The sequence below is a fragment of the Streptomyces sp. NPDC002730 genome (assembly GCF_042888805.1).
GTDB lineage: Bacteria > Actinomycetota > Actinomycetes > Streptomycetales > Streptomycetaceae > Streptomyces.
On the sequence record NZ_JBIAQG010000022.1, the window covers coordinates 45,958 to 89,892 of the forward strand.

General features: G+C 67.7%; 36 protein-coding genes and 9 pseudogenes. 19 read left to right on the forward strand and 26 right to left on the reverse strand.

What is annotated here, in order from left to right; genetic code table 11:
• Positions 1 to 263: 263 nt before the first annotated feature.
• The gene (locus ACFYXH_RS38955; RefSeq protein WP_389573611.1) at positions 264 to 1,595 is read left to right on the forward strand and encodes a cytochrome P450; all 1,332 of its coding nucleotides are present in this window, start codon (positions 264 to 266) and stop codon (positions 1,593 to 1,595) included.
• Positions 1,596 to 1,660: 65 nt separating this feature from the next.
• Here the strand turns inward: ACFYXH_RS38955 and ACFYXH_RS38960 are convergent.
• The 4 genes and pseudogenes from ACFYXH_RS38960 to ACFYXH_RS38975 all read right to left on the reverse strand — a co-directional run.
• Positions 1,661 to 2,329 (reverse strand): annotated as a pseudogene (locus ACFYXH_RS38960) (helix-turn-helix domain-containing protein); the annotation flags it as partial.
• A 124-nt stretch (positions 2,330 to 2,453) separates the two neighbouring features.
• Complete coding sequence (locus ACFYXH_RS38965) at positions 2,454 to 3,581, reverse strand: NADH:flavin oxidoreductase (protein ID WP_389573614.1); 1,128 nt, start codon at positions 3,579 to 3,581, stop codon at positions 2,454 to 2,456.
• A gap of 128 nt (positions 3,582 to 3,709) precedes the next feature.
• Positions 3,710 to 4,300 (reverse strand): collagen binding domain-containing protein, encoded by a 591-nt coding sequence (locus ACFYXH_RS38970; RefSeq protein ID WP_389573692.1) that lies wholly within the window; start codon positions 4,298 to 4,300, stop codon positions 3,710 to 3,712.
• Positions 4,289 to 5,788 (reverse strand): annotated as a pseudogene (locus ACFYXH_RS38975) (MFS transporter); the annotation flags it as partial. The pseudogene ACFYXH_RS38975 and the gene ACFYXH_RS38970, both read right to left, overlap by 12 nt.
• A 137-nt stretch (positions 5,789 to 5,925) precedes the next feature.
• On the opposite strand from ACFYXH_RS38975, the gene ACFYXH_RS38980 reads away from it, so the two are divergent.
• Positions 5,926 to 6,366, forward strand: a complete 441-nt coding sequence (locus ACFYXH_RS38980) for a MarR family winged helix-turn-helix transcriptional regulator (protein ID WP_389573617.1) — start codon at positions 5,926 to 5,928, stop codon at positions 6,364 to 6,366.
• Here ACFYXH_RS38980 and ACFYXH_RS38985 read toward each other — a convergent pair.
• Positions 6,326 to 7,251, reverse strand: a pseudogene (locus ACFYXH_RS38985) (IS701 family transposase); the annotation flags it as partial. The gene ACFYXH_RS38980 and the pseudogene ACFYXH_RS38985 overlap by 41 nt on opposite strands.
• A 349-nt stretch (positions 7,252 to 7,600) precedes the next feature.
• Here ACFYXH_RS38985 and ACFYXH_RS38990 point away from each other — a divergent pair.
• The gene (locus ACFYXH_RS38990) at positions 7,601 to 8,443 is read left to right on the forward strand and encodes a nucleotidyltransferase domain-containing protein (protein ID WP_389573620.1); all 843 of its coding nucleotides are present in this window, start codon (positions 7,601 to 7,603) and stop codon (positions 8,441 to 8,443) included.
• A 107-nt stretch (positions 8,444 to 8,550) separates the two neighbouring features.
• On the opposite strand, the gene ACFYXH_RS38995 is transcribed toward ACFYXH_RS38990, so the two are convergent.
• Positions 8,551 to 8,973 carry a hypothetical protein gene (locus ACFYXH_RS38995; RefSeq protein ID WP_389573622.1) on the reverse strand — a complete coding sequence of 141 codons (423 nt, stop codon included), beginning with the start codon at positions 8,971 to 8,973 and terminating at the stop codon, positions 8,551 to 8,553.
• A 71-nt stretch (positions 8,974 to 9,044) separates the two neighbouring features.
• On the opposite strand from ACFYXH_RS38995, the gene ACFYXH_RS39000 reads away from it, so the two are divergent.
• The 3 genes from ACFYXH_RS39000 to ACFYXH_RS39010 all read left to right on the forward strand — a co-directional run bounded on the left by ACFYXH_RS39000 (position 9,045) and on the right by ACFYXH_RS39010 (position 10,818).
• Positions 9,045 to 9,746 carry a 2-phosphosulfolactate phosphatase gene (locus tag ACFYXH_RS39000; protein ID WP_389573625.1) on the forward strand — a complete coding sequence of 234 codons (702 nt, stop codon included), beginning with the start codon at positions 9,045 to 9,047 and terminating at the stop codon, positions 9,744 to 9,746.
• Between the two features lie 155 nt (positions 9,747 to 9,901).
• On the forward strand, positions 9,902 to 10,222 hold the full coding sequence (locus ACFYXH_RS39005; RefSeq protein ID WP_389573627.1) for a hypothetical protein: 321 nt from the start codon (positions 9,902 to 9,904) through the stop codon (positions 10,220 to 10,222).
• 113 nt (positions 10,223 to 10,335) lie between these two features.
• Positions 10,336 to 10,818 (forward strand): hypothetical protein, encoded by a 483-nt coding sequence (locus ACFYXH_RS39010; protein WP_389573630.1) that lies wholly within the window; start codon positions 10,336 to 10,338, stop codon positions 10,816 to 10,818.
• Between the two features lie 291 nt (positions 10,819 to 11,109).
• Here the strand turns inward: ACFYXH_RS39010 and ACFYXH_RS39015 are convergent, their stop codons facing one another.
• The 3 genes from ACFYXH_RS39015 to ACFYXH_RS39025 form a co-directional block, all read right to left on the reverse strand.
• Positions 11,110 to 11,265, reverse strand: a complete 156-nt coding sequence (locus tag ACFYXH_RS39015) for a hypothetical protein (protein ID WP_389573632.1) — start codon at positions 11,263 to 11,265, stop codon at positions 11,110 to 11,112.
• Between the two features lie 211 nt (positions 11,266 to 11,476).
• A complete protein-coding gene (locus ACFYXH_RS39020; RefSeq protein ID WP_389573695.1) occupies positions 11,477 to 11,929 on the reverse strand; it encodes a DMT family transporter in 453 nt (150 codons plus the stop codon).
• Positions 11,815 to 12,567, reverse strand: a complete 753-nt coding sequence (locus tag ACFYXH_RS39025) for an EamA family transporter (protein WP_389573698.1) — start codon at positions 12,565 to 12,567, stop codon at positions 11,815 to 11,817. The genes ACFYXH_RS39020 and ACFYXH_RS39025 overlap by 115 nt, the downstream gene beginning before the upstream one ends.
• A 62-nt stretch (positions 12,568 to 12,629) precedes the next feature.
• Here ACFYXH_RS39025 and ACFYXH_RS39030 point away from each other — a divergent pair, with 62 nt between their 5' ends.
• A complete protein-coding gene (locus tag ACFYXH_RS39030; RefSeq protein ID WP_389573635.1) occupies positions 12,630 to 13,412 on the forward strand; it encodes an NUDIX hydrolase in 783 nt (260 codons plus the stop codon).
• Positions 13,413 to 14,181: 769 nt separating this feature from the next.
• Here the strand turns inward: ACFYXH_RS39030 and ACFYXH_RS39035 are convergent.
• Positions 14,182 to 14,505, reverse strand: coding sequence for a hypothetical protein (locus tag ACFYXH_RS39035; RefSeq protein ID WP_389573638.1), 324 nt, complete (start codon positions 14,503 to 14,505; stop codon positions 14,182 to 14,184).
• A 262-nt stretch (positions 14,506 to 14,767) separates the two neighbouring features.
• Here ACFYXH_RS39035 and ACFYXH_RS39040 point away from each other — a divergent pair, with 262 nt between their 5' ends.
• Positions 14,768 to 15,694 (forward strand): phytoene/squalene synthase family protein, encoded by a 927-nt coding sequence (locus ACFYXH_RS39040; RefSeq protein ID WP_389573641.1) that lies wholly within the window; start codon positions 14,768 to 14,770, stop codon positions 15,692 to 15,694.
• 40 nt (positions 15,695 to 15,734) lie between these two features.
• Here the strand turns inward: ACFYXH_RS39040 and ACFYXH_RS39045 are convergent.
• The 8 genes and pseudogenes from ACFYXH_RS39045 to ACFYXH_RS39080 form a co-directional block, all read right to left on the reverse strand.
• A pseudogene (locus tag ACFYXH_RS39045) lies at positions 15,735 to 16,070 on the reverse strand (SDR family oxidoreductase); the annotation flags it as partial.
• 117 nt (positions 16,071 to 16,187) lie between these two features.
• The gene (locus ACFYXH_RS39050; RefSeq protein ID WP_389573643.1) at positions 16,188 to 16,742 is read right to left on the reverse strand and encodes a hypothetical protein; all 555 of its coding nucleotides are present in this window, start codon (positions 16,740 to 16,742) and stop codon (positions 16,188 to 16,190) included.
• Position 16,743: 1 nt separating this feature from the next.
• Positions 16,744 to 17,823, reverse strand: coding sequence for an ABC transporter ATP-binding protein (locus ACFYXH_RS39055; protein WP_389573646.1), 1,080 nt, complete (start codon positions 17,821 to 17,823; stop codon positions 16,744 to 16,746).
• Between the two features lies 1 nt (position 17,824).
• Entirely contained in the window at positions 17,825 to 18,907 is a 1,083-nt protein-coding gene (locus tag ACFYXH_RS39060; RefSeq protein ID WP_389573649.1) for an ABC transporter ATP-binding protein, read from the reverse strand.
• Positions 18,908 to 18,909: 2 nt separating this feature from the next.
• Positions 18,910 to 19,755: a carbohydrate ABC transporter permease gene (locus ACFYXH_RS39065; protein WP_362693657.1), complete on the reverse strand. Its 846-nt coding sequence runs from the start codon at positions 19,753 to 19,755 to the stop codon at positions 18,910 to 18,912.
• Complete coding sequence (locus ACFYXH_RS39070) at positions 19,752 to 20,630, reverse strand: carbohydrate ABC transporter permease (protein WP_389573653.1); 879 nt, start codon at positions 20,628 to 20,630, stop codon at positions 19,752 to 19,754. Before ACFYXH_RS39070 ends, ACFYXH_RS39065 begins: the two co-directional genes overlap by 4 nt.
• Before the next feature lie 81 nt (positions 20,631 to 20,711).
• Complete coding sequence (locus ACFYXH_RS39075) at positions 20,712 to 22,310, reverse strand: extracellular solute-binding protein (protein ID WP_389573656.1); 1,599 nt, start codon at positions 22,308 to 22,310, stop codon at positions 20,712 to 20,714.
• A 17-nt stretch (positions 22,311 to 22,327) separates the two neighbouring features.
• On the reverse strand, positions 22,328 to 23,353 hold the full coding sequence (locus tag ACFYXH_RS39080; protein WP_389573659.1) for an NAD(P)-dependent alcohol dehydrogenase: 1,026 nt from the start codon (positions 23,351 to 23,353) through the stop codon (positions 22,328 to 22,330).
• Positions 23,354 to 23,533: 180 nt separating this feature from the next.
• Between ACFYXH_RS39080 and ACFYXH_RS39085 the strand changes: the two genes are divergently transcribed.
• From ACFYXH_RS39085 to ACFYXH_RS39100, 4 genes and pseudogenes are all read left to right on the forward strand, one after another.
• Entirely contained in the window at positions 23,534 to 25,318 is a 1,785-nt protein-coding gene (locus ACFYXH_RS39085) for a sigma-54-dependent Fis family transcriptional regulator (RefSeq protein WP_389573661.1), read from the forward strand.
• A 307-nt stretch (positions 25,319 to 25,625) separates the two neighbouring features.
• Positions 25,626 to 26,152, forward strand: a pseudogene (locus tag ACFYXH_RS39090) (hypothetical protein).
• 218 nt (positions 26,153 to 26,370) lie between these two features.
• Positions 26,371 to 28,782 (forward strand): SpoIIE family protein phosphatase, encoded by a 2,412-nt coding sequence (locus tag ACFYXH_RS39095; protein ID WP_389573664.1) that lies wholly within the window; start codon positions 26,371 to 26,373, stop codon positions 28,780 to 28,782.
• A gap of 258 nt (positions 28,783 to 29,040) precedes the next feature.
• Positions 29,041 to 29,146 (forward strand): annotated as a pseudogene (locus ACFYXH_RS39100) (IS5/IS1182 family transposase); the annotation flags it as partial.
• Positions 29,147 to 29,151: 5 nt separating this feature from the next.
• Here the strand turns inward: ACFYXH_RS39100 and ACFYXH_RS39105 are convergent.
• Positions 29,152 to 29,353 (reverse strand): annotated as a pseudogene (locus ACFYXH_RS39105) (helix-turn-helix transcriptional regulator); the annotation flags it as partial.
• A gap of 252 nt (positions 29,354 to 29,605) precedes the next feature.
• Between ACFYXH_RS39105 and ACFYXH_RS39110 the strand changes: the two are divergent.
• Entirely contained in the window at positions 29,606 to 30,013 is a 408-nt protein-coding gene (locus ACFYXH_RS39110; RefSeq protein ID WP_385302332.1) for a YciI family protein, read from the forward strand.
• A gap of 17 nt (positions 30,014 to 30,030) precedes the next feature.
• The gene (locus tag ACFYXH_RS39115) at positions 30,031 to 31,176 is read left to right on the forward strand and encodes an RNA polymerase sigma factor (protein ID WP_389573701.1); all 1,146 of its coding nucleotides are present in this window, start codon (positions 30,031 to 30,033) and stop codon (positions 31,174 to 31,176) included.
• Between the two features lie 126 nt (positions 31,177 to 31,302).
• On the opposite strand, the pseudogene ACFYXH_RS39120 reads toward ACFYXH_RS39115, so the two are convergent.
• From ACFYXH_RS39120 to ACFYXH_RS39135, 4 genes and pseudogenes are all read right to left on the reverse strand, one after another.
• A pseudogene (locus tag ACFYXH_RS39120) lies at positions 31,303 to 31,631 on the reverse strand (lyase family protein); the annotation flags it as partial.
• 19 nt (positions 31,632 to 31,650) lie between these two features.
• Positions 31,651 to 32,646 carry an asparaginase gene (locus ACFYXH_RS39125; RefSeq protein ID WP_389573704.1) on the reverse strand — a complete coding sequence of 332 codons (996 nt, stop codon included), beginning with the start codon at positions 32,644 to 32,646 and terminating at the stop codon, positions 31,651 to 31,653.
• Positions 32,647 to 32,741: 95 nt separating this feature from the next.
• Complete coding sequence (locus ACFYXH_RS39130; protein ID WP_389573667.1) at positions 32,742 to 34,208, reverse strand: amino acid permease; 1,467 nt, start codon at positions 34,206 to 34,208, stop codon at positions 32,742 to 32,744.
• Positions 34,205 to 34,867: pseudogene (locus tag ACFYXH_RS39135) on the reverse strand (FadR/GntR family transcriptional regulator). The gene ACFYXH_RS39130 and the pseudogene ACFYXH_RS39135 overlap by 4 nt, the downstream one beginning before the upstream one ends.
• 388 nt (positions 34,868 to 35,255) lie before the next feature.
• Here ACFYXH_RS39135 and ACFYXH_RS39140 point away from each other — a divergent pair.
• The 3 genes from ACFYXH_RS39140 to fdx all read left to right on the forward strand — a co-directional run bounded on the left by ACFYXH_RS39140 (position 35,256) and on the right by fdx (position 38,955).
• A complete protein-coding gene (locus ACFYXH_RS39140) occupies positions 35,256 to 37,349 on the forward strand; it encodes a HEAT repeat domain-containing protein (RefSeq protein ID WP_389573669.1) in 2,094 nt (697 codons plus the stop codon).
• Between the two features lie 377 nt (positions 37,350 to 37,726).
• Complete coding sequence (locus ACFYXH_RS39145) at positions 37,727 to 37,903, forward strand: transposase (RefSeq protein WP_389573671.1); 177 nt, start codon at positions 37,727 to 37,729, stop codon at positions 37,901 to 37,903.
• Positions 37,904 to 38,616: 713 nt separating this feature from the next.
• The gene (fdx, locus tag ACFYXH_RS39150; RefSeq protein WP_389573674.1) at positions 38,617 to 38,955 is read left to right on the forward strand and encodes an ISC system 2Fe-2S type ferredoxin; all 339 of its coding nucleotides are present in this window, start codon (positions 38,617 to 38,619) and stop codon (positions 38,953 to 38,955) included.
• Between the two features lie 506 nt (positions 38,956 to 39,461).
• On the opposite strand, the gene ACFYXH_RS39155 is transcribed toward fdx, so the two are convergent.
• Positions 39,462 to 40,433, reverse strand: a complete 972-nt coding sequence (locus ACFYXH_RS39155) for an NADP-dependent oxidoreductase (RefSeq protein WP_389573677.1) — start codon at positions 40,431 to 40,433, stop codon at positions 39,462 to 39,464.
• Between the two features lie 158 nt (positions 40,434 to 40,591).
• On the opposite strand from ACFYXH_RS39155, the gene ACFYXH_RS39160 reads away from it, so the two are divergent.
• Positions 40,592 to 40,978, forward strand: a complete 387-nt coding sequence (locus ACFYXH_RS39160) for a winged helix-turn-helix transcriptional regulator (RefSeq protein ID WP_389573679.1) — start codon at positions 40,592 to 40,594, stop codon at positions 40,976 to 40,978.
• A 21-nt stretch (positions 40,979 to 40,999) separates the two neighbouring features.
• Here the strand turns inward: ACFYXH_RS39160 and ACFYXH_RS39165 are convergent, their stop codons facing one another.
• Complete coding sequence (locus tag ACFYXH_RS39165) at positions 41,000 to 41,257, reverse strand: hypothetical protein (protein ID WP_389573681.1); 258 nt, start codon at positions 41,255 to 41,257, stop codon at positions 41,000 to 41,002.
• Between the two features lie 51 nt (positions 41,258 to 41,308).
• Between ACFYXH_RS39165 and ACFYXH_RS39170 the strand changes: the two genes are divergently transcribed.
• A complete protein-coding gene (locus ACFYXH_RS39170) occupies positions 41,309 to 42,403 on the forward strand; it encodes a M20 family metallopeptidase (protein ID WP_389573706.1) in 1,095 nt (364 codons plus the stop codon).
• 168 nt (positions 42,404 to 42,571) lie between these two features.
• Here the strand turns inward: ACFYXH_RS39170 and ACFYXH_RS39175 are convergent, their stop codons facing one another.
• The gene (locus ACFYXH_RS39175; protein ID WP_389573684.1) at positions 42,572 to 42,889 is read right to left on the reverse strand and encodes a hypothetical protein; all 318 of its coding nucleotides are present in this window, start codon (positions 42,887 to 42,889) and stop codon (positions 42,572 to 42,574) included.
• Between the last annotated feature and the right edge of the window lie 1,046 nt (positions 42,890 to 43,935).

The following is a 43,935-nucleotide window of genomic DNA, read 5'->3' on the forward strand; positions in this document are numbered from 1 at the left end:
GGCACGCCCCGGGTTCGGGGTGGGGGGGGGGGGGGGGTTTTTGGGGGGGGGGGGGGGGCCCCCCCCCCCCCCCCCGGGCCGGGGGCGCCGCGGGGGGGCGGCCCCCCGGGCCGGCTTCCCGGCGGAAGGGCGGCAGGATCCGGGTCGTGCCCGGAAAGTGGCTATGCCGAGGCGGGCTGTCACCGGGTGCGCCTGCTCCCGTACAGTCCGTGGTGCCGGTGCGCCGTTACGGCCAAGCACAGCGGTTGACCAGGAGAAGAATCATGGACCCCGAAGTCAGTCTCGGCTCCCTTTCGCACGTTCCCGGAACGGGGCGGCCGGTCCCCGAAGCCGGGCCTGGACTCGTGCAGCGGTGGCGTTCGGGGGGAGGTGAACTGGTCGAGCTGCTGTCCCAGGTGCGCGAGCGGTTCGGCAGCATCGCCGTGTTCCGCCTCGGGCCGGCCCCCACCGTTCTCGTCACCGACCCGCAGGCGGTCCAGCACGTACTCGCCCGGCACCCGGAGCGGTACGTCAAGCGCTCCCACCGCGCCCGTCTGCTGATCGGCGACGGAGTCCTCGCCGCCACCGGTGCGGCGTGGAAGCGCCAACGCCGCTTGTTGCAGTCCCAGTTCACCGGTACCGGGATGCGCCGCTACGAACAGCGGATCACTGAGGCTGCCAGGACCACCGCCGGGCGCTGGGGCGGGTACGCCCGTACCGGGCAAACCCTCGATGTCGGGCGGGAGATGCGCCGCTTCGCCCTGGACGCCATCTGGCGCTCTCTTACCGGGCACCCCCTCGATGACGGGACCGAGCGCGAACTGACCGCCGTGGCAGCCGTGGCAGCCGCCCTTCCGACGCTGCCCGCTGATGTCACCGACGCCCACGACGCCGTTGCCGCCGATCTCGCCCGGATCGATGCGGTCGCCCGGCACGCCATCGAGGCCGCCCGCGGCGGGGCGGTCGGCCCCGACGGCCCGGGCCTGCTTCACGTCCTGATCGATGCCGCCAACGAGCGCCCCGAGTACACCGACCGGCTGATCCGCGACGAGCTGGTCACGTTGCTCGTGGCTGGGCACGAGACCACCGCCACCACCCTGACCTGGCTCTACCTGCTTCTCGACCGGTACCCCGCCGCCCGCGAACAAGCTCTCGCCGCCGGCGACGAAGGTTCGGCGCAACGCCGCCAGGCCATCCAGGCTCTGGTCCACGAGACGCTCCGGCTCTACCCATCCGCCTGGATCCTGCCCCGCCACGCCACCGAGGACGACACCCTCGCCGGCTATACCGTCGAGGCGGGCACCGACATCCTGATCTGCCCGTACCTCACGCACCGCGATCCTGAGCTGTGGCCGGACCCAGAGCACTTCGACCCTCGGCGCTTCATCACCCCGGACGGCCGGCCTGCCCACCCGGGCGCCTACTTCCCCTTCGGCATCGGTCCCCGCGCCTGCCTCGGTCTGCAATTCGCTCTCCGCGAATCGACGGTCCTGCTCGAACACCTGCTGCCAGTCCACACCCTGGCCTTCTCCTCCACCCCCACGAAGGCGGCGTACGGCATCACCGTCCGCCCCGACGGCCCCACCCCCGCGACCTTGGAACCGCCACGCACCTGAAGTGGGCCATGGCGGGAACGGCACGGAGGAAGGGCAGCGCATCCCCAGCTCGGTGCAGGCCTGTGTCCAGTGCCGGGAGCGGTAGGCCGAGCCGTTGTCGGTGAGCACCCGCTCGACGGTCACCCCGCGAGCGGCGAACCAGTCGACCGAGCGACGCAGGACACCGACCGCCGTGGCGGCTTTCTCGTCGTCGCAGATCTCGGCGTAGGCGACCCGGGCATGATCGTCGACGACGGTGTGGACGAACGCGGTGCCCAGCAGCGGTCCGCGGTACGTGTTGCGGGGCCTGTCCGGTGTCGCGGCGCGGTTCCTGCGGCCCTGGACGCGTCCGACGTAGCGCCGGCCGCCGCCGTCGGGAACGTTCCCGAGCTTCTTCACGTCGATGTGGAGCATCGCGCCGGGATGGTCGTGTTCGTAGCGGCGAACCGGCTCGCTGGTGGCGCGGTCGATGTGGGAGAGCCTGTTGATCCGGCACCGGGTCAGGACGGCGTGCACGGTCGAGGCAGGCATGCCCAGCCGTCCGGCGATCTGGACCGGGCCCAGGCGCTGCTTCCCGACCGGTCGGCCATCACTGCCGGACCGGACTCGGCGTAGCGGTCGGCCCAGCGCTTCGCGGTGGGCCAGGACACGTCGTAACGCTCGGCAGCACGAGCGACCGGCCACCCGTCATCAACAATCAGACGCGCCAGGCGAAGACGGGCACGAGGAGTCAAAGCAGCGTTAGCGTGAGACACGACGGCCTCCTGGTTGGCGGAGCGGTTCCCAGACAGCTCCACTCCACAACCGGAGGCCTTCGTCATCTCACAGATTCAGACCGTGTCGCCGCATGAACTCGATCAACCTGCCTGGGCAGTACACCTAGCTCAGCGTCTTCAGCGCCGCCGCGTCGTACGGCTTCACCTCCTCGAACCGGTCTCCCAGGACCTTCGCCGCCCACTGCGGGTCCTGGAGCAGGGCGCGGCCGACGGCGACCAGGTCGAACTCGTCGCGCTCCAGGCGGTCGAGGAGGTTGTCGATGCCCTGGACCGGGGCGCCCTCGCCCATGAAGCCGCGGATGAAGTCGCCGTCGAGGCCGACCGAGCCGACGGTGATGGTGGGCCTGCCGGTGAGCTTCTTGGTCCAGCCGGCCAGGTTCAGGTCCGAGCCCTCGAACTCCGGGAGCCAGTAGCGGCGAGTGGAGGCGTGGAAGGCGTCGACGCCGGCCGCGGCGAGCGGGGTCAGGATCGCCTCCAGCTCCTCCGGGGTCCGGGCAAGTCGTGCATCGTAGGCTTCCTGCTTCCACTGCGAGTAGCGGAAGATCACCGGGAAGTCGGGCGAGACGGTCTCGCGGACCGCGGCCACGATCTCGGCCGCGAACTTCGTGCGGGCCACAAGGTCGCCGCCGTAGGCGTCGGTACGGCGGTTCGTCCCCGCCCACAGGAACTGGTCGAGGAGGTAGCCGTGGGCGCCGTGCAGTTCGACGCCGTCGAAGCCGATGCGCTCGGCAGCCGCGGCGGCCTCGGCGAAGGCGCCGATGACGTCGTCCAGGTCGCGCCGGGTCATCGCCTTGCCGGCGTTCTCGGTGCCGTCGACGCGGATGCCGGAGGGGCCGACGGCGGGGGCGTCCGCGTAGGGCGCATCACCCTGCTTGCGCACCATGCCGATGTGCCACAGCTGCGGCACGATCGTGCCGCCCGCCGCGTGAACGGCCTCGGCGACCTTCGCCCACCCCGCCAGCTGCTCCTCACCGTGGAACCGCGGCACACGGTCACTCTGCCCGGCCGACTCGTGGCCGACGTAGGTCCCCTCGGTGACGATCAGGCCCACACCCGCGGCGGCGCGACGGGCGTAGTACGACCGCACGTCCTCACCAGGGACACCGCCCGGGGAGAACATGCGCGTCATCGGCGCCATCACGATGCGGTTCGGGACAGTCAGGCCGTTCAGCACGACGGGCCGGGACAGGATCTCGGCCGCACGGGAGGCGGAGGACGTAGTGACGGTCATGAGGTGCTCCTTGTAAGCATCAGTAGATATATGCAACGTGCATTGAATGCGTGTAGGGGTCGACCGTCCGGGCGGTCACGGCATTCCGCCTGTCCGGCGAGCTGCCCTGTGATCCCGGACACCGCCGCCTACTGCGCCGCAGGGTGCGCCAGCGCCATGTCGAAGCCGTCCGTACCGCGCCCCTCGACGGCCAGCGTCGACGCCACGGGCGGGTAGCCGCTGGCGATGAGCGAGTACTCGCCCGCGGTCAGATCGGTGAAGGCGTACGCGCCGTCGGCGTCCGTGATGGTGGTGCGCACCACGTTCCCGGCAGCGTCCACCAGCGTCAGCCGGGCATCGGGCAGCCGGCGGCCGCCCTCCCCGGCGCGTACGGTGCCCCGCACCTGCAGACCGGCCGGTCCTGTGGCGCGGGAGAGCTTGATGCCGTACGCGACCGGGGCGGCCGCCGCCATGACCGTGGCGGCCTGCGGCTGATGGCCGTCGGCGGCCGTGATCAGGACGTACGGGCCACTGGTGGGGGCGTCCAGCGCGTACCGGCCGTCGGGTTGGGAGACCGTGCGGCCCACCTGCCGTCCATCCGGCGAGACAAGGGCGAGGGCGGCACCGCCCAGCACGTCGCCGTCGGCGTCCCGCACCAGGCCCTGGAACCCGGCCCCGGCCGGGACAGCATCGGCCTGGACCGCAGGCTCCGTAACCGGATCAGCAACGGCCGTCTCCACGGACGGAGTTGACGGCGTGCCCGCGCTTGCCTTGCCCGTCTCGATGACCCGGGGGCCGTGCTGTCCGCGCAGGCCGAGCCAGCTGATCGCCGCGACCAGTGCGAAGGCGACGGCCCCGATGCCGAAGGTGAGGGTGAACCCGGATTCGGCGGGCAGCGGCGGCACACCAGCCGGCAGGTGCTCGATGGTCTTGGACGCCAGGATCGTGGTGACGATCGCGCTGCCGATCGCGCTGCCGGTGGAGCGGGAGATCGAGTTGATGCCGTTGGCGATGCCGCTCTGGTGGTGTGGAACGCTCGCCATGATGACGGCGGGCATGGCGGCGTAGCCGAAGCTGACGGCCGCGCCGACGATGAGGCCGGCGCCGATCACCGAGGCGGTGTGGGTGTGGTCGAGGGTGAGCCAGCCGAAGCCGACGGCTCCGAATGCTGCGGCCATGGCGAGCACGTACCGGGGGCCGCGGTGGCGGACCAGCTGGCCGCCGACGGGCGAGGTGAGCAGTGAGACGATCGCGCCGGGCAGCAGGAACTGGACGGATGCGCGCAGGATGGAGGCGTCGAAGCCGAAGCCGGTGAGCGCCTCGGGCATCTGCACGAGGTAGGAGACGCCGAGAAAGTTCGCGAACATGCCGAAGCCGACGAGGATGCCGGCCAGGTTGGCCATGAGGACCGGGCGGTGGACGAACATTCCCATGTCGACGAGTGGCTCGCGCACTTTGCGCTCGACCAGCACCCAGAGGGCGGTCATGACGGCCGCGCCGGCGAAGCTGCTCAGCGTACGGGGGGAGGTCCAGCCCCACTCGTGGCCCTGGGAGATGGGCAGCAGGAGCAGCAGCAGGGCGATGCCGAGGGTCAGCGCGCCGAGAATGTCGGTGCGGCCGCCGGTCTTGTGCCGGGTCGCGGGGACCAGGAAGACGACGGCGAGCAGGGCGAGGACCGCGAAGCCGGTCGCCATCCAGAAGGCGTTGCGGTAGTCGGCGTCGTCGCCGGAGGTGAGCAGGCCGGTGGCGACGAGTGCGAGCCCGCTGCCGAACGCGAGCGTGCCGCTGACCAGTGCCATGGCGCCGGGCAGCTTCTGCGGCCGGACCTCTTCACGCAGGACGGACAGGGCCAGTGGGAAGATCGCGGTGGCGGCACCCTGGAGCACCCGGCCCAGGATCAGCAGCGGCAGCGAGCTCGCGACCGCGGCGATGACGGAGCCGGCGACCATGACGCCGAGGACGGCCACCAGGGTGGGCTTCTTGCCGTGCTGGTCGCCGAAGCGGCCGAGCAGCGGGGTGAAGACGGCGGCGGACAGCAGGGTGGCGGTGGTCACCCAGCTGACGCCGGCGGTCGAGGTGCCGAGGTCGCCCTGGATCAGGCCCAGGATCGGGACCGGCAGGGTCTGCATCATCGACACGACCATGGCGGCAAGGCTCAGGGCGAAGACGATGACCGTCTCGTTCCTGTGCCGGGCGTCGGCGACGGGTGTGGGCGCGGCGTGGCTCATGGCTGACGGGACCTTCTCAATGCTTCAGATCGCAGATGTTTGATGACATCAAGTACTTGCGCAGACGGTAGACGTAAATGGTTAAGGTGGTCAAGTAAATAATTGATAATGTGAAGCATCTTGAGTACGCTCCGGCCATGAGCGCCACTGCCCCACAAGCCCCCACCAAGCTCCAGCTGCTGGAACTGCTGGCCGCCATCGGCACCGCCCAATGGCGCGATTTCGCGGCGGCCGCCGCCCACCACGGCCTCACTTCCACCCAGGCCAAGGTCCTCGCCCAGCTCGACGGCCCGCTGCCGATGCGCGGCCTCGCCGCCCTGCTGGTGTGCGACGCGTCGAACGTCACCGGGATCGTGGACCGCCTGGAGGCCCGCGAGCTGGTCCGTCGTGAAGCCGACCCCGCAGACCGCCGCGTGAAGAACGTCGTCGCGACCGACGCGGGCCGCGAGATCATCCGCTGCGTGCGCGAGGAGATGCAGGAGACGCACGGCGCCCTCGACGCCCTGGACGAAGCCGAGAGCGCGACGCTCTACGCCCTGCTGGAACGCTTGCGACCGACGACGGAGAAGGACGCCTGACAGCGAGTGCTATCCAGTCCGGCGTGCGGGCTTTTGGGGAGAGACGGTGCTCGGTGAGGGAGGCGTGGGCGGCGGTGACCAGGGTGACGTAGTGGTGCCAGCCGGTCCAGGACCGGCCCTCAAAGTGGTCCAGTCCCAGTGCGTGCTTGAGTTCCCGGTAGTAGTGTTCGATGCGCCAGCGGATCTTCGCCAGGCGCACCAGCTCGGCGACCGGGACTGTGCCGGGCAGGCTGGACAGCCAGTAGTCGGTGGGCGCTTCGGCTTCCTTGGGCCATTCGACCAGCAGCCGGATGTCGGGCAGGACACCGTCCCAGTGGCCGTCGCCCGCGGTGGCGGCAGCCTGGACCAGGCGGCGGGCCCGCACCCCGGCCGGACGCACCCGCAGCGCCAGGAAGCGTGAGCGCATCGGGCCGCGTGAGCCTTCACGCCAGGTCACCTCGGTGAAAGCCTCCCGTCCCTGACCCGTTGCCAGTGCGGCCACCGAGGACGGCTTGTCGCGGTAACGGGGCTGCGGGCGGCGGCCGTTGCCGGACCAGAGCAGGGCGGTGGGCACCGCATCGTGCGGGTGGACAGTCACATCCGAACGGACTGCGACGACATATCCGATGCCCCGGTCGGTCAGCCCGGCCCGGAAGTCGGCGTTCTGCCCGTAGCCGGCATCGGCCACTAGCATCGGCGACACCAGGCCCCACCCGGCCAGCTCGTCAGGACGTCCAGAGCCAGGGGCCACTTCTCGCGGTGCCCGATGTCCTCAGGTATCCCGCTCTTGTGCCGCCGTCCGGCATTGTCCGCCCACTCCCGCGGCACGAACAGGCGCCACTGCAGCGGACAGGACGCGGTGTCGATGACCGCGTGCACGCTCACCGCGACCTGGCAGTTGGCCTGCTATGCCCCGACACAGTAAACGGCCAGGTTCTGGCGCATCTTCTGTCGGGCCCGACCACACGACGGGGAGCTGCACCACGTCGAAGGGCGCCGCCGGATATCACCGACGCCTCGGTCGGACGTCCGGTGCATGCTCCACCGCCCGGACGAGGACGACGACACCCACGGCGAGCATCAGCCGTACGAGCTCTGCGCGGAGTCGGTCCGGCCGTGAGCACCGGCCCGAACCCACACCCGCGTCCGCTCACCCCGGCCGAACTACCGGACGGTGACACCTGGTTCCTTCTCTGCACTTCACTCTGCGGAGTGACCCAGAGGCTGAGGACGCCGAGAAATCCGGTCGCAGAAGATGATCTGGTTCTGCAGACTCTGGGCTGTGGATCGCTTGGTGGAGATCGCGGATCGGTTGACCGAGGTCGGCGGCATCGTCGGGGTGTGTCTGGGCGGCAGCCGGGCGAGAGGAACGCATCGTCCAGACTCTGATTTCGACCTGGGCTTGTACTACCGGCCGCCGCTTGACACTGCTGCCTTGCGCCTCCTCGCGTCCGAGCTGACTGGCGAGCCGGTGGAAGTGACGGAGCCAGGCGGCTGGGGACCGTGGGTGGACGGCGGGGCTTGGCTGACCATTGACGGCCATCGCGTCGACTGGATCTACCGCGATCTGGACCGGGCGCATCGGATCTGGCAAGACTGCCAGGCAGGGCGCTTCGAGGTGGGCATTCAAGCTGGCCACCCGCTGGGGGTGTACTCCCATTCCTATGTCGGCGAGGTGGCTCTTGGGCGCATTCTCGCTGGCCCTGGTGGTGAGCTTCAGGCCCTGCAGCAGGAGACTCGCCGTTATCCGGAGCCGCTGCGCGAAGCACTGATCGCCAACGCGCAATGGGAGGCTCCGTTCATCCTGGCCTGCGCCCGCAAGGGAGCGGCCCGCGGTGACGCCTTCTATGTCGCCGGCTGCCTCTTCCGCGCGGTTGGGCTTCTCGTGCAGGCCCTGCATGCTCACGCCGGTTGCTGGGTGCTGAACGAAAAGGGGGCAGTTCAGGCTGCGGGAGAACTTCCTGCCGCTCCCACGCATTTCGCCGCCCGGGCAAACGAGTTGTTTGCCTCGCTTGGCACGACCCCGGACGTACTCTCCACCGCGCTCGATGGCGCTGACGAGCTGGCCGCCGCGGCATGCAGACAGCTCGCGTCCTGATGGCAGCCATGATGGCGTAGTCGACTGCCTGGCCGCCGTCGAGGAGGACCGGCGCGCGCAGTATCCGCAGCGTCTCTGTACTGCACTCGATCGAGGTTCGTTGCGGATCACTGAGTCTCCTCGGGGCGGGGACGGGGGATGCCGAGGTCGGTGACGGACCTCTTGAGGAAGCGTGTGGCTTCGGCTTGCTTGGCTCGGAGGAAGACCAGGGCGGAGTCGATTCCTTCGACCTCTCCGAGCCACTGCTCCTCCTGCGCGCGTTTGCGTCGCATGAGGAGACGTCCGGCTAGGCGAGCGGCGAGAGCATGACCGGGATGAGCATCGTGGTGGCGTCGGCGCCGGATGGTGCGGGGGTACTTGTGGTTGACCGCGTCCTGGACGTCCTGCAGCGGTACCCCCGCGTCGAGGGAGTCGGTGATGAAGCTTCTTCTTGTGCCCGCAAAGGCCGTGTGCAGGTCACCCGTGTGGCGATTGAGCAGGCGTGTCGTTGCGGACCACTTTCGCGACGCAGGCAGCTGGATGTGTTGCATTCCGATACCGTAGATGTGATGTAGATCAATCTCTGGGTGCTTCGGGTCAGGCATGCGCGATCATGATCGGAATGGACACTCGTTTCCTTGGCATCGCTGAGCTGGTCGAAGCCCCGTCCGTGGCGGTCGTAGTCGACGTTATGCGTGCTTTCACCGTGGCTGCCTGGGCCTTTGCCCAGGGGGCGGAAAAGATCGTTCTTGCTGAGTCGCTGGACGAAGCCCTGGCGCTCAAGGCTTCCCATCCGGATTGGGTGGCGCTCAAAGACGGTCCGCCCGCGCCCGGGTTCGACATGGTCAACTCGCCGGGCCTGCTGCGGTCTGTTGACCTTGGCGGACGGACCGTTGTGCAGAAGACCACGGCAGGCACGGTCGGCGCCCTCGCGGTCAAGGAGGCGTCGCTGGTGCTGTGCGCCAGCTTCGTGGTGGCGGAGGCAACGGCTCGGCTCTTGCGGACACGCAAGAGTGACAGTGTCACGTTCGTGGTCACTGGCGACGATGGGCAGGCCGATGAAGATCTGGCGTGCGCTCAATACATCGCTCGGAGATCCACCGAGGCTGGGACAGATGCTGCTGAGTTCCTCCGCCGCGCTGCCGAGTCGCACGCCGCCGCCGAGCTGGCGGAGGGTGTGCGTCAAGGAGTCCATCCTGATGACGTTGCACTCTGTCTTGAGGTCGATCGGTTCCCCTTCGCCATGGCGGCGACCTTGGAAGGCTCGCTCATGGTCCTCCGTCCGTGCGCCGTGCCTTCGCTGACCGACGGTGCCCCGATCTGATCGCTGGTGAAGTCCAACTCTCACCATGCGAGAGCCAGCACCCAGTCGGGTATGCGGCATCAGCTGCATGTCCCGATGACGGTGGTTCGGGGTGGCAGCAGGCGGCTGACCTGGGTTGTGCCGGCGGCGGCTTCGCGGAGCCGGATGATTTCTTCGTGCTGGGCGGCGAGCCGGGCCAGGGCCCGACCGCGGAAGTCGGTGAGTTCTTCGACCGTCTGCTCCGATTGGGCCAGCCGTTCCCGGAGCTTGGTGATCTCTTCCTTGAGCCGGGCGATCCGGGCCTCGCGAGGGTCGGGGATCTCGCCTTCGTCGTGAAGTGCCTGGACCCGTCGTTCGAACTCGGCGCGGAGGTGAGCGTAAGCAGCCGGAAGCCGTCGTACTTCGGATCCAGCACAGTGCCGCCGGGCAGGGCGCCTGGCCCCGGGAGCTGCGGCACCGCGCGGGCCAGCATCGCCTCCACAGGAGGAGCAAGATGAGGTGACCGCGTTCGGGGGCGGACGGTTCTGGCGAGAGCCCACCATTCGCGCCTGGCAAGCCTGTCACTACCGAACCAAGTCCCCCCAGGCTCAACCGTGTTGGAATTTCAGACATGGCCACACCTGCCGACGGATCCACGCGACTCGCCCCGGTCGAGCCCTCACGTCGCCTGCGCGCCGAGATCGAGCGGTTGCACGAAGAAGCGGCGCAACAGAAGGCACTGGCCCATCGAAGGGCCGAATTCTGGAACAGGGCCCACATCGTGCTGGGTTTCCCCGCGGCTCTGCTCGCGGGCGTGGCCGGCGCCGCCGGACTGGCCACGGCGGACGCACGCGTCCCCGCGGCGCTGCTCGCCCTGGCCTCTGCCGGGTTCACGGCCGGGGCCGGCTTCCTGCGGAGCGATGCCAGGCGCGTGGCCAACAAACGCGCCCGGCAGGCGTGGGCGGACGTGGAGGGCAAGGCAAGCGTGAAGCTGGCGCACGAGCACCTGACCCCCGAAGACCTGCGCGAGCTGCTGGAAAGCCGTCAGACCGCGCTCGCCGCGTACGACGGTGACGGCCCTCAGCCGAACCCAGCATCGACGCTGCCCGGCTGAACGAGCGCTCCCGGGGTGACGATCAAAGGCTCCGGGCCCAGCAGACGTCGCAGCGGCGCCACTTCCTGGGGCGAGGCGATCACACCGTGGCAGCCGGCGCCCTTCGCCAGCCGGGCCAGTCGTAGGACCTGCTCCTCGGCCGACGCGCCAGCTCCTCAGGCGGGTGGAACGTCCTGGGGCGCGACGTCGGTCCTGATCCGCCGCGCCTGGACCGGATGCCGCACCGGCTGTGGTCGATCGTTGAGTCGCCGACGAATTCGGCGACGAGGTGGGGCGCCACACAGGTGAAGTTCAGCGGCTCTCGGCTGTCCCAATGGGAGGTGATGCGCACGGTGTGGTGCGGGCGACCAGGCGCAGTCGGCCGCTGGGGCTGTAGCGGCCGAGCAGGAGGGTGCCGGAACGGGTGACGGCTCCGACGATGGCCTCCGCGGTGTCCCTGGCCAGCACTCATCCAGCTTGACCAAACATATAGGGGCACCCCCCGCGAGCTGTTCGTCGCCCTCAACAGCGCCCTGAAGGCAGCACGGATCGCTACCGTCGTGCGCCGCAGCGGATACACCGACACGGATGCCGATCCGGATTCGAGTAGAGCCCAGGTGCGCATGGGCTCGTCCAGTGATTTCAGGTGCCGTCGATGGCAGTGACGCGACGTACGGTCTCAGCCTTGACCGTGGCGGACCGCTCGGCCGCCAGCTACGCGGGTATGGGGCCTGTAGGTGTTGATGACGGACCAACCTGCGATGACCATGCCAGTACCGAGTATCTGGTGCCACCTGACTGCTTCATTGAGGATCAGGGCGCCGAGCAGCATGCCCACGACGGGCATTGCGTAGGTGACGGATGCGGTGCGTACGGATCCCCATGCCGCCACGAGATTGCAGTGCCAGATGTAGGCCAGGCCGGTGCCCGCGCAGCCCAGCACGCCCATGGCGGTGATGACCGTGGGGTCCGGCCGGGGTGGTGGCGCGGCCACCCATGGCGTAAGCGCGAGCATGATCACGGCTCCGGCGAGGACGTGGCTGAACGCGACATCATGGGCAGGCAGGGCACGTGGTGAAATGCTGCGCTCGAAGTAGATGAATCCCAGGGCGTAGCAGAAGGCAGCGGCCAGGCACAGGGCTGACGCCCCGAGGCTGTCGTGGTGCCAAGCGGCTTGCCATGGGCAACGATGAGTACGACGCCGGTGAATCCCGTCATCAGGCCGATGGCTCTGCCGCCGCCTTCGGGGGCTTTGTCTCCTCTCGCGAGGAGACCTGAGAGGAGGGCGGTGAGCAATGGTGTGGTGGCGTTGATGCTGCTTGCCAGGCTCGAATGGATATGACGTTCGGCTTGTGCGTACAGCAGGAAAGGAGCTGTGCACAGCAGCAGCGACAAAAGCGCAAGGTGTCCCCACAGCCTGACACCCATCCGCGGCCTTCGTCTGCGAAACACAGCGATCACGCCCAGCGTCGCCGCGCCCAATACCATTCGTGTCCATACCACCTGAGTCAGGTCACCCCTCGCAGCCCCACTTTGACGAGGAGAAAGCTCGCTCCCCAGATCACGGCGAGCAGCAGGAACTGCACAGCCGGGCAGTGCGCAACGGTGGAGGCACCGCGGGTCAAACCGGTGCCCATGTGAATCGGGAGCCGCACTTCGCCGCTGGCATGAGCGGACCGCCGCATCCTCGGCACAGCCGCGGCCCGGTGTCGTCGTCCGTGACCACGACCAGCCGCAGCCGGGGCACTCCGTCCCTGCCCATGCGGCCACCGTACGACTGGCAACACCCCGTACGGCAGTTCACTCAAGGGACACTGTGCCAGCATGACCCAGTGACCGAGCATCTGCTGCAACCTTCCGGCGTTGACCTCCTGCACGTTCACCGACTCCGCTTTGCTGAAGGTGCTCCGTCTTCGCTGTCGCCCGAAGAGCGGCAAGCCATGAACCGCGTGTGGGACGAAGCGGTCCAGGCCAACCCGAGTCTCTTCGACGGGCCGGCAGTGGCGTGCACGCGGCTGCACTGGGAAGACCCAGGCAGCTTGGTGATCTTCTGGGCGCGGGCAACGTATCGGTATCGCGCACTGCGCCGGGTTCCCGGCGCTCCCTCGGTGTCCTCCATGTTCGTCTGCGTCGTGCAGCCGACGGATGACGGCCGTCTGCTTGTAGGGCGCATGTCGTCGTCGACGGCCGCCCCTGGCCGTTGGCAGCTGCCCGGAGGATCGATAGAGCCGCCGCCTCAAGGCGAGCTGCTCGACTTGGCCGCGCTCCGTAGCCACGCAGCTCGGGAACTTGTCGAAGAGACGGGTGTCGACACACCGCCCGAGGACCTGAACTTGTGGCTTGTCACGCGCGGAGAGCACGGGAACGTCGGTTTCCTGTTCCAAGCTCCGGTCCGGCCAGCCCAGCTGCTTCACCAACGATTCGCAGCCCAGACGGCCTCGGAGAGAACACTCGGACGCGAGCCGGAGCTGGACCAGATCGCCCTTGTACGCTCTCCGGCCGAGCTGGCGGGCCTGGGTAACTCACACGTGGACTACCTGGATCCGGTCGTCCACCGTTACGCAGAGACAGTCGTTACCGATCAACGACTAACGACGAGCACTGACCTGCGCTGAAGCCCCACTCAACTTGTCATGGAAGGCTCAGGCACAGCTTCTAACGACTCGCCCACCAAGTTGTCCCCGTGCCAGCAGCAGCGGCGATCAGAGTGATCAGCCACGCAGGGACACCCTGAATCGTCAAGTGCATGCCTCCCACGCGGAGTTCGATCTGCGGTGGGGACTCAGAGCTGGGCGTCTTCGAAGTCATGAGAACAAGACAGCACAGCCAGGGGTGACGCATCGTCGGCCACAACGGTGCGGCGCCGCTTGCCTACTTCCCAGGCGGAATGGCCTCGCAGGTCGTCGCACCGGCTGGTCTCGACCTAATCGGGCCGTCATCCTGATCTCCGCATCGCTACACCACTTCCTGGGACGCGACCCCATGGGGCCGCGTTGACAGCGAAGTTTGTCCGCGCAGGTCAGTGCCATCCGCCGGACTAACTTCGCTGTCAACGGACACCGGGCATTGAGTCGTATCGCAGCAAGGCGCAATGCGCCGCAGGAAGCCGTCGTCGCGCCAGTACGGGAATGCCGCAGCCAGCTGCCCCTGTCCCACGCAGAAACGCCGAAGGGGTCCACCCAGGCAGGAGCACCTGGTGGCTCCCTGGCGAGCGGGGCAGTCTCTCCCCTGAGGGGAGGCCGGATGGACGGCGTGGCCCGCCCGACGGCGTGCGGGCCCAGCGTGGACACCAGGTAGAGGGCGGCCGCGCTGGTTCTCAGCAAGCGTGCCCCGGGCAGCATGTCCTCCGGCCAGGAGGTGCCGTGGTGTGTCTCTAGTCGAGGGTCAGCCGATGCAGCCGGGTACGGCTCCGGGCGGCGCGCAGTTGTTGGGCGTGTTGTTGGCGACTTCCGTCCGGCCGAGAATGACGGTGCTGCCGAGCTCTTCGAAGATGCCGCCGCCGCCGGCCACCGCCCGGTTTTTCACGACCTTGGAGTCGGTAAGGGTCACGGTACCGCTGTCGTTGAACAGGCCGCCGCCCCGGGACCCTGCGCCGGTTGCCCGGTTCCCCTTGAGGACGGTCTCCTCGAGGTCGGCGTCCGGCTTGCACAGGGTCTCGGTGGGCAGTCTCGGGGCAGGTGCCCGCGCGCCTGGGTCAGGTAGCCGCACAGTGCGTCCATCGCAGCAGGGTCCGCCGGATCCGACGGCGAGTTCAGTTTTGAGTACGGCACCCCGTCGCGGATCGCGGGCGCGTAGTCGTCCCGCAGCAGCAGACCGATCAACACGCGCCTGTCAGCCCACTCGCGCAGGGCCATCCCCCCGCCGGCGCAGCCGCGTCAGCAATAAAGTGAAGTGAAAGTACTGGCGTGTTGCGCGCTCGCGCTCACGGCCCGGCTCGCAGCTAACACTGCAGATGAAAGGGAGGAAGAAGATGCCCACGTGGGCCCACACGCTCGACCAGGCACACATCAGCGGCCCCCAGCTGCGCCGCGACTACAGCGAGCAGCGTCGGCTGGTGGCACGGTTCGCTCGAGCTGAGTACGCAGCGGTACGTCTGCTCCTGCCCGCACCCCTTGTCCCCGACGTCATCGCCGCCACCGCATTCATGCACCACAGTGACAACCTTCTCGACCAAGGGCCGCGACGTGAGCGCCTCGCCGCCCTCACCGATTGGGACGGACAAGTCCGGACGGCCTTGGAGACCGGCACAGCCGATCAACCGGTTCTGCGAACACTGGCCCACACCATCACCAGACACCCGCAGCTGCGGGAGCACGTCGAGCACTACCTCGACGGAGCACCACTGGAGGTGGAGTGGGAAGGCTTCTCAACCGAGAGCGACTTCCAGCGCTACGTGGACGCATATTCGCTGCCTGCGTTCATGCTCATTGCCTGCTTACTCGCCTCCCCCTCCTCGGCCGCTGCCTACCGCTCTGGCTGCCGAACCTTCATCGAGGCAAGCCAGCGGCTCGATTTCCTCGAAGACATCGCCGAGGACCTACACACCGGGCGACTTGGCATTCCCCATGACGCCCTCACTCTGCACGGCGTCACGCGCAACGACCTGCACCAGGCCCACACCACCGATGGCGTCGATGAACTGATTCGCCATCAGATTGCACAGATCCGTCCCGGACTGACGACGTCGTACGGCCTCGTGGAACTCGTGGAACCGCACAGCCGACCGCTCACCCGCGCTCTCGTCGCCTTGCAAGGTCTGCGGCTCCGCGCAGTGGACAACAAGGGCGCCGCCCTCCTACGCGGGACCGCTCGCCCTTCCGTATCTGCAGCACTTCGTGTCCTGGTACGGGAATACCGCGCTTCACGCCATCAGCGCTGCGATCAGCCCAGCGTCTGAAGCCAGGCGAGAGGAGCGCCCATGCCGCGAGCGCGGTCTTCGCCGCGAGGGCCGGGATGACCTCGGGGAACCGCTCGAAGGCGTTGTCGGAGATCCGGGTGCGGGTGGGACCCGGCGCGACGGTGTTGACGCGGATGCCCTGCTTGCTGAACTCCTTGGCCATGTAGCGGGTCAGCACGATCAGGCCGCCCTTCATCGACGCGTAGGCCGAGTAACCGGGCTCCGTACCGGACACCAGCGCGGAGTTGCTGGTCGTGTTGACGATGGCCCCGCCGTCTGCCATCAGCGGCAGCAGCTTCTTGTCGAACAGTTCCTTGGTCGTGTCCTCGAACAGCGACATCTGCCCGAAACCGGCGTTGTTGACCAGGTATTCCAACGTGTCCGCGCTCCCCAGGTGTCACGAAGCACGTCGACGACGGAATCGCAGAAGGCCGGAAAGTCGCCGCTCTGACCGACGTCCAGTGGCAGCGCGACAGCCGTGCCCCCCTCCTTCTCAATCGCCGCGACCGTGTCCAGGCCGCCTTGCCGGTTGGTGCCGTGGGTCAGGATTACTCCCACGCCCGCCTTGCGATCTGTATAGCCTGGCCGCGTTCTGCCCGATGCTCGAGCCAGCGCCGGTGACGATGGCGACCTTCATGACGTACCTCCTGTCCATTAGTGGATAGTGGAGCCATTGAGCTCCCCTCGGGGATTGAGGTGACCGGCAGGTCGACCGACGGACATGGGATGCCGCGTCGCTGAGGTTGTCGGCTTCCAGTCGCTCGTCGAAGTCGTATGGGTCGTCGACGCCGTTTATGACGGCAGCCGAGGTGGCGTCCAGGACGTCGGCGAACGCGTCGTGAACGCCGGCGTCCTTCAGGGCCTGGACGACGATGTCGTGGTCGGTGCCCCGCTGGACGGCGTCGGTGAGCAGGCGCAGCGCGGCGGCCCCTGCCGGGGCGAGGAAGGCGAGTTCACCGGTGTCGCCCGCGCGGTCGGCAGTGGTCTCGATAGGGCCGGGCGCCTCTCCTGCCCAACGGCAACTGAATTGCCGTCGGCAACAGGACAATCTACGACTGGAGTACCAGGCAACCGTCCGAATAGGGGAGGGCCTTGGCCCGCGGCAGGTGCACCAGGAATTCCTCGATCCCCGGAACACCGTCCTCCCGCGGCACCTTCGTCTTGATGAGCCGGCCGGCCACCTCGATCTCCAGCACGCGCTGCGGCCCGTGGTCCCGGACGCCCCGAAGCCTGGCGGGAAACGTATTGGGCCCTGGTCCCGTGACGATCTTGACGTACTCGGGCCGGATTCCCACCTGGACCTCGGTGGTGCCATCCGGGATGTCCCACGCCACGGCCAGGGCCCGGCCGCCAAGGGTGAAGTTCCCGCGTGACCCGTCCACTGTAAGGAAGTTCATCGCCGGGGAGCCGATGAAGTAGCCGACGTACGCTGACGAGGGTGCCTCGAAAAGCTGCTCCGGCGTGCCCTGCTGCATGGCGCGGCCGTCCTTCATGACCAGTACTTCCTGGGCAATGCTCATTGCTTCGTACTGGTCGTGAGTAACGTAGATCACCGTGGGCTGGAAGTGTTCGGTGATTTCACGGATTTTGCGCCGCAGCGAGTGCTTCAGCTGCGGATCGATGACGGTCAGCGGCTCGTCCATGAGTACGGCCGCCACGTCGTCGCGGACAAGGCCACGGCCGAGCGAGATCAGCTGCTTGTCGTCGGCGGTGAGTCGCCGGGCGGGCTGCTTGAGCCGATCATCCAGGTCCAGTGCCTCGGCGACCTGGTGGACCTTGGCGTCGATCCTCGCCTTGTCCCAACGGCGGCACTGCAACGGGAAGGCGAGGTTCTCGTACACCGTCATGGACTGGTAGATGACGGGAAACTGGAACACCTGGGCTATGTTGCGCGCCTTCGTGGGCAGAGCCGTGACGTCCACGCCGTCGAACAGAACCTGGCCCTGTGACGGTTTGACCAGGCCGGACAGAATGTTCAGCAGCGTGGTCTTGCCGCAACCCGACGGTCCGACCAATGCGTAGGTCCTGCCGGCTTCGAATGTCAGCTGCAGTGGCTTGAGAGCCCACCGCTCCTCTTCGACACCCGGGGCGTAGCTGTGCCCGACGTCGATGATGTCCAACTGCGCCATATCAACGGCCTTCCACTGAAGCGAGATCGTATGAAGGTGTCTGCACGAGCGTGCCCTTCTCGTCGAAGGCGAACAGCCGCTCCGGACGTAGCCGCAGTTTCACCAGATCACCGAGAGCGATGTTGTGGATGCCCTCGATCTGCACGACGAAGGGAGTCTCGCCGACGACCGCGTGAACGAAGGTCTCGGACCCGGAGATCTCGACGAAGGTGACTGCGCCCTCGACCCCGGCGGAGGCCAGACTGACGTCCGTTGCCCGCAGGCCGAACTGGTAGGCGCCGTCGGGCAGGTCGGCGAGATGCGGGGATACGTGCGTGGCCTGGAAACCGGCCACGGTGACCTGACCGCCCTCGATTCGGCCCGTGAAGATATTCATGGGCGGGTCGTTGATGATGGACGCCACCGTGGTCGTCGCCGGGCGCTCGAAGACCTCCTGCGGAGGGCCGATCTGGAGGATCTGTCCCTCATGCATGACCAGTACCACGTCCCCCAGCATCATCGCCTCAGCGGGTTCGGTGGTCGTGTAGACCACTATCGTGTCGCCTTGGTCCGAGAAGAGAGTCTTGAACTCGTCGCGCAACTGCTCACGCAACTTGTAGTCCAGGTTCGCCAGTGGCTCGTCGAGCAGGAGAATGCCCGTGCCGCGTGCAAGGGCGCGTGCCACCGCGACTCGCTGCTGCTGTCCGCCGGAGAGCTGAGATGGTTTGCGCCGCTCCAGGTCGGCCAGGCCGACACTCGCCAGGCTCTTCCTGACACGTAGCTGAATCTCGGCTCGTGACAGTCCCGCCCGCCTGAGCGGAAAGGCCACGTTGTCGAACACGTTGAGATGCGGGTAGTTGATGAACTGCTGGTAGACCATGGCGGTGTCGCGCCGCCAGACCGGCGTTTTCAGGAAGTCGGCTCCATCCCTGGTCAGGGAGCCGGAGTCCACCACCTGCAGTCCGGCCAGCACCCGCAGCAGCGTTGTCTTTCCCGCCATCGTCCGGCCGATGACAGTGTGGAGCCGTCCCGGGACAAAGGTCGCGGTCACATCCTTGAGATGGTTCACGCCGTCGACAGTCAGGCACAGATCAGTGGTACTCATGTTCATCGGACCGCTCCCGACAGGTTGCCTTTTGATAGATAGCGCTCCACCCAGAGCGCGAGCAGGACCAACGGCGCTACGCCGAAGAGGGCGGCGGCGGACAGGGTCCACCACGGCGGGATCGAGGAGTTGAGGGCGACGACCGCCTGGGGCAGGGTCTGCACCTCGGTGAACGTCAGCCTGAAGGCGAAGAAGAAGTCGTTCCAGCCGAACACCGCGCAGAACATCGCAGCCACGGTCAGCCCGGGCAGGGAGTTCGGCAGGATCGCACGCACGAAGGTCTGCAACGGGCCGCATCCGTCGAGCATGGCCATCTCGTCGATCTCACGCGGGATGCCGTTGAAGAAGTCCACCATCACCCAGACGGCGATAGGCAGCAGCAGGGCAACCGTCACGATGACCAGGCCCGCGATGCTGTCCAGAAGGTTGACCCACTGCAGGAGGTAGAAGAAGGGGATCACCAGGACGACAGGCGGCATGATTCGTTGTGACACGAAGAAGAACACGATGTCGCTGTTCTTGATGAAGCCGAGCTTGAACCGGTAACGGGACAATGCGTAGGCGGCCAGGGAACCGAGGAGGAGGCTGATGGCGGAGGCGGTGATGGTGACGATGGCGCTGTTGAGGAACGGCTGCATCACATCGACACCACCGGCCCCGCCGAAGATGTTGCGCCACCCGGCGGCGGTGGGTTTGTACTGGATCCATGGAAGGTAGGTGGCGCCGCCCTGGACCCCGTTGGCGTCCTTGAAACTGGTCGTCATGGCCCAGAAGAACGGTCCCGCGACGAAGCAGGCCCAGAGTGCGATCACGGTGTACTTGAACACGGGATAGAGGCTCGACCTCATGAGTCCCCCTTCAGCTTGAAGGCCCTGGTGAGCAATGCGGCGACAACCGTGAGCGTGACGATCATCAGGACCAGATACGTCAGGGACATCGCGCCGCTGTAGCCGGTCTGCTGATCGCGGAGCCCCTGGATGTAGAGGTAGTAGCCGGGAGTCTCCGTGGAGGAGCCCGGTCCCCCGGAGGTGAGCACGTAGACGCTGTCGGAGAGCTTGGACGCCTCGATCAGCCGGATGATGACCGCCGCGACCGACACCGGCGCCATGAGCGGGAAGGTCACCTTCCGGAAGGTGCGCCAAACATCGGCGCCGTCGATCGCGGCGGCCATGAACGGTTCCTTGGGAAGACTCAAGAGACCGGCCAGCAGCAGCAGGAACATGAACGGGGTCCACTGCCAGACCTCGACAGTCATCAGCGCGACCAGCGCCGGCCCGGACTCGGTGAGCCAGGGAACCTCGGTCAGGCCCAGCATCCCGAGGAGATCGTTCACCGGGCCCAGGGACTCGTGGAAGATCATCTGCCAGATGGCGGCCATCACTACGGGGGTGGTCATCATGGGGATGAGGAACAGCACCCGCCAGAAACGACGGCCGCGTACGTCACGCCAGACGAGCAGCGCCATCCCGAATCCGATGACGTACTGGAGCAGGACGGTGCCGCCCGCGAGCAGGATCAGGCGCATGATCGATGCCCAGAAACGACTGTCGTGCAGCATCGTGGCGTAGTTGGCCCCACCGATGAAGTCCATCTGAGGGTTGCTGACGTTCCAGCCGGAGAAGCTGACACGAATGGTGAACAGCAGCGGAAAAATGATGATGAGTGCGAGCGTGAGTAGTCCTGGGAGGAGGAACATGCTCTTGTGTCGGCGCAGGCCGTCCATGGTTCTCCTTGCGGAAGTGGCCGGGCGCCCCCGGTGTGGCCGGCCGGCTTGGGCGGCCACCCGGGGCGTCCTGCGATCGGGTCAGGAGTTGTCTTCGAGTGCGACCACGTTTCGGTAGGCGCTCCGGACCTTGTCCTTGCCGATCTGTTCGGTGATCTTGGCCCATTCCTTGGCCACTTCGTCCAGCGCCCGCTGCGGATCCTTCTGTCCCGCCAGCGCCGCGGCGACGCCGTTGGCCAGCGCGGACATGTATCCGTTGACACCCGGTACGCGCAGGTCGAAGACGCGGTTGGTGCTCTTCTCCATGCCGGAGAGTGTCTTGACGTACGACTCCGCTACGTCCTTGTCCCACCCCTGCTTCTCCCAGAACGCCGCGTCGAAGTGGGCGTTGCGGTAGGGGTTGACACCGAAGCGGCCGATGGTCAGATCGAGAGCGGTGTTGGCCTCGTTGCTGAAGAAGCACAGATAGTCGAAGGCCATCTTCTGGTTGCGTGCGGCCTTGGCGACCGCCGAGGTCCACCCCCAGGTGAAGTAGGGGGCCTGATTCGGCTTCTTGTCCCACGCCTTCTTGGTGAGGTTGTAGACCTCATCGGATCCCGGCAACTCCGCTGCCTTGATCTTGTTGCGGATCCTGCTGTCCGGTGACTGGCCCTGAATGAAGGCGTCGTCCCACGAATAGGACATCAGCGTCTGGCCGCCTCCGAACGAGAAGATCTCGTCACCCAGACCGAAGTTGGCGCCACCGGGCGCCCAGGTCGGCTTGGCCTTGACCATGTCGTCGAGGGCTCGTACGAAGCCGGGCGTGTTGATCAGCGGCTTCATGGTCTCCAGGTCGAAGAAGATGCCACCCTTGACGTCGGGGTGCTTCACATAAGGCGCCGCACGACTGATGAACGCGGAAAAGGTCAGGTCGTCACGCTTGGTCACCTCGGCGCTGCCGAAGTTGGGCTTGCCGTCACCGTCGACGTCCTTGCCGCTGAAAAAGCCCGCGATCTCCTGGTATTCGGCCCACGTCTTGGGCGTCCGGAGTTCCTTGCCCGTGGCCGCCTTATACGCCGCCTGCCTCTTCGGGTCCTCAAGGACATCCGTACGGACCTTGAGGTAATGCCGGTCGCCGTCCACGGGGTACTGCACGACCTTCCCGTTCCAGGTCGCCACGTCCATGTAGGCCCTCGTGACGTCCTTCATGCCCGGAGTGTCCAGATACTTCTTCGGCACCGGGGCCAGATAAGGGGCCATGTCGCCGATCCACAAGGAGGGGTAGAACATGACGTCGTACGCCGGCTGGCCTGCTTGCAGGGGCGTGAGGATCTTCTGGTGCAGCTCCCCGAACGGGACGTTGATCACCTCCACCTTCGCCCCGGTGATTTCCTCGAACTGCCTGGCGTGCAGGCGGGTCGGCTCGCCGATGACAGGGACGGCATGGCTGATGATCTTCAGCGTCTGCCCGGAGTAGTCCTTACGGCTGATCGACTCGTAACTGCAGGGACCCGGTACGTCCTTGACCTTCGTGGCCGGGTAGTCCTTGCCGTACTTTCTGTAGCCGATCTCCGAACCCGGCTTGAACAGCGCCGGCTTGTCGGGCTTGCTCTCCGCCTGGTCCTGGCTGGTACATCCGGTGGCGGTGAGGGCCACGACGGCCGCGGCGGCGATCATGCCCTTGTACGAGTTGTTGCGCATGGGGCTGCTCCTTCGACTCACGGGATCAAGATCGCTCGGCCGCGGACGGCACCGGCGGACAAGTCGTCGAGGGCGTCACGGAAGGACGCCAGGGGGTACCGCTGGGTGTGCAGGCTGACCTTGCCCTGGGCCGCCAGGACCATCAGCTCGGAAAGGTCGTTGTAGGACCCCACGAGGTTGCCGATGAAGTTGATCTCGGTGGAGATGACGTCGATCGTCGGAACGTCGAGACGGCCGCCGTAGCCGATGACGTAGTAGTTGCCGTTGCGGCGCAGGCAGGCCACGCCGGTCTCGACGGCACCGCCCTCGCCCACGAAGTCCAAAACCGCCTCGGCCCCGTGCCCGCCGGTGAGCTCCAGGACGCGTTCGCTCTCATTCCCGTCCGCGACCAGCGTGTGTTCGGCGCCCAGTTCCTTGGCCAGGGCAAGAGCGTCCGGGCTTCGGTCGATCACGATCATCTCGACCGGCGACAGGGCCCGGAGCACTTGGATGCCGATGTGCCCGAGACCTCCGGCGCCGATCACCACGGCCCGATCGCCCGGTCGCAGGACCCGGGCCGCCTTGGCGACAGCGTGGTACGCCGTGAGCCCGGCATCGGCCAGGGCCGCAACCGAGGCCGGCTCAAGGGACGGGTCGAGTGCCACCACTGAGCGGGCTGTGGTCTTCAGGTACTCCGCATAGCCCCCGTCGGTGTCGATGCCCGGGAAGGCCGAGTTCATACAGTGCACGTCGTCGCCGGCCCGGCAGGCGCGGCACAGGCCGCAGGTCACGAGCGGGTGCAGGATGACCGGGTCGCCGACCTTGACGTTGGTGACGGCCTGTCCCACCTCCTGCACCCAGCCGGCATTCTCATGACCGATGGTGTAGGGCAGGACAACCCCGCTCTTGTCGCTCCACTGTCCTTCGAGAATGTGCAGATCGGTGCGGCAGACCCCCGCGCCCCCGACCTTCACGATCACATCCAGCGGACCGGTGATCTGCGGGTCCGGCACATCCACGAGCACTGGCGGCTCGTCGTACTCGATGACCTGCACGGCTTTCATGGCGCTCCCTGCGAATCGGCGGGGTGGATGGTGCGCCGATTACACAGCCCGCCGCGCGCAGGCCGATGTCTCAGAAGCGGTCCGCGGATGTATCAATGTGATACAGGCCATAGGCGCGGCGTCATCGAGCTGCTCCAATCACTCCACCGAGGGATGACGCGCGCGATACGGGAGTGTTAAATGCCCCGACGTCAACCTGGCAGCTCACTGACAGCAGCCAGAGAGCTTTACCAGGCGATCACCAAGGATCCGAGCGCCCGCCCGCTCGTGGTCGCCTCCTGGCAACGCTCGATCGAGTACCAGGTGAAGTCGAGTTGCATCGACGCTCCCTACCTCGAGAACCCCAATCTGGACAGCCCGCTCGCCAGAGCGGCGCTACCGATCCTGAACGGGCTGCACGAGCAACTGGCCGACGACCCGGTGTCCACGATGGTCACCGATCGCAACGGCGTGGTGCTGTCCCGCATGGTCTCCCACCAGGCTCTGACGACGCGGCTGAACCGAGTGCAACTGGCCCCGGGACACGTGTTCGCCGAGCGCTACGTGGGCACCAACGGCATCGGGACCGCACTGGCCAGCGGCCGCCCGGTCATGATCGCCGGAAGTCAGCACTACGTCGAGGCGCTGCGGGACTTCCACTGCGCGGCCGTGCCGATCCTGCATCCCACCCGGCGCACCCTGCTGGGAGCCTTCAACCTGACCACGGCCCGTCAGGGCTCAGCCGGCATGCTCATGGCCCTGGCCCGCTCTGTCGCGGGCCAGATCGAAAGTGAGATCGCCGCGATCAGCTCGCGACGGGAACGGGCCCTGTTCCAGGACTACATGGACGCGTGCTCCTCGGTGCGCCCCGGACCTGTCCTGGCCATCAATCGCGATGTCGTCATGATGAACGAGCAGCTGAGGTCGGCCGTGACAGGGACGGATCACTACGCACTGCTCGACCACGCACGTGAGATCGCCGACGACCCCCGGTTCGAAGGGACCCGGAGCATCGCACTCCCCTCCGGACGCATCGCCCAGCTCCGGGTCAGCCGTAGCCGGCGCGAGGACAGCGACGCGGGCACCATCTTCCGAGTCCGAGTCATCGGGCGTCCCCAGTCCGGACCGGTCGCTTCCGCTGGATCCATACGATCGGGCCTGGGCCTGGTGGGCTCCTCCCCGCGATGGCTGAGCGCGGTCGCCGAAACCGAAGCGGCGTTCGTCGCCGGGTCCTGGCTTCATCTCGTGGGAGAAGCCGGGGCCGGGAAGAGGACGCTGATCGAAGCCCTCCACCGAACCAAAGGTGCCGGGCGCCGGCTCGAGAGGGTGGAAGCGCCGCTGTCGGAGTCAACGCACGCCACCGAGCAATGGCTGCGCAACGTCCGCGAGCTACTGGCCGAGCCGTCGAACGTGGTCGTCCTGCGCGATGTCCACCTTCTTGCTGCTCACTTGCGCCAGCAGCTGCGAAGCCTCCTGACACACCTGGACACGACGGCCACCGGGCAACTGATCATGACCAGCCAACCGTCCATGGTCACGACCGACGACGTGCTCGACCGTCTGTGCGACGCCTCGGTGGAGGTGCCTCCCCTCCGTCATCGCTATGGGGACATCGAGCACCTGGTCCGGTTCTTCCTGCTCAAATACCGGCCGAGCGGAGAGAGCAGCTGCTCGCCGGATGCGCTGACGATGCTGCAGCGCTGCCCCTGGCCGGAGAATGTCCGGCAGCTCGAGTCGGTGATCCGTGGCCTGGCGCGGCGGCCGTCCGTCCGGATCCTGCGAGTGGAGGATCTCCCGCCGGAATGCCGGGTGTCCTCGCACAAAGTCCTGACCACCATCGAAGCGCTGGAGCGGGACGCCATTCTCCGCGGGCTGATGGACCGCAACTCCAACGTCCAGCGCACCGCACAGGATCTCGGCATCTCCCGCGCCACCATGTACCGCAAGATGCGCCGTTACGGGATCGTCCCATCGAGCCTCACTTAGTAGTGCTTCGTTTAGTAGTGCTTCGTTGGATCTGCCGATCCTGCCTGCTGGGGCATGGTGTCGGCAGCACCGGCATTCATCGGCGAACGGAGTTGGCCCTATAGCGGCCGCGTGAGGGCACCGCCGTCCTGGTGCTGGAGCGTGCGGAGTTCGCCCGCTCGCGTGGCGCCCGTGCTCCTGGCGTCCTTGTCCCAGCGGGGGTCACGTTGAGCGCCCAGCACATCACTGCCTCTGACACCACTGGCCAGGTACTGGCCATGCGCATGGCGTGAAATGGGGCGGTCTGGCACGGGAGGACATCGGCCTCGTGTACGCGCACGCCACGTCCACGCCTCAGGGAGACCTCGCGGAGGCCACGGCCCTAGCCGAGGCCATGGGAACGCACCCAGCATTTACCACTACCAGTCGATGACAGGCCACTTCCTGGGCGCCTCCGGTGCCTTGGGCGCTGTCGCTGCTTTCCTTTCACTGCGGGACAGCATCGTTCCGGCCGGCGGAAACCTCGACAAGTTGGATCCAGCGATCAACCTCGATGTTGTCTCCACGCATTCGCGCCAAGGGCGTGGAGGGCCGCTCGGTTGGCCAATCCCTTCGGCTTCGGCGGGCATAACGTCTCCTTGGCTTTCGCTACTGTCCGCTGAGCAGCCGCTGTGGCCTTGGGGCAAAATAGCGCTGGATGTCCCGAACCTTGTGCCAGCCGGATCCGATCGTCTTCATGCCCAGCGAACACTTGACCTTGGCCCGGACCAGAGCGGGCCACGCGGACAGGTCGGTGCTTCCTCCGGATCCGTTAGGAAAGAGCAGTATCTGCAAGGCGGGGCGGATACCTGGTGAGGCCGTGCGGGTGAATGGCTGCCACGCCGCGGCACTCCACACGGAAAGCTGCCGCGCTTGACCGGATTCAATAGGCTCACATGGATGACCTTGGTCTCTTGCACCGGACATCTTGTGGCCCGGCGAAGTGACCGGCCGGGGCTGAGCTACGCCAGTCTCGGTCGCGCGCCAGTACCAGCGGGAGAACATCGGTAGCCGAGTAGAGGTGGTGTCCGGCAGTGGACCAGCGGGTGACGATGCTCAGCGAGAGCCGGGATGATCCGTTCGCCGTGCATCTGGCCGCCTCGGCGGTGCTCGACGACCGGGGAACCGTGGTCGGATGGAGCCGGCGGGCCCAGGATCTGCTCGGCTACCCGGAGACAGCAGTGATCGGCCGGCCGGCGCTCGAAGTCCTGATCGATCCCCGCGACCTGCCTGCAGCCAAGGACGCCGCTGCGGCATGCAGAAGAACCGGCGGCTGGTTCGGTGTACTGACGGTTCGGCATCTCAGCGGGCGGCTCGTGGAGATGGGGGTCAGGGCACGTGCGCTCCTGCGCGATGGCAATCTCCGCGAGTGGTTCCTTGTCGGGGCGCCGGCGGCGGAGATCCTCGAGTGGCAGAGGGACCGCGCGGTTCTCGACGGGCTGTTCCGCCGGTGCCCGATCGGCCTCGTCGTCCACAGTCCCGAGATGACGATTATCCGGGTCAACCGGTCAATCGAACGGTTCACCGGCGTTCCGGCCGCCTCCTTCCGGGGAATGCCTACCGGCGCGTTGCTGGTGGCCGAGGACGCGCGCAAGGCTGTGGACCGGGTGCGCCAGGTGATGCAGACCGGGAGATCACTGATCTCCACCGAGCAGTACACCCGCCTGGAGCGGGATCCGGCACGAGAGCGGGCCGCGTCCGTCTCGGCCTTCCGGTTGGAGGATCCCTCGGGCCGGGTCCTGGGAGTGGCCGAGACCGTCGAGGACGTCACCGAACGCCATCGGGCTCGGCTTCGGCTGGCGCTCCTTGCCCAAGCCGGCGCCCGCATCGGAACTACGCTCGATGTGGGAGAGACGGCCTCGGAGCTCGCTGATGTGATGGTCCCTCAGCTGGCCGACCACGTATCAGTGGACGTGGCGCAACCTGTGACAAGCGGTGAGGAGCCGGCGCAGGGCTCGACGGAGCCTGTCGTACGGGTGGCGGTCCGCAGCGTCCTGGCCCAGCAACCCGAACTGCCGCAGCCAGGAGGAAAGCCCGTCGAGTTCACACCGGGCACCCCACAAGCCAGGTGCCTGGCCGACGGGCGGGCCGTACTGGAATCAGTTCTTCCGCCTGACTGGTTCACCATGGCACCGCGCCAAGGTGAACATGCTCCCGACCTCGGTGTCCATTCCCTGATCGTGGTGCCCCTGGCCGCACGGGGCCTGGTACTGGGCACGATGAGCCTGTGGCGCTCGCGGCGCCCCGACCCGTTCGAAGCGGACGACCTTACACTGGCCCAAGAAATCGCCTCGCGCGCCGCCGTGTGCATCGACAACGCCCGGCGCTACACCCAGCAGCAACAGACCGCGCTCACCCTGCAACGCAGCCTGCTGCCGAGGGCGGTTCCGCACCAACTGGCCGTCGAAGTGACCCCTCGCTACATCCCCGCCAGAGCGGCCTCGGGGCTGGGCGGCGACTGGTTCGATGTCATCCCCCTGTCCGGGGCCAGGGTCGCGCTCGTTGTCGGCGACGTGGTCGGCCACAGCCTCCACGCCTCAGCCACTATGGGCCGGCTCCGTACCGCCGTGCAGACCCTCGCCAGCCTGGACCTGGAACCGGACGAGGTTCTCTCCCGCCTGGACGACCTGGTCAACCTGCTGGCCGCCGAACAAGAAGCAGTCGGCGAGCAGGTCATCGGCGCCACCTGCCTGTATGCCATCTACGACCCCGTCTCCCGGCTGTGCTCCGCGGCCCGCGCCGGCCACCCACCACCTGTAGTGACCACCCCGGACGGACAGGTGAGCCTGCTCGAGCTGCCCGCCGGCCCACCACTCGGCCTGGGCGGACTGCCGTTCGAGACCCGGGACAGCGAACTGGCCGAGGGAAGCCTGCTCACCCTCTACACCAACGGACTCATTGGTGAACGCCACATCGACGTCGACATGGGTCTGGCACGGCTGTGCGCGGCACTCGCCCGCCCCACCGACCCCCTGGAACGGACCTGTCAGGCGGTGGTCGACTCCCTCGTACCCGCTCGGCCCGCCGACGACATCGCCCTGCTCATCGCCCGCACCCGCGTGCTCCCCCCGCAGAACGTCGCCTCCTGGCTACTTCCGCTGGACCCGACCTCCGCCGGCCAGGCCAGGACACTGACGACAGCCCAGCTGACCGAATGGGGCCTGGAACACCTGACCTTCACCACAGAACTCATCGCCAGCGAGTTGGTCACCAACGCCTACCGGTACGCCAGCGGCCCCGTGACCCTGCGACTCATTCGTGAACGTTCTCTGATCTGCGAAGTCACCGACACCAGCCACACCTCACCGCACCTGCGCCGGGCACGCACCACTGACGAGGGCGGGCGCGGGCTGTTTCTGGTGGCCCAGCTGACCGAGCGCTGGGGCACCCGGTACACCCGCGAGGGGAAGACGGTCTGGACCGAGCAGCCACTGCTGGGGCTGTAAACCGTCGGGCACCGGTACGTCCCGGCGGGGACATACCGCCGCGCCCAGCGTTGCGCTACGGTCGTCCTCCTGCATCCAGTACTTGGGCGAACATGACCATCCAAAGACCCGCGTGGATTGCGGCTGCCGTGCTCTCCGCCTCGGTCCTCAGCAGTTGCAGCAGCACGGCACCCCGAGCCACAGCCCACCGTGACCGTCACCGCAACGCCGGAGGTCGGCGACGCGGCCGGAGGCTTGGCAGCGGAGACCGGCGAGACGGTCCGCGCCCGCGTGGAACATGCCTTCGCCCGCATGAAGAACTACAAGATTCTCCGTGACTGCCGGCAGCGGCGACGGTCTCCACCATGCCGTCCGGGCCGTCGCCTGGTGGTCGACGGACACGTTCAAGGCGTGGGCGAGGGCGTGCCAGCTCTTGAAATCCGATGGTGCGGCCCTGCTCGATCTCGATGAGGGTGCGCCTGGCCAGGCCGCCGCGGCTAGCCAGTTCGTCGTAGGTCCAGCCGCCCGCGCTCCTCAGGCGCGCCAGGGGCAGGGCATCAGCCACAGGTCCGAGCGCACCACGACGCGCCAGGACCACACGTCCAGTGACGCACGCGAGGCATTCTCTTGATTCAGTTGCTCGGTCGCTGCTGATCTTGGAAGGCCTCGCTCCGTCTCGCCCTCGCGCCACGGCGTGGACGCGGACACCACGAGACGGCTCATCCAGGCTCATCGACGAGATTCTTAAAAAAGTTCGGACGGCGATGTCGAGAACCCGTGACCGGCTCCGTCCCCGCATTGAAGGCGACCACAATGGGTCGTACCAGTACCGAGGAGAGACACGATGGCCAAGTACCTGCTGCTCAAGCACTACCGCGGCGCCCCGGCGGCGGTCAACGACGTGCCCATGGACCAGTGGACGCCGGAGGAGATCTCGGCCCACATGCAGTACATGCAGGACTTCGCGGACCGGCTCGAGAAGACCGGCGAGTTCGTCGACGGTCAGGCGCTCGCCCCCGAGGGGACGTTCGTCCGGTACGACGGCGAGGGGCGCCCGCCGGTCACCGACGGACCGTTCGCCGAGACCAAGGACCTCATCGCCGGCTGGATGGTGATCGACGTCGACAGTTACGACCGCGCCGTCGAGCTGGCCGGGGAACTGTCGGCCGCTCCTGGGAAGGGCGGGAAGCCGATCCACGAGTGGCTCGAGCTGCGCCCGTTCTACGGCGTGTCGCCCACCATCACAGAGTGACCTCCCAGGTGACTCAGATGAACGAGGCCCTGCTCCGGAGCCTCACACCGAGCGTGCTCGGCATCCTCGTCCGCCGCGGAGCCGATTTCGCGGCGGCCGAGGACGCCGCGCAGGACGCGCTGGTCGAGGCGGTCCGCGTGTGGCCGGCCGACCCTCCGCGGGATGCGAAGGGCTGGCTGGTCACCGTGGCCTGGCGCAAGTTCCTCGACGCAACCCGGGCGGACACTGCCCGCCGCCGGCGTGAGGACCTCGTCGACGAGGAGCCGACGACCGGGCCCGCGCCCGCGGTGGACGACACGCTCCAGCTCTACTTCCTGTGCGCCCACCCGTCGCTGACGCCGTCCTCCGCGGTCGCACTCACGCTGCGCGCCGTCGGCGGGCTGACCACCCGCCAGATCGCCCAGGCCTACCTGGTACCCGAGGCGACGATGGCGCAGCGCATCAGCCGGGCCAAGCGCACCGTCTCCGGCGTGCGGTTCGACCAGCCCGGCGACGTCGCCACCGTGCTGCGCGTCCTCTACCTGGTCTTCAACGAGGGCTACTCCGGCGACGTCGACCTCGCCGCCGAGGCCATCCGGCTCACCCGCCAGCTCGCCGCCGCGATCGACCACCCCGAGGTGGCGGGGCTGCTCGCCCTCATGCTGCTCCACCACGCCCGGCGCGCCGCCCGGACCGCGCCCGACGGCAGCCTGGTGCCGCTCGCCGAGCAGGACCGCGGCCGCTGGGACACCAAGTCGATCGCCGAGGGCGTCGAGATCCTGCAGGCGGCCCTCGCCCGCGACCGGCTGGGCGAGTTCCAGGCCCAGGCCGCCATCGCGGCACTCCACGCTGACGCGCCCACCGCCGAGGAGACGGACTGGGTGCAGATCGTCGAGTGGTACGACGAGCTCGCGCGCCTGACCGACAGCCCGGTCGTCCGGCTGAACCGCGCGGTGGCCGTCGGCGAGGCCGACGGACCGCGCGCCGGCCTGGCGGCGCTCGTGGCGCTGGACGACTCACTGCCCCGCCACGCCGCGGTGGCGGCATACCTCCACGAGCGCGACGGCGACCTGGCGACGGCGGCACGGCTGTACGCCGAGGCGGCCCAAAAGGCACCCAACCTCGCCGAGCGCGACCACCTGACGCGCCAGGCCGCCCGGCTCAACGCCCGCCGGTGTCGCTGACGGGTCGCGCTCGGATTTGCCCGCGGCACTTGGCGCGGCCCCGTGGCCAGAGCGGTCGTCTCACAGTGAGTAGGCACGGCGAGACCAGCTGCACGAGGCGTTGCCGGCGGGCGCGGTCAGGTAGGCATCGTTGGTGGTCATGTTCGTCGAAGTCCCGGCCCCCCTTGGATCATGTCAACGACGAATTGGTCGTGCAGGTGCCCATTGCGGATCTCTCGGCAGGCGGCGACGATGGCCTGAGCTTTCTTTCGGTCGAGCAGACCAAGTTCTTCGTTGGCGCTTGCCGCGACCTCTTTCACCGCGGCAAGCCCGTCAACGAGGTGTAGGTAGGTGGAAATCGGCGTTCCGGTGATTGAGAAGTTCTCGCACGCGCGAGCGTGTGGACGCCCCAGTACACATCGGCGGGCACGGCGGTCACCGAGCGGGTCATGTTCGGTGCGGTGGCCCAGTGTCATCGGTGCAGGTCTCCCTGTTTCAGTGTCGGGTGCTGTCCTGCGAGTTCTTCTTTTGCGGCCCAGGAGCCGGCGGTCCCGCGGGGAAGCCGCAGGCCAGTGCCCCCACAGCGCTCAGGCTGCTGACCGTGGTCGTGCCGCTGAGTACGGACGTGCTGGCGAACTCGGCGAGGAGTGCGGGATCGACTCCGCACAGCGCGAGAGCGGCTGCGGCCACTGGCATCCGGGCGCGGTCTGCACCGTCAGCAATCTTCACGCCGATGGCTCGGCCATCGGGCAGGGCGGCCACTTGGACCCCTTCAAATCCGTCCTTGGCCAGCAGGCCAGGGACAGCCCTCATGAGCCGTGCGACATCCCGCCAGGAGCCGGAAGCCATCTCCGGATACTCGCGTATCGCGTAGGCCACACGGGATTCCTCGGTGCCCGGCGCCGCAGAGTTGATGCTGGCCACGGCTCGGGTGAGTCCGCGCAGGGAGGTGGAGAAGAGCGGTGCTCCGCACCCGTCGACTGACACCCTGGCAATACTCTCGCCGGTCAGCTCCTCAACCGTCCTGGCGATCAACCGCTGCAGCCGATGGCCGGGATCGAGGTAGTCCTCGAGCGGCCAAGCCCGGGCCCGGGCCGTCATCAGCATGGCCGCGTGCTTTCCGGAGCACTTCTGGGCGAGCCGGGACGGGCCGCGCCCGCGGCGGACCCACTCCTCCCGCACTGCGGGATCGTAGGGCTGGTCGGGCGTATTGCCCAGGTCGTCTTCAGTCAGCCCGGCAGTGGCCAGGATGCGTCGGACTCCGGCGAGGTGGCGCTCCTCGCCGGAATGGCTGGCCGTGGCCAGCGCAAGCAATTCGTCCTCCAGCGACAGGCCGGCGCGCAGCATGGCCACCGTCTGGAGCGGCTTGAGGGCAGAGCGCGGGTAGAACGCGGCCTCGATGTCGCCACTCTGGAAATCCACGCTTCCGTCGGCGGCCAGGACGACAACTGATCCGTAGTGGACGCCCTCGACGATGTCTCCGCGCATCATATGGGCGAGCGGAGCGTAGCGGGGCTCGCGAATCACCGGTGTCTTGGCCGACGGACGCTCCGGGGAGTCGGCGTCCCTGATGGGCTTCGCCACGGCTAGCTCTTGGTCTCGCTGCGCGTGGCCGCCTGGGTGCTGCGTACGGCATCCACCCGGCCGCGCACCAAGAACCAGCCCCCGACCAAGGCCGCCGCGATCAGCGGCAGGCACAGCACGGTGGTGCGGCCGGCGCCCTCGTCGGCGTACATCAGGACCAACACCCCAGCGAGGAAGGCGAGCGTGATGATCTGTGTGTACGGGGCCCAGGGCAGCCGGTAGCCGGGGCGGGTGACCCGGCCGTCCTTGGAGCGGTTCCAGAAGAGCAATGAGCTGACCATGATCATGCCCCAAGTGCCGAGGATGCCGATCGCGGCGAAGTTCAGCACGATTTCGAAGGCGTTTTCCGGGACGACGAAGTTGAGGCCGACGCCCAGCACACAGAAGAAGGCTGTGAGCAGGATGCCGCCGTAGGGTACCTGGCCCTTGTTCATCCGGCCGGTGAAGCGGGGCGCGGAGCCGGACATGGCCATGGAGCGCAGGATACGGCCGGTCGAATAGAGGCCGGAGTTGAGGCTGGAGAGGGCGGCGGTGAGCACGACGAGGTTCATCACGTCGGCCGCGGCCGGGACGCCCAGCTTGGAGAGGACGGTGACGAAGGGGCTCTCGTCGCCGGTGTAGGCGGTGTACGGCAGCAGCAGCGCGAGCAGGACGACCGAGCCCACGTAGAAGACGCCAACGCGCCACATGATCGCGTTGATCGCCTTCGGCATGATCTTCTCGGGGTTCTGGGTCTCGCCCGCAGTGACACCGCACAGCTCGACCGAGGCGTACGCGAAGACGACCCCCTGGACGACGAGCAGCATCGGCAGCAAGCCCGACGGGAAGAGGCCGCCGTGTTCGGTGATGGTGGAAAGACCCGGAGTGTTGCCGTCGATCGAGTGCTGGGTGAACAGCAGGACGATGCCGATACACATGAAGACGACGAGGGCGGCGACCTTGATGATCGCGAACCAGAATTCCATCTCGCCGAAGTACTTCACCGAGATCAGGTTCACGGTGAGGACGACCGCGAGGGCGATCAGTGCGAGCGCCCACTGCGGGATGTCGCTGAAGATGCCCCAGTAGTGGGTGTAGGTGGCGACGGCCGTGATGTCGGCGATGCCGGTGGTGGCCCAGTTGAGGAAGTAGAGCCAGCCGGCGGTGAAGGCGCCCTTCTCGCCCATGAATTCACGGGCGTATGAGACGAAGGCACCGGAGGACGGGCGGTACAGGACCAGTTCGCCGAGGGCACGGACGACGAAGAAGGCGAACACTCCGCAGACCGCGTAGGCGATGAAGAGGGAGGGCCCCGCGTTCGCGAGGCGGCCGCCCGCCCCGAGGAAGAGGCCAGTGCCTATCGCCCCGCCGATCGCGATCATGTTGACGTGCCGGGACTTGAGGTCCTTGCTGTAGCCCTCGTCACCGGCGTCGACGTGCGCGATCGGCGGGTCTTGGCGTACCGCCTGGTCCAGGGATTTGTCAGTCACGTCTGCTGTCCGCCTTGCGTAGAGGGTTGCGTGCGGTCGGGACGCACGATGGAGTTCAGGGTTGTGTTCACGCTGTCTAAGTGGTGGGCCATGGCGTCCACCGCGTCGTATTCGGAACCGTGGATGAGTGCCTCGACGATCGCCCGGCGTCCGCGATTCGACTGCTCGCGCCGTCCGCCGAGCTCGTCGAGGAACGCCGACTGGCGTGCCAGGGGCGTCGCGGAGCTCCTCGAGCATCTTGGGGAGGACCAGGTTGTGGGGCGCCTGGGCGATGGTGGTGTGGAACAGCGTGTCCCTTGCCACCCACGCGGTGGTGTCCCTCTCGCGCTCCATCCGTCCCAGCAGGTGGGACAGGTTGTCGAGGTCCTCGGCCGTATGCCGCGCGGCTGCGTAACCGGCTACCGGGAGCTCCACGTGCGGCCGCGCCTCGAGCAGGTCGCTCGTCGGGATAGTTGCCGAAGTCGGGGTCCCCCACCGGCCCGTTGGACATGACGAAATCCCCTTTCCCATACGGGAGGTTGTGAGGCCCATGACCTGCAGAGCAGCAGGACCTCGTGGATCACTGGACGGCTGACCTCCAGCTGGCGGCCGAGCTCCGCCTCTGGGGGAGCCTGGTCCGATGCGTCACGACATCCATTGCTTGTCTGGCTGTCTGACAAGTGAAGACCTGTCTGGCTGTCTGACAAGTTCACGTGGAGATCCTGCGGCTATTCAGTGTCACTGTCAAGGTCTTGACTCGCCCCTGGGCGTGGGTAGTTGGAGGAGCGCTCACGACATCTGCGGGCTCCGGAGGACTCCGGTCGAGGCGGCGGAGAGGCCCGGGGGCGGTCGGCGTCGCCTCTCTTGGGTGGCCTGTTGGGCTGATCTCGGTGCCCTGTCACCGAAGGTTGACTGATCTCACCGAACGTTGACCGAGCTGCCGGGGTCCGGCGCACTGCTCGCGGGGCCCGGGTGGTCAAAATCGGTTGAGTCGTTGGTCAACCTTCGGTAGGACGAGACACGCCGCTCAGCGGCAGGATTACGGCCGGGGATCAGGTCGCCGAGGTCATGGGGGTGGGAGCGACGGGTATATCGCTGGAGGGACTGGACGCGGTGCCGTGGGACCGGCTCGAGTCGGGGCTTCCGCAGCACCCGGTCAAGGAGGTGCCGCGCACGCTGCGCCGCCTCGCGCTGGCGGGCGGGGCCGCGACCGAGGACGACTGCTATCCGCTGTTCTCCTGTCTTGCTGTGGGGGAAAACGGCCGGGTGAGCTCCGCGGTGACCGCCGCGCTGCCGTTCGTGGTTGCCCTCGCCGCTGATCCGGGCATGGGAGCGCGGGTCACGCTCGTCGAGGTGTTGGAGTGTCTGTTCCGGGCGGCGACGACGGCAGAGCCGCACTTGGTCGACGAGGAGTGGCCCGCGGCATGGCGACGCCACCGGGGCGCGGTCCGGGGGCTGCTGGCCGATCCGGACCCCGAGGTGCGGCGGGCGGCCATTCCCGTCGCGGACGGTGTCGCACCGCTGCTGGAGCGGTGGCGGGTCGAGGCGGATCCTGCGGTGCGTCTGCCGGTGCTGCTCGCGTTGGGTGTGGCTGCGGCCGAGGCCGCCGACGCCGCCACCGAGGGGAGCGCGGCCGGGGTGGCCGAGCACGGCGCCGCGACGGTGGAGGACGGTGCCGGGTCGGTCGAGGAGGCGCGGGCGGTGCTGGCCGGCGTGCTGCGTGACGGTGGCCCCGTCATGAAGGTCGCGGCCACACACGCCTGGGCGTGCCTCGACCCGGACGTGCCGGTCCGGCAGGCCGACCTGCTGGTGGAGATTCTCACCGACGCCGACGTGCGGCCACAGTTCGAGGCGGTCTGGTGGGTGCCGGGCGTCGAGAGCGGCACCCTCTCCCGCGAGGAAGTCGTCTCCTGGACGGGCAGCCTGTTCGACCACGCCCCCAAGACGGCTGCCTCGTTCGTGGTCCGGCTGGCCGACGCGGCAGACCGGATCGGGGACACCGACCTGTGCCGGGCCTCGCTGGACGAGGCGTGGCGGCTGCTGGTGCGATGGCCGTCCGCGGCACCCGCGCTGCTGCCGGTGGCGGGCGGACTGCTGGCCAACCCGGACGACGCTGTGCGACTCAAGGCGGCGAACCTCCTGGCGATGCTCGGCCAACGGGCGGCTGTGTATGCCGACCGGCTCGCCACACTTGTCGATGACCCGGGTGAGGACGGCGTCACCTTCATCGACGGCACCGTCGGCGACTACGCGCGCTGGACACTTGCCCGGATCGGCGACACGCGCGCCCTCCCGGGGCTCGTGGAGCAGCTGTATGAGCCGTATCGGGAGCATTACTCACGCAGCTACTGCCACGGCGACCCGCGGCTTCCGGACATCGACGACGTCCTGGTTCCGCTGCGGGCGCACGCGGACGTCCTGCTGCCGGCATTGCGGCAGGTGATGCGGCACCACTCCGCACGCAACGGCGGCCACGGCCCGCTGACGGGCGCCTTCCTGCGAGTCCTGGAGGCGTGGGGGCAGGACGCGCTACCAGCGCTGCCGGAGGTCGTGCCGTTGCTGGACAACGCGCGCGGCTCGCTGTCGGCCGCCGATGTACTGGCGGCGATGGGACCGGCCGCCGCGTCCGCCGAGCCCGCCCTGCGCGGCTGCACGATCCTCGACCACCCGGCAAACCACTGGAAGGTGGCATGGGCCGCCTGGCGCATCGGCGGCGACGCGACGTCGGCGCTGCGGCTCATCGGCAACGCGGTGCTGAACGAGGAGGGCCCGTTCTACGGACCGGTCCACCTCCTGGCCGACTTCGGTCCCTCGGCCGCACCGTACGCCAACCGGGTACGGCACATCATGAAGAACACCGAGGGCTGGCACCGGATACAGGCCGCGGTCACCCTGTGGTCGATCACGGGCGAGCCGGAGCCGAGCACCTCGGTCCTGGAAGAGTTCATCCTGCCGGTCGCCGACGGCGACGACAGGTACGGGAACTTCGGTGAGGCGCTGCGGGCCCTGACCCGGATCGGCATGATCACCCCGGCGGTGCGTACCGCTCTTCGGACGGTGAAGGGGTTCGACCGGCGCCTGTCGTCGGACTGGGACTACCGGGCGTTCCTCCAGGACGAGGAGCTTCGGGCCGCGATCGAAGACGTGCTCGCCCTTCCATGAGGCGAAGGCGTCGAGGCTCCGACAATGCGCCCGTGCGCCGCAAGCCAGTCGTGGACGGGCGGCTGACGGCGGCTTCGGCGCCCCGGGCCATCGCCACATCCCGGTGACCGCCCGCGCCCCCGGCGCCCTCGCCGCTACCTGTGGCCTGCTCGCCTCGATGCACCTCAAAATTCCCTGCGTTCTTGCCTGGGACCGGACAATCAGCTGGCGGGGCGAGGCTCGGATGCCAGTCCTGCGCGTCTGAACTTTCCGGGGTTGGGAATCACCTGCCGCGCGCCTGGATGATCAATGTCGACGTTCGATGTCACTGCGTGGGTGAGTCGCTCATCAGCTGGACGCCAGGACACGTTCAAGAGTCGCCCAGCCTGCGTGTCCCCATGTCGGACCCGCCCAAAGTGCAGCTCTCCAAGCTCGTCAACAGCCTCAAGGCCGTCAGCTCACGAACACTCCGCCAGGAGTACGACGCGCATGTGCGCCGATACCTGTGGCGCGGTCTCTTCTGGTCCGGCTGGGTTGGTGGGGTGGCCGGTGGCGAGGACTCTGCCCAATCCTGAAGGTGTGCTCGACATCGAAGCGGCGGAGGAAGACCTGCCGCCATCGGTCGACGTCCGCCGCGGTGGCGCCGGGTCTTGGAAACACCACAGCCAGACCGGCTTCGGGTCGGCCCGGAGGGCAGTCTTCCGACCTGGCGGCGGATCACGACGCCCCCGATGGTGGGCAGTTAGGCGGCGTGGTCGATCCAGGCGACCCGGCGGGTGAGCCGAGGGTGGAGCCGGTCCCAGGCCCGGGCCGTTGCCTTTCCAATAGAGCCGTCTCTCACAGCTGGTCACCACGTGCTCGTCGCCCCAGGTGTCGGGCTCGCCGAAGCCAAACTCGCTGCCGTGCTTGGCCGGCCGGCCCCCCTGGGGTCGTGGACCCGGGAAGGGGTCGGGCGGCGCATCACCCGGTCCGACCGTGTACGAGGCTGGGCTCGGCGAAACGGTCAGCCACCCGGCCGAAAAGCTCCTGAAGCTCCATGGCCGGGATGCTGATAGACCGCACTGACATCGCCGCCGCTGTGGGTCCTGCCTGGGGCCGGGCAGCCAGTGATGTGCCGGTGATCGCGCCCAATCTGTGCGCCGGGTCGTACACGATCAGGGTTCGCTGTTCTGGTGGGTTCGGCGCAATCGAGTTTGACCACCCGTGTTGACCGGTGTCCGGTCACAGGGCGCGCGGCCTCTCCTCGGATCCCCAACGAGTACTCGCAGAGTTACTTAGGGTGCCGGTCATGACACAAATTGTGATCCTTCCCCATCCGACCTACTGCCCGGAAGGGACGGTCATCGAGGCCTCCTCGGGTGAAAGCATCTGCGACGCGTTGTTGAATCACGACATCGAAATCGAGCACGCCTGCGAGAAGTCGGTAGCTTGCACCACGTGCCATGTGGTGGTGCGCGAGGGCTACGCGTCATTGAACGAGCTCGACGACAAGGAAGAGGACCTGCTGGACATGGCTTGGGGGCTGGAGGCGACTTCACGCCTCTCGTGCCAGGCCCTGATCGGCCAGGAGGACCTGGTCGTCGAGATCCCCAAGTACACGATCAACCACGCCTCAGAGAACCACTAGACGGTCGGCTACCGCACCGCGGAAAGCTCGGTGGAGGGCGCGTCCACCGACTCGGGTGCCAGCAGCGGAACCTGACTGCCGGCACCCGAGTCGTGGTCAGGCTTCGATGAGAGGAACTGGCCGATCGTCAAACTTCGGCGAGATCGGCCAGCCTTCGGGGCTGTTACCTGGGGCGACCACATGGATTGAGACTTCAAGCGGCGAAAACCTCAGCCGATCTGGTCTTGGGCGCGCGGATACTGGTGCTCGTCTCAGTTGATTCGGTTCAGCTCTTCTCGGTCTCCTCGCCGGCCACGATGCCCATCTGCTCCGCGAACGCGATCACCGCGTACGCGCGCAGCTGTCGGGGCGTGAGGTCCTTCGCGGCCGTCATCGGCAGCCACACGAACGCCTCGGTCCGCTTGACCGGCCGCGTACGGCGATCCGCCTCCGTGCCCCGGCCGCTCCAGCCGCACCGAGTTCGGTGGCGTGCTGGGTTCGGTGGCACAGGGCAAGGAGTCAAAGACTCAGTCGGTGACGCGCAGCACCAGCTTGCCGCGGGTGCGGCCCTCCTCGCCCCGGCGGTGCGCCTCGGCGGCGTCCGCCAGTGGCAGCACGTCCTCGACCTCGACGCTCACCGCGCCCTTGTCGATCAGTGAGGCGATCCTGGTGAGCGCCGCGCCGTCCGGCTCCACCAGGAAGGGCTTCGCCCGCAGGCCCTGTGCGCCGGCGGCCTCCAGGAGTTCGGGGGAGACACCCGACGGCACCGCGACGATGGTGCCGCCAGGGCGCAGGGTCTTCAGCGAACGGGTGCTGGTCGAGTCCTGCCCGTCGCCGACCAGGTCGATGACGAGGTCGACGTCGTGCACCGCTTCTTCGAAGCGGACCTGGGTGTAGTCGATCAGCTCGTCGGCGCCGAGCGAGCGCAGCCAGTCGTGCTTGGCGGCCCGCGCGGTGCCGATGACGTGCGCGCCGAAATGCTTGGCGAACTGCACGGCGAAGTGCCCCACGCCGCCCGCTGCCGCGTGGATCAGCACCCGCTGTCCCGCCTCGATCCGAGCGGCGTCGGCGAGCGCCTGCCAGGCGGTGAGCGCGGCGAGCGGCACCGCGGCAGCACCGTCGTGGTCAACAGCTGCGGGCTTGCGCGCGAACTGCCGCGCGGGCGCGGTTACATATTCCGCGTACGCACCGGCCTGGCGCGGGAACCACGGCATGCCGTAGACCTCGTCGCCGACCTCGAGCGTATGGACGCCGAAGCCGACCTCTTCCACCACGCCCGACACGTCCCAGCCGAGGACGAACGGTGGCTCGCCCAGCACCTGCGCCATGCCGCCGCCCTCGCGGGTCTTCCAGTCCACCGGGTTCACACACGCGGAACGCACCCGCACCAACACCTCGGTGGGCAGCGGCGCGGGCCGCGGCACCTCGGCGAGTCGCAGCACCTCGGGTCCGCCGAAGCGGTCCTGGGTGATCGCGCGCATGGTCTCACTGCTGCTCATCTGGGTTCTCCTGCATACCTTGCCGGGGGTGCGGACGCACGGCCCGGTCGGCTGATCATCGACGCTCGAAAGCTACCCGTCGGGTAGTGGTAACCCGCAAGGGCTACTACTATCTACAGGGAAGCATTGAGGTCACAGCCGCGTAGGAGGCACCGTTCATGTCCGTTCCCTGTACGACGGGGCAGCACGCCGATCACGATGTGTTCGCGTCAGAGTGCCCATGCCGTGACGTCCTGGACGTCCTGGCAAGCAAGTGGTCGGCGCTGGCCATCGGTGCCATGGGGGACGGCCCGCAGCGCTTCGGCTCGCTGCAGCGGCGGCTCCAGGGTGTCAGCCCCAAGGTGCTCACCAACACCCTGCGCAGGCTGGAGCTCCACGGCTTCGTCGACCGCACGGTCTATCCGGCCGTGCCGCTGCACGTCGAGTACGAACTGACCGAGCTGGGGCGCGGCGTCGCCGTGCCGCTGGGTCAGCTGCGCGGCTGGGTGGAGCTGCACCTCGACGAGATTCGCTCCGCCGGGGCCGACGAGCCCGGCTGCGACTGAGGAGCTGAACGCCGGGCGCGGTCAGCGGAGGGCGGGCGCTCCGAACGGCACCTTCAGCAGAATGAAGCCGATGCCGACTTCGCGAAGGCATTGCGCCACGTCGTCGGCGGTGAGGTCGAGTGGCAGGTCCAGGGCTTCGAGGACGTCGGCGGAACCAGCCTTGCTGGACACCGAACGGCCGCCGTTCTTGACCACCGGGGCGCCAGCAGCAGCGACAACGATGGCCGCCATGGTGCTCACGTTCACCGTGTGGGCGGTCGCCCACGATGTCCACAACACCCTGCGCACTCCATTCCGTCACGGCGTACCAAGTACCCTTGCAACGTGACGATGCACAAGACCGTCGATGTGAGTGTTGACGCGATGATTGAGGACCTCAGGACACTCGTCGAAATCGAGTCTCCATCGCGCGATCTCGACGCCTTGACGGCATCGGCCAAAGCTGTCGCCGCTGTCATCGAGAGCCGTCTTGGCGGGCAGGCCATCCTCGTTGAGAGCGAAGCCGGGCCGCACGTCCACTGGTCAGCTGGTGGCGATCCCAAAGTGCTGATCCTCGGTCACCATGACACGGTGTTTCCGCTCGGCACCCTTGAACGCCGCCCGTTCGTGGTCGAAGACGGGCATGCAACTGGCCCCGGGGTCTTCGACATGCTTGGCGGTTTGGTACAGGCCGTTCATGGCCTGGCAACGCTCGATGACCGATCAGGCGTCGAGATCCTGATCACCGCCGACGAAGAGGTCGGCTCCCGCTCCTCTCGAGCTCTCATCGAAGAGCGAGCTCTTGCCTGCGGCGCTGTACTTGTGCTCGAGGGCGCTGCTGATGGCGGAGCCCTGAAGACCGGCCGTAAAGGCTGCGGCACCTTCCAAGTCTCTATCGCGGGCCGGGCGTCGCACGCAGGCCTTGAGCCCGCAGCCGGGGTCAACGCCCTGATCGAAGCATCACACCAGGTACTGGATATCGCGGCGCTTGGTCGACCCGACATGGGCACGACTGTTACCCCGACCGTCGCGTCCGCAGGAACCCTGGACAACGTCGTTCCCGCAGAGGCGACCATCCTCGTCGACGTCCGGGTCGAGTCGGTCGGCGAGAAAGAACGAATCGAATCTGCGTTCGCAGCACTGGCTCCGCATCTCGATGAGGCGGAGATCGTAGTTCAGGGAGCTGTCAGCCGACCCCCGATGCCTGAGTCGGCGTCGGCCGAGCTCTTTGCGGTGGCAAAGCAGCTGCTTCCTGACCTCGAAGGCAAGGCAGTCGGCGGCGGAAGCGACGGCAACTTCACGGCCGCACTGGGGGTGCCAACACTCGATGGCCTTGGAGCAGTCGGGGGCGGTGCCCACGCCGACCACGAGTACCTGGTGATCGAAGCCATGGCCGTGCGGGCGAACCTTGTTGCCGGACTGGTGAACGCGATTCAGAACACATAGGAGAACGAGAGCATGCGCGACCTGTGAGCGATCACGCGAGGTCGCGATCTGCGATCACCGGGATTCGCGTTCGGTGATCGGGCCGCTGCCGGCGGTGCGGTTAGCGAGGGCTCCTTTCGGGGGCGGTGGCGATGCCGCAGCAGATCGGGACCGTGCCGTAGTGCGTCGTCACCCGCGTGTACCCGGCGTGGGGAAGGACGACAGGGCCTCATCGACCAGCCCCAACGCGGTGTCCCTCGCCGCCGGGTGACACTGCTGGGCGATGTCCAGGAGTAGAGGGGCCGCGACCACAGCCGCCGGAAACACCGCGGCACTGTGGCCATGGACGATTCCGCCGCCACCGAGCAGCGAGCCGGCCTCCGCCGCCTGCACCATGTTCGCCGCACTGGCCAGGGCGAGCAGACCGCAGGCGGCACGAGCCGGTTCATACCAGTCCGGATGGCCCGGTATGGCGCCCCGGTTCACCGCGTCGATCGCATTCAACACGGCAGCATCCTCGCACCTGGCTGCTACCCCCTTCCCCAGGGCCCAACGAGGTCTTGAGAGTCATTCCGTTACTAGTTCTTAAGGCGAGAGGGCCTCAAGGACCAGGAGAACGCCGATTCGCATCTGCTGGACATCATCACGGCCGAGCTTCCCGCTGATCCGGTGGTGACGACGCTGGACAACCTGGCGGGGATCGTTCAGGACAACTTCGCCGCGCAGATGCGGTTCTCCGTCCGCGCAGGACATGGCCGACGCCCCGAAAGGCAAGGGAGACCTGCTGTCCAAGGAGGTCCTGGCCCGGCTGGGCGGGGGTGCTGCAGCCGGCACGGCAGCCTTCACCAAGGCGGCTGCGGCGGGAGCGGGTACCGGCGTGTGGGTGCTCCGTCCTGCACGCGTAGACGGCGCGGCCGGTAACGCAAAGAGGGAGGCAGGTGCTACGCCCCGGGGGTTGGGCGTGGCACCTGCCTCCCTGTTATTGAACGTACTGCTGGACGGGACGGTCAGCTACCGCCGAGCTTCTGATGGATCTTCACCAATACGCGTACGTGGCGGAGTTCGGGCTAGCGGAGCCTTCTTGGCTGGACCTTCTCGGTGCGGGGTAAACCATGGCCTTGGCCATATGGCCTTGAGGGTGCGTCTGATGAGCTTGCGTCGAACATACGTACCCTCAAGGAGGATTCGAAGTTGAGACGCATACGCACCTTGTCGACCCTGCGGCACCTGGCCGCAGGCGCCGTCCTCGCTCTGCTCGCGGGAGTGGGAACGGCGTCAGCCGCCGACTTCACGCCGAGTCCCACCCCTTCCGCTGCTCCGGCGTCGCGTCCAGCAGCCGGTCCGGAAGACGCGGCAGCCGCTGGATCGCGCCCCGTATCGGGCAAGAACCCCTCGGCCGGCCCGCAGTTCAAGAAGAGCGGCAGCACCTGGCGCGTCATCGCACCCGAGGCCGTCTTAAGACGTCATCTCATTTGGCTGGGTAAGCTCGTGCCGTGGCGAGGATCGTTGAGCGGCTGGTGCCGGATGAGTTGTGGGAGCTGTTCCAGCGGGTG

Bases quoted from the DNA above. Each gene is read 5' to 3' on its own strand.
- ACFYXH_RS38955 (WP_389573611.1), top strand. From the start codon at position 264: ATGGACCCCGAAGTCAGTCTCGGCTCCCTTTCGCACGTTCCCGGAACG.
- ACFYXH_RS38965 (WP_389573614.1), bottom strand. From the start codon at position 3,581: ATGACCGTCACTACGTCCTCCGCCTCCCGTGCGGCCGAGATCCTGTCC.
- ACFYXH_RS38980 (WP_389573617.1), top strand. From the start codon at position 5,926: ATGAGCGCCACTGCCCCACAAGCCCCCACCAAGCTCCAGCTGCTGGAA.
- ACFYXH_RS38990 (WP_389573620.1), top strand. From the start codon at position 7,601: ATGATCTGGTTCTGCAGACTCTGGGCTGTGGATCGCTTGGTGGAGATC.
- ACFYXH_RS38995 (WP_389573622.1), bottom strand. From the start codon at position 8,973: ATGCAACACATCCAGCTGCCTGCGTCGCGAAAGTGGTCCGCAACGACA.
- ACFYXH_RS39000 (WP_389573625.1), top strand. From the start codon at position 9,045: ATGGACACTCGTTTCCTTGGCATCGCTGAGCTGGTCGAAGCCCCGTCC.
- ACFYXH_RS39010 (WP_389573630.1), top strand. From the start codon at position 10,336: ATGGCCACACCTGCCGACGGATCCACGCGACTCGCCCCGGTCGAGCCC.
- ACFYXH_RS39040 (WP_389573641.1), top strand. From the start codon at position 14,768: ATGCCCACGTGGGCCCACACGCTCGACCAGGCACACATCAGCGGCCCC.
- ACFYXH_RS39055 (WP_389573646.1), bottom strand. From the start codon at position 17,823: ATGGCGCAGTTGGACATCATCGACGTCGGGCACAGCTACGCCCCGGGT.
- ACFYXH_RS39060 (WP_389573649.1), bottom strand. From the start codon at position 18,907: ATGAGTACCACTGATCTGTGCCTGACTGTCGACGGCGTGAACCATCTC.
- ACFYXH_RS39065 (WP_362693657.1), bottom strand. From the start codon at position 19,755: ATGAGGTCGAGCCTCTATCCCGTGTTCAAGTACACCGTGATCGCACTC.
- ACFYXH_RS39070 (WP_389573653.1), bottom strand. From the start codon at position 20,630: ATGGACGGCCTGCGCCGACACAAGAGCATGTTCCTCCTCCCAGGACTA.
- ACFYXH_RS39075 (WP_389573656.1), bottom strand. From the start codon at position 22,310: ATGCGCAACAACTCGTACAAGGGCATGATCGCCGCCGCGGCCGTCGTG.
- ACFYXH_RS39080 (WP_389573659.1), bottom strand. From the start codon at position 23,353: ATGAAAGCCGTGCAGGTCATCGAGTACGACGAGCCGCCAGTGCTCGTG.
- ACFYXH_RS39085 (WP_389573661.1), top strand. From the start codon at position 23,534: ATGCCCCGACGTCAACCTGGCAGCTCACTGACAGCAGCCAGAGAGCTT.
- ACFYXH_RS39110 (WP_385302332.1), top strand. From the start codon at position 29,606: ATGGCCAAGTACCTGCTGCTCAAGCACTACCGCGGCGCCCCGGCGGCG.
- ACFYXH_RS39115 (WP_389573701.1), top strand. From the start codon at position 30,031: ATGAACGAGGCCCTGCTCCGGAGCCTCACACCGAGCGTGCTCGGCATC.
- ACFYXH_RS39125 (WP_389573704.1), bottom strand. From the start codon at position 32,646: ATGATGCGCGGAGACATCGTCGAGGGCGTCCACTACGGATCAGTTGTC.
- ACFYXH_RS39140 (WP_389573669.1), top strand. From the start codon at position 35,256: ATGGGGGTGGGAGCGACGGGTATATCGCTGGAGGGACTGGACGCGGTG.
- ACFYXH_RS39145 (WP_389573671.1), top strand. From the start codon at position 37,727: ATGTCGGACCCGCCCAAAGTGCAGCTCTCCAAGCTCGTCAACAGCCTC.
- fdx (WP_389573674.1), top strand. From the start codon at position 38,617: ATGACACAAATTGTGATCCTTCCCCATCCGACCTACTGCCCGGAAGGG.
- ACFYXH_RS39155 (WP_389573677.1), bottom strand. From the start codon at position 40,433: ATGAGCAGCAGTGAGACCATGCGCGCGATCACCCAGGACCGCTTCGGC.
- ACFYXH_RS39160 (WP_389573679.1), top strand. From the start codon at position 40,592: ATGTCCGTTCCCTGTACGACGGGGCAGCACGCCGATCACGATGTGTTC.
- ACFYXH_RS39170 (WP_389573706.1), top strand. From the start codon at position 41,309: ATGCACAAGACCGTCGATGTGAGTGTTGACGCGATGATTGAGGACCTC.